Here is a 43,059-nt window from a genome sequence, read left to right as displayed (position 1 = left end):
TTTTGTTGTGATATTTAATACTGCAAATGTAAATGTGTCAAAAGTCAATAGTCACCCCATTTTAGTTACTATTGGCTTGACACACACTCTTTTAGTTTGTATTGGATATTATAAATGGATGAAACCAGCTAATATCCCGGATTCTGCTCCAGTTTTGTATTCATTACCCGTATCTTTTCCGGAATCGGGAATACGGTGGTATATCCATTGTTCTCATCGGGAAGTTGCGGACGACTGCTGTATGCTCTCGTGAACGCTCCGAAGCGAATCAGATCCTGCCGTCGCCAACCTTCCCAAGCCAGTTCGAGCTGTCGTTCGGCAAGGATATTTTCTAATGTAGCCGTTCGGGAGGAAGCGTTGACACGCCCGCGTACTTCGTTCAGTTCGGCATCTCCGTCTTCCCCATTACGAATCTTTGCTTCGCTCTTCATCAACAGGACATCTGCATAACGGAACAGTACAATGTCGTTTTCCATCAGTTTACCGTCCTTGGTAGCCGTTTCGTCTACTTCGTACTTTTTCATGCGTGCTCCTGCCGTCTGCTCATAGGGAGTATTCGAGATATCCAGTTCGACTTTCCACGGCAAATATTCGAGAACGGTTCCATCGTCCAGACGGACTATATTTCCTTTTAAATCATATACGACTCCGGCAAAATAGCAGATATCGAAACGCGGGTCCTGTTGCGCTGTTTCATAGCCGAAGGTTTCCAGAACTTCGATAGTAGCGCTCGGTCCGTTTTCACCGCTCAGTCCGTAGGCTTTGGCGTGATTGTAATGGCGGGAACGGAAAAGGTATTGCATCTGGTTGGTGTACAAGGTCTTGTTCATCGGGATGGTGAAGATATTCTCAACAGACGGTTCATTGAATACGGCAAAGTTGGTTTTGTAATCCGGTTCCAGACGATAGCCCATTTCTTGCAGTTGGTCACAGTAAGCGATAACCGTCTGCCAGGCATTGAGGCGGTTGCCGTCTACTTCGAAAAAGAGATTCTTTCCGTCGGGACGCTGGCCGTCCGTCCAGTCGTTGTCGGTATAGACTTCGGCATTCAAGGCAAGTTTTGCCAAGAGGAAAACAACTACAGGACGGGTGATTCGTCCGTAATACGGACCGGACTGGTTGCTGTGGACTTCAGCCAGCAAAGGGGCGGATTCTTGCAGTTCTTTGAATACAAAGTCGAATATCGTTTTCCGTTCACTCTGCACTACGTCTTTCATCGACGGGGATGAGGTAAGTACAAGCGGGACACGTCCGAACAGATCCATCAGATAATAGTAATACATCGCCCGCATGGCGCGTACTTCGGCACGATAGGCGGGAAGTTCGGCGTCTGCGTGGGTAGCACTGAATTTGTCTATTCGTTCGAGGGATTTGTTGGACAGCATCACCACTTTATAAAGATATTCCCAAGTGGCTTGGATGGCATCGTTTTCTATTCCCCATTGGTGCAGGAACAGACCTTGCCAAAAGCCGCCGTCGTACCAATCGCCGCCACGGGTGGGGATAATGGCTTCGTCGGTGGTGAAGGTGTTCAGGTCATAGACTCCCCTACCCGTCCCCTGCAATCCCTGACTGTCGCTATAACCGCCGATGTAGGTGTAAAGTGAGGCTACGGCATTCAGATATACATCCGAGATATTGTTGTAGACTTCATCTTCCGGCAGTTTGTCTCTGGGACTCTCTTCCAGAAACTTGTCGCACGAGAAGAAGGTAATGCACACAATAAGAAAGACAACTGTTTTTTTCAGGTTCATTTTCCCCTCAAGCAGATTCCCCCCAAGCAGAGTTGCTTTTCCATCATATAGAGATTTACTCTCTAAATACCATCCTTGCTGCTGCAAATATCGCTTTATCTTTTTCATTATCGTTTTCCTCCTCCGTTAAAAGTTAATACTCAATCCCAACGTGTAAGTCCGCGCTAACGGATATCCGCGTTTATCGTCCAGCCCCAAAGTGGAGTTGACCGTCGAGCTGTTGATCATGGGCGAAAGACCTGAATAGCCGGAAATCGTCGCAAGGTTGTTGACTGTAAATGCCAGTCGCAGGGAGCGAACATATTTCTTTAGTTTCTGCACCTTTTCTATCGGTACGTTCCAGCCGAGTGTCACGTAGTCGAAATTGACATACGCTCCGTTTTCCAGCCAGTAGTCGGTGGCGGTCTGGTCTTTGATATTGCGTGCGGGAGCTTCCTGCATCACATTGTAGTCGGGGAATATATTCATGTTCATATAGGTCAGGGAGGTTCCGTTGTATATTTTGTGTCCGAAGGCGCCGTTGATCTGTACTGAAATATCGAAACGCTTGTAGCGGAAACTGAGGTTCGATCCGAGAATCGTTTTTGGTACGGCTTGCCCGGCTACATAGCGGTCTTCGCCATCTTCGAGGCTGACGCCGCCGCCATTGAGATCGGCTATGTCATAGGTGTAGCCGCCGTTTCCATCGGAAACGAGTCCGTTGGCACGTGGCAGGTAGAAGACACCCAGCGGCTGGCCTACTACTTGGTAAACGATGTGGTTATAACCTCCGTGAAAGCCGGCTCCGTCGAGGCTGGCAAGACTCTTGTATTCGGGGGCGGAAATCAGTTCGCCATTGTACATACCGCTCAGAGAAAGCAACTTGTTCTGCTGGAAGGTGATGTTGGCATTGATGTTCAGTTCCATGTCCTGCGTCTTCAACGGGGTGATGCCGATGGCTATCTCCAGACCGCTGTTGCGCATGGAGCCGATATTCGCCAGCAGGGTGTTGTAGGTAAAGGGCGGCACGCTTACGTTGTAGAGGTAGAGCATATCCGTCGTTTTGGAGTTGTAATAATTGGCGGAGAGCAGCAGGCGGTTGCCGAACATGGCAAGGTCAATACCTGTATTGAAGGTATGTTTCACTTCCCATTTCAAGTCGGGATTCGTGTTTCGCAAGTCTCCCAATGACACGGCTGCCGAGTTTCCTACGGGAATCACTCCGTTCGGTTTGACAAGGCTCAGCGTGGTGTAGGAGTCGATACCGCTCTGATTGCCAGCCAAACCGTAACCTATACGGAACTTCAGATTATCAATCACGGGGAGGCGTTTCATGAACTTTTCCTCACTGATCACCCATGCAGCGGAGACGGAGGGAAAGAATCCCCATTTGTGATTGGCTCCGAATTTGGAGGAGGCATCGGTACGGGCGGTCATTGTCAGACTGTAGCGGTCGGCATAGGTGTAGTTGAAGCGTCCCATGAAGGAGGCCAGATGCGGTTGCTCGTAGTACGAGTTGGTTCCCTCCCACGGACGGAGAGCACCGGCTTGCAGGTTGTGGTAGCCGAATTTATCTGTATTGAAGTTGGTGACTGTGGTATAGAATCCGGTGTATGTCTCCTTCTGGAGTTCCGCCAGTGCCAGCGCGTCGAAGTAATGCTTCTTCCAGCCTTTCTTGTAGGTCAGCATCATGTTACCCAGGAGGGATTCCATCTTTTTCGTGCCTTTGTATGCCTGTCCGTGCGCCCAGACGGAGGTGGGCAGGTATTGGGAATTTTCGACTATGTTATAGGTATAAGCACCGAAGAGAACCAGTTTCAGTTCGTCCATCAAATTGAAAGTCAGACGAGCGTGAGTACTGATATGCGAGGTGGCGTCATGATCCTGTACTTCCATCCATGCCAACGGATTCGTGATCTGACTGGCGGTAGTGATTCCGTCCCATGAACCGGAATCGGGGTCTTTGTGATTGGGGTATGTGGGATTGAAAGTGGCGGCAGAATAGAAGGTTTTCTGAAGGTCTACCAGATTGTGATTCTTCTGGATAGAACCGAACATGCCCAGTTCGCAGTTCAGAAAACCGTCGAACATCCTTTGGGTCATGTTCATATTAGAGGTGAAGTTCTTCATGTCCTCGTTCAGTATGACTCCCTGACGGTCCATGAAACCGAGGGAGACACGGTAGCTGGATTCATTCGAGCCTCCATAAAAGGCGATGTGGTGGTTCTGTTGCAATCCTGTCTGTTCTATCTCTTTCTGGAAGTCGGTGTTGTTTCCTTTGTCCAGTATGGAGATGCCACGTTCAGATGCGACCCAGCGGAAGTCATCTGCTGACAGCATTTTCAGATTCTTATAGACGGTGGATATACCGAAGATGCCGTTATAACTCACTTGCGTTTTACCGCTCATGCCCTTCTTGGTGGTGATTTCGATGACACCGGAGGCGCCTCGTGATCCGTACTGTGCCGTTTCGGAAGCGTCTTTCAGGATGGTGAAGCTCTCTATGTCTGTAGGATAAATGGAGGTAAGCATACTCAAATCGCCGAAGACTCCATCGACGATAATCAGCGGGTCGTTTCCGCTGGTCAATGAGGTGGTTCCTCGCAGGCGGACTGCATCTAAGGCGGCGGGACCGTTTGTCCCACGCTGGATGGTCAGACCCGGTACTCGTCCGCGTATGGCTTCCAGCGGATTCGTGATCTGGTCTTTATTCATCTGTGTCTCCGTGATTTTCTCCACTGATCCGGATATGGTTTTTAAACTTCCGGTGGCATATCCTACCGTTATCAGAGAGTCTATCGGAGTGATCGTTTTTCTCTGGGCAAAGGCACTTCCACTGGAAGTGATCAGAAAGAAAAGGCTCCAAATAGTAAGTCTGTAGTGTTGTTTCATAATTATCATTTTTTAAGGGATAATACAAATATAACAAAAAAAGCGGGCATCTGGTTGTCCGGATACCCGCTTTTCTTTGATATGGGATATAAAAATTATATTGTCAACGTAGATGAATACAACAAACCGCTTGATTGGGGAAAATCAAGCGGTCGGCTATATCTGACTGACTATATCTTGGGGGATATACTGTGGTCAATCAGATTGAAACGGGCTATCGTTTATTCTCAGGTTTATTCTTAGAACCGGATTACGATTTAGCACCTTTTTCCTGTCCGTAACCGTATCCGTAGCCATAGCGTTTGCCATATCCATAGTACTTGCCATATTTACCGTAGCCGTAGTAGTAGCCATACTTCCTGCGTTTCAGGTCTACGCCATTGATTACAGTACACAGGTTAGGCAGTTTCTTTTCTTCGGCAAGTTCGTTGATCAATGTATACTCTACTTTATGAGTATAGTCGGCACGGCATACGTAGACGGACAAGTCCGCTACACGACCGATCAACAAGGTATCGGTAACCATACCTACCGGTGCGGTATCCAGAACCACATAGTCAAAGCTCTTCTTCAATATCTCTATTGCCTTGTCCAGACCATCACGCGCTAACAGCTCGGTCGGATTAGGAGGAACCGTTCCACCGGGAAGTATATACAGATTCTGATTAATATCCGAAGGTTGTACCAGACTCATCAAATCTGTTTCCGGGTTTGCAAGGTATAAGGTAATCCCCTTCTCTTTCGTCGAAAGACGGAAGACTTTATTCAATCCCGGTTTGCGGATATCAAGCCCTACGATTACTACTTTCTTTCCTAATAAAGAGAGACTGATGGCTAAATTGGCGGAGATAAATGATTTTCCTTCTCCACTGACGGTAGAAGTCACAAGAATCACTTTCTTGTCATTCTGAAGCATGAACTGAAGGTTGGTACGGATGTTTCGGAAGGTCTCGCTCATCAGGTTGTTCTGATTCTCAAAGACGGCAATAGAACCGTCTTTTTCGTTCTTCTCGTCGGTTAATGGGATATCACCGACGATAGGAATAGTTGTCAGTTTCTCGACATCTGCACGACCTTCGAGTTTGAACTTGGTCAGGCCGATCAGGTAGATGATGCCTACGGGGATGCCAATGCCTAATACTAAAGCGATCAGATAAATCATTCTACGCTTAGGAGAAACAGGGATATCATCAGCGATAGCTTCATCAATGATTTTTGCATTGTTTGCAGTAGCTGCCAATGCTATGGCGTTCTCCTCACGCTTTTGTAAAAGCATCAAATACAGTCCGGCTTTGATTTCCTGTTGACGGGCAATACTTACAAACTGACGTTCTTGTCCGGGAGCATCACTAATACGACGAGAAAAACGGCTTGCTTCACGTTCAAGATCAGCTTTTGTAATTAATAAACCTTTCAATGATCCGTCAAGGGTCGCCTGCACATTCGACTTCATGGCACGGATGCTTGTATCCAGATTGATAATCGTAGGATTATTTTCTGTAGAAGTACGTAATAAGCGCTTCCGTTCAACTAACATTTCATTATATCGTTCAATCGTTGCAACCAATCCTGGATCTTGCAAGCCTATATTACCCGGAAGAACTTCGTATTCATTTCCTCTTATATATTTCCGCAAATCTTCAATAAGGCTGATTTGTGTCCGGTTCTCTACTCTCTTCTTTTCATACTCGGCGTTACCGGTCAAGGCAATTTGCGCTTCACTAGTCAAGTCGGTAATACCGGCATTACGTTTAAAATTCTCAAGATTTGCCTCTGTACTCCCAAGCTCCTTAGAAATAATATTAATACGTTCATCTATAAATTCAGCAGTCTTTTGAGCAATCTCATTTTTATCATTATTCGTATTACGGTTATACATTTCTAATAATTGATTGATAAAATCTTGCCCACGTTGCAAACTAGAGTTCTTCAATGAAATCACAGCTACCGAAGTCGTTTTAGAAGTAGGCTCAATTTTTAGATTTTCACAATACGCCCGTGCTACTTTCATAGGTGATTTAATCTTAGCCGTAATATGCCGTATATTTGAAGACGCTTCCATTGTATCTTTCTTCAATGATAAGGAATCTGGCGATTGAAAAAAAGCTAAAGTTCCCTCATCCATCGGGAATACAGCTGGCAATTTCTCAAAATGCTTTTGGTATTCTTTATCACCAACTGTAACATTTACCTCCAAACCACCTTCTCCATACAACGCCATCTCAACAACCATAGGATCAGTTAGTTTCTCAGCTTCTTGCGGAGTCAAACTAACTAAAACAGGAGAAGTTTTATACATATTCTTTGAAGGAAATCCATCTTCATCTGTATATGATACATATAAGTTTAACAGATTGATTACTTCTTTCACTAAAGTCTTTGAACGTAAAACTTCAAGTTCATTATCTATATTCTGAGAAGAACTAATCAAGCCACTTAACCCTAATTCTTCCAGTCCTACCATACTTCCTGTATTGCCACCTTTTTTGTCATCCTTTATCAAAACTGTTGCCGATATATTATAAACAGGAGTGGCCATACGCAAATATATCCAAGCTCCAATAAGACAAACTAAAACGGCACCGACAAACCACGGCCAATGAATAATATATTTAAAAAGTAATTGTTGAATATCTATTTTCTCGTCCTCAGTTTCACACTGTCTTTCGTTTACTATTTCTTCTTTCATTTTTTCAAAACGTTATTTTAAAATATTAAATAATAAGCTGGCAAGAGAAACTAGGATAGATGTAGCAGAGAACCATAGACTCGTACTATTCCCAATATCCGAGTTACGAGCTTTTGCCTTATTAGGGGTTACATAAACGACATCATTTTGCTGTAGCCAATAATATGGAGAAAGAATTGTTTCTGATTTATTCAAATCAAGAGTTATAATTTCTTGCTTACCTGTGGCATCTTCACGAATCAGTTTTACATTATCCCGCAAGCCATACACCGTCATATCCCCTGCCATAGCAAGCGCCTCCAATAAATTGACTTTTTCATTAGAAATAGTAAAAGTACCCGGACGAGTGACTTCACCTATCACTGAGATTTTATAATTTACCATACGCACTGTAACGATAGGCGTTTCTTTCATATAGGGTTTCAACTTTTCTACAACCATTTGTTCTGCCTGTTTCTTTGTCAAACCACCTAGTTTTAACTCTCCCAATACAGGAAAAAAAATCTTTCCTTCATTATCTACCAAGTAAGTTTGTAACACGGGTTGTGTAGTAGCTAAAATATTAGTAACAGACAAATTTGTTGGACTGGCAACTGTCAAATTAAATGGTGCAGCCAACTCCGGACTAGTACAGGAAACTACGATAGTCAACAAATCTTTAGGCATGATCTTTGCATCATACAAATTCTCTTTCTGTTCTATTTGATTTACTACTTCTGTATCCTGCAAATAAGGTACTTTCTTGTAGGACTGGCAGGCCGTAAACAGAAAAGGCAGTAACACTACAAAAATCAATTTATTCAATATTCTCATAACTGTGATGAATTAGATATCTATTCTTTTATACTTTGTTGTTTTATTACTAATTAATACGCTTCTTTTTCTCCATGAATAGCATTATATACTGTTTTATAAATAATATACAAATCAAGCATAAACGTCCAATGCTCAATATACCAAATATCACGACTAACCCGTCCTTCCATTTGCCAAAGTTCTTTAGTCTCTCCACGATAGCCTGTTACTTGCGCCCAACCAGTTATACCAGGCTTCACAAAATGACGAACCATAAATTTATTAATCACTTGGGCATATTCCTCTGTATGTTTCAGCATATGGGGGCGAGGACCAACAACAGACATATCACCCATCAATACATTAATAAACTGAGGCAATTCATCAATACTCGTTTTACGAATAAACTCACCTATACGTGTTTTACGAGGATCATTTGCTGTAGCTTGAAGAACATCACATTGTGCATTTACTCGCATAGAACGAAATTTGTAACACCAAAATTCACGACCGTCTTCACCACTACGTTTCTGTTTAAAAAAAATGGGCCCCGGCGAGCTGATTTTAATAGCAATCCCTATTATTATATAAACAAAAGGGAAAATAGTACACAAGAATATCAATGAAAATATTATATCAAAAAATCGTTTTAAAACACGATTCTCACGAAGTTCCAATGGTTCACGACGAATAGATAATACTGGTACATTACCTAATAAATCAAAATACATCCTGCGCTTTAAATAGTTACGGACATTGGGAACACTAAAAAAACGCACCAAGTGGTTCTCGCAATAATTAATGATCGGAACAATCTCCGCACTCCGTACAGAAGGAAGACTACAGTAGAGTTGTGCAATTTTACCTGAATTTCTTTCTAAATACTCAATCGCCTCTTTCGGCTGTCCCAAATATGCAACTTCTTCCGGATAATAATCGGATGGGGAATCTTCAAAATATCCCATTACACGGTAGCCTGAAGTTGGATCATCTGTCATTGAATGGTAAAGTTCCTGCATATTCTCGTGACTGCCCACCAATACAACCATGCGAACATTTCCTCCTTTTTCACGATAAAGCTCCAAAAAATAACGAAAAGCAAGACGATAACAAATCAAGATGATCAGTAAAGCAACATAAAACAATCCGAACAACCGAGAGCGGAAAAATTCAAAATGGAAAAGAGACAAAAAGCAAATGGAAAATAAAATAAAAGGAACCATATTACGAAGTACACGAATCATAATCTGTTCTGGACGAACAACTGGATGATGCAAAATAACCCCTGATTGAATATTGCAAACCAGATAGCATAGACTAAGCAGAACCATCCCTTGATAAAGAGAAGTTAAATTACCAGAATAAAAGCGACTGCCCAAAACCAGTTCAAATCCCCATAGCAATGAATTCAACAAAATTATATCCCCAAAAAGGACACAAGATTTTAAAACTTTATTAAAACGTTGGATCTCCTGCATAGAACGATGTTATATAATAGATTTTAATATTATTTCTATAAAACCACATTTATTCTTCTAATAATATTCTAGTTTTGAGCAAGCTTGCATTTTAGAACAAAAGCTTCCAATCGAACATCCATGTTTCTTAAAGAAAACAAACATACTCTGTAAATGAAGAAGCGCCTTTCGACCGATTTTAGAACTTCCACGAAGATGGTTATGAGTCATTATAGATTCAGGAAAATAAACGACAGGACGATTACATTTCCAAGATCGAAGACAAATATCTTCATCTTCCATATATAAAAAATAATTCTGATCAAACCCGCCTAAAAAAGCATAAAAATCTCTCCGCATAAATAATGCTGCGCCAATAGCCCAATCTACAGGTTGTATCTTTGTTGTATCCATGTTTTTACAAAGATACTTATTCACTATCTTACTGGTTGTTTGATCATTACCTTTAGATAAAAATCGAGAGAACAGAACTTTTAATGTAATAAAACTTCTCACAGAATATTGAACTGTCCCATCTGGATTCAATAGTTTTGGTACAGTAATGCCTATAATAGGATGCTTTTCAACATATTCATATAGAAAATCTAAACTCCCTTTATGCAAAACAATATCCGGATTAATAATAGCAATATATTTCCCTATTGAGGCTAATACTCCTTTATTATTATTTTCTCCAAATCCTAAAGGTTTTTGATTCTCAACGATCCTTACTTGAGGATAATTTTGTCGGATATATTCAACAGTACCATCTGATGAACAATTATCCACATAAATCATTTCAATACTTGCTTGAGGAATATTCTCTTTATATAAAGAACGTAATAATACTTTAAGGTATAAAAGATGGTTCATACCGACCGTAATAATAGAAATATCAATCATATTTATCGAGGATTAACAAAGGAAAATTGAATAAATTAATTCCAAATAATATATCTATTAAACTAAATATATAGACTTTCACTATATGATTGTAGTTATATTAAATCTGGTAGTAAAGACTAAACAATAAACTCACACATATCAACAATAAATCACTCAAATCCTTTTAATATAGTTTGTTATGGAATCCGATTGATATGTCTTAATAAACATTTCTTTCGTTTTTATTCTTTCATCTATATTCATATTGAGACATTCCATACATCTAATATAATCCTTTGGCGTCTCAGCAATGAGCATAAAGGAATTAAATAAAGGAGGAAGACCTTCAAAAGCAATATCAGTTCCAATAACAGGAATGCCACATGCCAAAGCTTCTATAACCTTGACTTTAATACCTGCCCCTGTAAACAATGGGGATATCAAAGCTTTACTCTGAGATAAAATCTTATATGGATCATCTACAAAGCCAAGAATATCTAAATTCAAATTCGGAACTATATTTTTCACATCTTTATTAGGAAATCCACGTCCTATGATTTTAATATGTACTTTTTTTCTCAATAATGGACCTACAGTATTAATAAACCACAAAGCCCCTTCCGCATTTTCTTTACGCCGCCAATCGCCAAACATTGTGAAATAATCCTCAACTTTATCGGGACTTTTATTAATAATTTGTTCATCAATATAGTCTAAACAAAGATTAGTTTCCTTATGATAAATCTGTTTTATTAGGTCACAATCTTTTTGTGAAAAAGAAAAAATATGAGCATTAGGCAGATTCAAGGACATCCGTTCCGAGAAAATACATATCTTCTGCATTAAATATGAAGAAGAACGAAGCACACGTTGTGCAATTACATCATGGCAAAGTAATATTTTAGGAATACGTTTATCAATATATCGTCCATACAAGAACATATTACTATGATTAAAAATCACAACTTTATAATGATTCATTTTAAGCAAATCCCTAACTCTTCGAAGTATCAGCCAATTAAAACGTATAGAAAAAGTAGGATGAACAAAAGGAAAGTTGCAAACATTTTTTAATTTAGTCATTATCGAGTTACGAATTGTTAGTTTCGTATTTACATTTCCTCTTTCGGGCACATAATCATTTTCCCAATCATATTTAAAATAAATCAAATCAACATCATAACATGAAGCTAAATCATTCAGCATTATCATAGTGTTTTTTTCACCTGCTGCTGCCTTATTGGGAACATATGCTGTCAAAAACAAAATTTTCTCTTTCATATAACTTTAATTCCTACAATACCACAATTCTTAGCAAATTTTATATCACTATCACTATCACCTATCATAAGGCACTTAGCTTTATCAATATCTGGATAATCTCTCAATATTTGAAGAAACATACCTATTCCCGGTTTACGGTTAATATCAGAATCCGTCAAAGCGGTACAATAATAAATTCTATCTATTCTCCCTCCATAATTCTTAACTTCAGAAATCATTCGCTCATGTATATGTTTTAAATCCTCTTCACTCATAATTTCCTTCCCTACTCCACGCTGATTAGTCACTATAAATATATATTTAAAATGGGTATTCCAAACTTTCAAAATTTCAAGTACTCCAGGAAGAAATTCAAACTCTTCCCATTTTTTCACATAGTCATCTGGACGAAGTCTGTTAACCACTCCATCACGATCTAGCAACAATGTTTCAAAACCAGTTACATCAATATCTTGTAGTCTCATTATAGAAAGATTTATTTAGAAAAGGAGATCTGAAAATTCCGCATTGGCCTTGTCGTAATCTTCGGGAATACCAATATCAATAAAATATCCATTTTGCACCACACCATAAAGTTTTCCTAATAAACATTGGGGTTGAAGAACTCCTGTCTCAAAAGAAAATCTCTGCGGTAGTCTGTTGAATATCGGTTCTAATGTATTGATAATATATATACCACCATTAATCAAGCCTTTCTCGCAATATTTTTTCTCATCAAATCTTCTAATCTGATTAGTATCTTCACATATCTGTACATTTCCGTAACGGTCAAAGTTTTCCATTGGCTTTAATGCCAGTGTGATTGATGAAGGATATAAACAATGCCATTCATATAATTCATTCAAATTTACATCAAAGAATGTATCGCCATTCAAAACAATAATATTAGGTTTACTAGTTCTCTTTAAGGCTAGTTTTATTCCTCCACCTGTCCCTAATGGTTCGTCCTCCACGGCATATTCGAAAGCAAAAGGAAACTCATCTTTACACTCATCAATCCAATCAATAATAACACCGCGTAAATAACCCAAAGATAGAATTACTTTTGATACATCAAATTTTGTAAGATATTTCAGTAAATACCACAAAAAAGGTTTGTTTGCTATTGGCGCCATACACTTGGGTACTTCATTTACTACACTACGCAAACGAGTCCCAAATCCACCAGCTAATATGATAACTTCCATAAAATTATTTATTATATTCTTCCCCGAAAATATTCTCTTCCACAATACAGCAAATAATATGTCCTATTAATGTTTGACATTCCTGTATACGAGGGGTTTCAGCACTAGGAACTTTAATGACAATATCAAAATCATCCATTTTACAAGACTTCATACCTGTAAGAGCAATCGTCGTAATCCCCTTTTCTTTACATATAGGCAAGGCATCTACAATATTTTTCGAATTACCTGAAGTAGAAATACCAATAAAAACATCCCCTGCCACACCTTGTGCCTGGAGTTGGCGTGCAAATATTTTATCATATCCATAATCATTACCAATAGCTGTAATAACACTGGTATCCGTAGTTAAAGCTATTGAAGGAATTCCCGGACGATCAAAATAAAACTTACTCACAAATTCGCCGACTAAATGCTGAGCATCAGCTGCACTCCCCCCATTACCCGCAAACATCGTTTTATTTCCTCGACGATAGGCCTCAGTACATACGTCAGCCGCTTTAGCAATAGCCGCTATCACTTCTTCATTTTTAGAAAGTTCCGCTTTCACTCGCTCACTCTCCGCTACTTGTTTTCTTACAATATCAATACTTTCCATACTTATGCTATATCTATTTCTGAACTTTATCTGTTGAATAAATCTTCCATCCGTGTGCACCGTCATCAATAAACTGAAATGGCATAACAAAACCATTCAAATTATTTAAAGCCCGTACCACTTCTTCTTTACGTGTCGGCTCAACCACAAACATGATAAATCCTCCCCCACCTGCTCCACTAACCTTACCGGCCATAGCACCGGCACCAGTGGCTACATCAAAAGCTTCTTGAATCATCGGATTAGTAATGGCGCCAGCCATCTTCTTCTTATTTTCCCATCCTTCACCCAAAATACGAGCAAACTCCCCAACATCCCCCTTCAACAAGGCTAATTTAGTATCAATAGCACTCTGTTTAATCTTATGCATCGCCTCTATAGCGGTTTGATTACCTTCGCTCGTATTTTTCTTCTGCTCATTAATAATAGCAGCAGAAGAACGAGAACGACCTGTAAAATATAGAACCATACTTGACTCTAATTCATCCACAATCCAACGTTTCATTTTTAGCGGATTAACAATCACCAAATCATTTTGCAAGAATTCCATATAATTGAATCCCCCAAAAGCTGCTGCATATTGATCTTGCTTACCACCACTCAATCCCAAATCCTTACGTTCAATTTCATAAGCTAGACGCGACGTCTCGTAATCTCCTAAAGGAAGTGACAACCACTCAATAAAAGCCTTTAATATACAAACAACCATAGTAGAGGATGTTCCTAATCCTGATCCAGCAGGCGCATCATTATAAGTTGTTATTTTGAATGACTTAGGCTCAAGCCTATAATCACGAATAATACGGTTATACACACCTTTTATGAGACTTGCTTCTCCATCAATCTCTAATTGAGACATAGAAAGGTAACTTTTGCAACATTGTGCATCATAAGCATTAATCTCAATCCTACCGCTGTTGGTCTCTTCAATAGTACAATAAGCATATAAATTAATTGTTGCATTGAGAATCAACCCTCCATAAATATCACTATAAGGTGATACATCACTTCCACCACCAGCCAATCCCAGACGTAATGGCGCTTTACTTCTTACAATCATTTTATTGAAATATATAAATTATTCATATAGTCAAAAATATAGAACATCCTTTACTCTTTTAGCTAGCTGAATGAAACGATATGTCCAATTAATGATAAATGCATCATTGAAGGAAATAATATTTTTTCCAACCGCCTTATCTAATAAGAGGCGTATTTGAGATTTTGAGATTGCTTGAGAATAATGTACCACTAAACGAAAAAAAGCATACTTTGTAAATCGGTAGACAGATGATTTATGAAAGAACTCATTTATCCAATGAGTAAACTCAATATCAGCAGTAAGCTTCCGGAGCACCATTTTATTATCCATATTAGGTGTTATATTTTTTTTGCTCTTACGCCAATATACATAATCTCCAGAAATAGTTTTAATACCTTTATCAGCTCCTATTTTCACCCATGTAGCTATATCACTTCCCCATGCTAAATCAAAGTGCTGAAAACCACCTGTACAATTATAAATATCCCTTAGAAAAATATACTCTACTACAAAACTATCTAACCGAGCCGACGCTTTCCGACGATAAAAAGTCTCACTATCTATCACCGATGGATAAACAGTTGGAATTCTCACTATCTGATTTTCGCAATCAACAATCTTTACATCAAAATGATAAATGTCAAAAGCTCCATTATCTATTGCTATTGTATTAAAAAAATATTCTACACAACGAGGCCCCATAATATCATCATCAGAAAACAGCCACAGCCAAGGCTCATTCTGTGTCAGTTGTATACAACGGTTCCATTGTGCAACGAGATCATGCCCACCAAAATTCACTTCAAATCTTCTATAAACAATATCCAATTGCTTCGAATATTGTTCTATAAGACTCTTAAAATCATCTCTACTACAATCCTCACCAATATAAACAGTGAAATCTTTACATGTCTGTTGCGCTAAAGAGAATAATACAGTCTCAAAGAAGTCTACCTTATAGGCAGGTATTACAATTGCTAATTTTTTCATTAATCAACTTTATAGAAAATGAAGATATGTCCCTCCCAAAGTATACCGCAAATCAATAGAACGTTGCGCCAAAACTTTTGCTGGTATTCCTCCACATATAGTAAAAGGCGGAATATCCTTAGTAACTACGGCACCAGCTGCTATCACTGCTCCCTCCCCAATAGTAACACTATGCAAAATTGTTACATTAGGGCCAATCCATACACGGTTCTTTATATAAATAGGACCACGATTCGTTTTCATAGATCGAAAGTATGGATCATTATAATCATGACCACCTGTCCAAAGAGAAACATTAGAAGCAATATTAACGTTTTCACCGATATAGATTCCTCCACGCCTCGCATCCAGAATACTATTATCTCCAACGACAGAACCTTTTCCTATCATCAACATCCATGGTGCACGAATTTCACTTCCATAATATAATACTGAATTCTTTTCCATTTTTACCAAGAAAATATACTTGTAAAAGAAATCACGTATATGATGTGAAGGAATATCCGAAATTATTTTGATCATCCAACGAAAATAACCATCCACAATATTGATCAATCCTCTTTTATCTATTCGTTTGAACATTTTTTTAGAACAAGAAGAAGAAGTAATGCCAGAATCCCTAATTTCACTCACCTCACCTTCAGGATTAGCCATGTTTTTGCGACGATGCAGCCAACAATAAGCCATTAGTAAAGGAGAAGTAAATAGCAGTAACCAATACTTAATAAATACAACTATTAGTATAAACAGAACAACCGATAAATTCATAATCTCATTATCGTTTCAACATTTCATTATAAATATTCAGGCGCCGCTGTACAGAAGCTTCCGGTGAATACATCTCCATTAGTTTCTCATGAGCAGCTTTTGTCAGATTATGTTGTAAAACCTTATCTGTTGCTATTTTTAAAACACCAGTAGCAAAAGCTTGAGGCTCATCAGCTATGATACACTCTTTTCCATTTATAAAATCAAGTCCTTCTACACCTACTGTGGTAGTAACGAAAGGCGAATAGAAATTGACCGATTCTAATATTTTCATACGAATACCGCTACCTATTAAAATAGGTATTACCATAATACATTCAGATATAACCATAGCCAAGTTATCTACAAAGCCACAAAAAAACAAATTTCTATACTTCTTCTGATATTCTGTTTTAATTTTCTCATCCCATTTTCCTATAATTTTAAAAGTAAAATTGGGATTTTCTTTGAGTATCAAAGACCAAACATTATCTAAGAACCAAGTAACTCCATTCAAGTTTGGATTATGACCAGAACCACCAATAAAACAGATACTACTCCGTTCACATTCCTTATATGCTATATTATCAGGTAAAGGAATAAAGGAAGGAGAAGCTGAAATAGGTGCTCTTACCCCATCACACATCAGGATATTCTTATCAATATCAGTCATTGTTATTACTTGGTCGTATTCATTTAACGCATTAATTTCCTGTATCCGTTGCATCGTGGCTAAATAGCGTACGCTAGAAGGATATTCACGCTGCTGAATCAGACGTTCCTTAGCAATGTATTGAATTTCATGTTGAATGAACACCTTCTTTACAGTATTAGGAATAGCATAAACCATATATAGCTGTTCAAAATATTCATTTTGAACAATATCAATCCGCTCTTTTTTTATAATTTCATTTACAAAATCAATATAAGCATCTTTATATATAGGTGTAGCCAAATATGGCTGTTTCAAAAATTTCCGGGTTATAATACGGTGCAGACGAAATAATGAGTATTGCGACTTGATGCCATCTTTATTTTTATAATATTCAAAAGGGTAAACTTTAACCTTTGGTAATTGTTTTTCCAACAAATATTGACAGGCCATTTGTTTCTTAAAGAATACAGGATAGATCAAAGTTATATCTATCATATTCTGCAACTCCATTAACATATTAAACGACCCCTGCTTTCCTCCGTCTGTAGCAGGATAAGGCATCCATGGCAATGTAATAAGATATTTCATAAAACATTATTTAGACTTAAAAACTTCCAAAATAGAACTCATCATTTGCTCATAGTTATTATAATAATTCAAAGCTGTTTTTTGACATGCTATTACATCAAAATGTAATATTCGATTAATCACAATATCAACAGGTGGACATTTCCAAAAGCGAGAATACGCATTGATACGATTATCAAGTAAAGAAAAACGTGACATAATATCATAAATTTTACTCGATTCTTCGACACATACACAACGTGCATATTTAAGTACACCATAGGTATCAAAACAAAAACATGGTACTGCATTATGTAGAGCCACAACAATAGGATGCATATTTTCCCCAATATATCCTTTAGCATATTTTATCAAGGCATACCAATCTAATGGAGGTAGCGGAGTAGTAATAGAAAAATCAAAATTATGCTTAAACCCAATACCAGTCGGCATAGGAAGAGCAACACATTCTAAATATAGCTTTTTCATTTCTGATTTTAATTTATCCATCCATAGCATATTATCAAGCATTCTACATTTCATGCTTACAAGAACATAATTTTCAGGCAAATGATATTTTAAAAGAATATCTTCTTTTGAAGGAATGAATTTAGCACAATTATAATTAAAGGCAAATACTGGATCGGGAGTTATATTTGGTATTATTGCCCCTTTTGTTATATAAGTAATCATATCACGAGTCCATATATCTCGAACCGAAATATATTCGAAGTGAGACAAATTATTACTCATTTTATGCTTTACCGAACGCGCTATCAATCTATATTTCGCATTCTGTGATGATGCAGACATAATCACCATTGGAATTTTAGACCCAAGTTTATCATAAAATGTACCCCAAAAAGCATTAGGATACTCACGTTCAGATGTAGTTTTATTAACACGTACAACTGTTTTGGTTGGAAAATCCAATCTACCCCAAAAAGACGAACACTGAAGAACTGCATCACTGCCAATAATTATACCTTCTATTTTTTCATCCTTTATCACTTGACAAATATCATCATCATTACGACATATTTTGGTCTGCGGAAGATATTTCTCTACAAAATGAAAATGCTCTTGTGGTTGCTTCTGAGTTTTAATACTTGTGAAACGAGCTTCAAAATCTTCTGGCTCCCACTTAATCAAAATAGGATTATATCCGTGATTCTGTAGATAGCTTATCGTAGATAGTGCTTGTAAATTAGCCCCAAAATTAGGGACATTAGCAAATGTTAGAATTCCGATCTTCATTATTTATTAATATATTTTCTTGTCCGATACTTACTAAATAAAAAGCAGAAAAAAAGAGTAAACAAAATTTCAAGATTCCCCCAATCCCCTTGAAGAACAAAGAAAAAAACACCATTGATCAGTGTGTAGGCTAACATTCCCAAAGCTATGAACTTAGGCAGTGTCAGTACATTGTAAGGTCGCATTTTCTTTACCATAAAAAACGATAAAAGCAAACCAATAACAATAGTGCCAACAAAACCAAACTCAATATTCAGACCGCCTACAAATGTATAGAATACATGGGTGTCAACACCTGTAATATTATCAAGCCACTCCCATTTTTCACGTGTTGTTTTAAAATTTGAGGAAATTCCCATAAGCTTACGAAAAAAAACAAAATATGCCTCTCCCCATGTATTACCTTTTAACTCATAGAAAAAATGTGTATTATAATTATTAAAAGACTCTCCTAAATACCGATAAAACATATAAGTGGCAAGATTACCAAAACGAGAGTTGGATATAAGAATAAAGGCTGAAGAAATAGGAACTAAGATTAAGATTAAATAAGATACAATCTTTTTTTTCAATCCTACATTCATAAAAACAGATAGAAACACAAAAATAAAAACTAAAAAGAAAAATGTCATTATCATTACGGCTCTACTTGCATATGCTGTAAACATATATACAGGAAAACATAAAGAAGTGACGAGAAATATCTTAAGAAGTTTTCTATGTGTTTTTATGACAAGTAAACCGTAAGCGGCAATCAAAATAACAACATTGCGTGCGCCCATATATAGACGACATAATATGTTAAAAAAATAATTTGGAAATTGTACAATCTCAGATTCATCATATGTATCATTACGATAATCACCAATATTTGAAGAAAGTATTGCTTTTAAAAATGAAGGAAATAAAATAATATATAACACTATCTGAATAAAAAGAAGTATCCAAACCAAATTTATGAAGAAGTTAGAATTTAACGTTTCAATTCGAGTGATTCTAGTATTATCATATCTGATAATAGGATATGCAAAAAGAAAAATAACAGGTATAAGATATAAAAATGGTATAATTGAATACGTCTCCCTCCCCCGCATATAATGAAACAACTCGTGCTCATGATACAGTAATGCTCCCCATGCACAAATCGAATAATATGCCAATATATAGAAAGCGATATTTAACTTCCTATTTTTCCAATAGTGGTAAACTGCTAATATAGAAAAGACAGCAGCGTTAAATATCAATATTTGTAATTCTGACATTTATTTGATTTTTTGTTCACCCATAAATAGCTTGGCTATTATTGGAGTTTTCTTAATACTCTTTTAATAATTTGTTTCACTATTTTTTTAGTGATAACATATTTGCTATCACCAAAATACTTCTTATATGCAGCATCAAACCCTCTTAAAAGATAAAATTCCCAAAACTCTTGTCGTCTTTGATTAGAACATGTAGGGCGAATTAAGCATGGCTGCATAGCTTCATCTTTCGTTATCTTCCACAAATCAATAGAATCGTAAAGTTTGTTTATCAAGTCTAACCCCATATTAGTATTCACCATTAATAATGAAGTACCTTCACATGAATACAAATCCGGGCGATTCTTCTTGTCGTCCCAAAAATCAGCTATTGTAAAATCTCCAGGACGGTCCAAGTTAGAATACTTACAAGAGTGACAAGAAGGACGATTTATCATTTGAGAAAAAAATATTTTTCCCCAATTAACTACCCAAACAGGATCGACAGCTTTCTGGCCGTTTTCAAAATAAAAACAATAAGAGAAGCGATGACTCCACCCATAAGTTTGTTTGTACCTCATGTTGATAGACATGACCTTTTGGCCAAGTTTCGTCGAACACATATTTATATATTGCTTATATATAAGTGGACTAGGAACAGCATGGCAAACTAAATCAACCGTTAGTAAATTCTCATATGGTTTACGTAAAAAAAGCTTAAGCCCTTCTACTTGACAAGGAGAACCTGTAAACAAAACCCAGCGATCGCTTTTTAAATAAGTCTTTATCTGATTGTAAACACCTTGAATTTCACTCTGGACATATTTTGACCCCATAAAACTCCTTATACCTTCCATCGTTTCCGAAAAGCTATGTCTCACTACTCCATCGTTATCATATTCTACACCACAAACAACCCCTCCCAATTCTATTACAGATCCTGCAATAGCTGTAAAAGCACCACCACTAGAACTGTTCCGTAACGTTACAATATTTTTATGGCGAGCTGCAAAATATGCTTTTGGAGTTGGCCTTATATCCTTCACCTTTCTATAAAGAATAGGACAAGCCATCTCACAAAGTCCACAATTGATGCATTTACCTTCCTCAATCATAGGATATTTAAAACCTTCCACATCTTCCTTAAAAACTATCGCATTATGATTGCAGATTGACAAGCATGCAGAACATCCACAACAATCCTCTGATTTTTTTATTTTTATCATGATCCTCAACAGCTTATTTGATATGATTACAAGTTATTTTTTATAAGCTTACGCACTTGATCAACGACAAATACTCTTTCACTTGCTTTGCAACCCACAAAAAAGATAGCCATAAATGAGCATATGATACATGAGAAAGATAAGATCAAGAACGAATAAAATGATGATTGTAATCGTAATGAGATTAAATAGAGAATTGCAACTGAAAATATCGTCACAGCACATATATTAAAGAAAACATTCTTCATATAGCTTTTAACAGGCAATTGTATCATACTACGAAGCATAAATAAACGAAGTGCCAAACAACATAATGATATACCAATAGCCACATAAAGAGTAATTTCTGGTGCATAACCTCGTTCTAACAATATATATGAAATAGGAAAATTCATCATTTGCATACCGCCTACAACTATTTGGTAATTTCTAATACTGCCTGTTGCCAGCATCGCAGTAATCAAAGGATTTGATATTGATTCACACATGGCAAAGATCAAGACTAAACGGACAAATATGATTGTATAATCAGGAACAATTTTTAACCATATTGATAATATATATTCTGTACTCATGAGTACTGGTAATGACAAAAATAGTAACATATAAAAAGATAATCTTGCCCCCTGAAAAATCAAAGTAAACATGTATTTACTATCACCTACAGCAAATGATTTTGTTATCTGTGGATTTAATGCTGTCATAAAGTTTTGAGCGAAACTATTAATTGCATGATTAACCTGTACAGCCATCCCTCTTGCAGCATTGACAGTTGGACCACAAAAAAGATTTATAGCAATATTTACGCCTTGATCTCTAAGGATTGCTGAAGATGCCCCTATAAAATTCCAACCCGAAAAGCTCAACATTCTTTTCAATAGGAATCTATCGATTCGACAAAAACATTTACATTCCTTAAAATGTCGCCTACAATATATAAAATAAGCAAAGGTTATAACAATTGCTACCACCAACAACAAAGCCCCATAAACAATCAATTTATCTACTGACATTAATACTAATAAATAAACAATTAAGAGTTTAAGTGACACCTCCAGAATACTAACATAAGCAAATGCAGACATTCGTTCGTGTGCAATAATTAAAGCATTAAAGGGAATACAAATCAAATTGACTCCAAAGGTAAAAATTGAGAACTGAAGCACCCAATTTGCCGCATTCATACGAACTTCGGGTATATTCATTTTATTATTAAGAAACCACACTCCTATAAGCTCAGCAAGTATAACGACCACTAAAGCCATTAAAAACTGTATAACTACTGCTGTAGAAAATACCGTCTTCAGTCTTCGTAGATCACCTTTGCCCAACTCAATAGTTATAAAGCGACTAATGGCAGAAGACAATGAGGTAGATATAATAGCAAACATAGTTACTACTCCCCCTACCACATTATAAATACCAAAATCTTCAACCCCCAACGTAGCTAGTACCACACGGCTAGTATACAATGATACCATCATGGTAAATAACATACGGAAATAGAGAAGAAAAGTATTCTTAGCTATTCGCTTATTATTGTAATTAGTAGTTATCAAATATAAAACAATTATTCAGTAAATATCCGGAACTTCGTATCCAACTCCAACTTTAGATGTTTACAACATCAAAAGCTATTTTTCATATTAGTACTTTAATTATTATGTGAATAAAAAGGCTCTATATAAAAGAGAATATTCATTCATTCCTATATATGGAATCGTAATACTCCTGATAATCACCACTTGTCACATTGTCCATCCATACCTCATTATCTAAATACCATCTCACAGTCCTTTCGAGACCTTCTTCAAACTGCAAACTCGGCTCCCAGCCTAACTCTTGTTTCAGCTTAGCGGAGTCAATTGCATAGCGTAGATCGTGCCCCTTTCGATCAGAAACATATGTAATTAAATCTAAGGAATAACCTTCGGGATAACCTAGTAACCTATCAACAGTTTTAATAAGAACCTTAATAATATCTATGTTCTTCCATTCATTGAACCCACCAATATTATATGTCTCTGCTATTTTACCTTTGTGAAAAATAAGATCAATGCCCCGAACATGGTCGATTACATACAACCAATCACGAACATTTTCTCCTTTGCCATACACGGGCAATGGTTTACGACAGCGAATATTATTGATGAATAATGGTATAAGTTTTTCAGGAAATTGGTAAGGGCCATAATTATTGGAACAATTCGTTACAATTGTAGGCATATTATAAGTGTCGTGAAAAGCACGTACAAAATGATCACTACTTGCTTTAGAAGCAGAATACGGACTGTGTGGACTATACCTCGTGGTTTCCTTAAAAAAATCATGACCATAAGGTCCCCTACCGTCCTTATTGCCACTAGGATTCGTTAAATCCAATGCACCATAAACTTCATCTGTAGATATATGATAAAAACGCTTGCCTTCATAACCTTCAGAAAGAGACTCCCAAGTTAATTTAGCCGCTTGAAGCAGAGAAAGGGTTCCCATTACATTCGTACGAGCAAAAGTAAAAGGATCATTAATACTACGATCTACATGACTTTCAGCTGCCAAGTGAATAACCCCATCTATCTTATACTCACTAAACAACTCTATCATTTTTTCAAAATCACAGATATCAGCCTTTACAAAAACATAATTAGGCTTATCTTCAATATCTTTCAGATTAGCTAAGTTTCCAGCATAAGTCAATTTATCCAAATTGATAATACGATAGCTGGGATATTTATTCACAAACAGACGGACAACATGACTACCAATGAAACCAGCACCACCAGTGATCATTATATTTCTTGAGAATTTCATGATTAATTATTTTCTTTAAGTTCATTAATACATTTCACAAGAGAATCTTTCCAATAAGGAATCTCTACACCAAAAGCCAGCTTCAATTTTGTTTTATCTAATACTGAGAAATGAGGACGTTTTACTTTACTAGGAAATTCATCACTATGGCAAGGTTGAATATCACAACTATTTCCACTCAATTCACAGATTTCTTTAGCAAAATCATACCATGAACAAACACCCTCATTACTGAAATGATAGATACCTTGTTTGTGATATTGATCCCCCTCAATCACTCTATAAATAATATCAGCCAAATCTTTTGCATATGTAGGTGTACCAATCTGATCAAAAACAACTCTCAATTTATCTTTATCAGCGGTTAACTGTCGCATAGTCTTAACAAAATTCTTACCAAATTGAGAATACAGCCAAGCTGTACGAAAAATCAAATAATTACAGCCCACACGTTGGATGCTTTGTTCTCCTGCTCTTTTTGTTTTACCATAAATACCTAAAGGATTAGTTTCACAGTCTTCTCCACATGGCATATTCTTATCACCTTGAAATACATAATCAGTCGAAATATGAATTAAAGTAGCATTAACTTCTTTTGCAGCAATAGCCAAATTCTCTACAGCTTTATTATTCAATAAGTCTGCCATATCATAATCATCTTCTGCTTTATCTACATTCGTATAAGCAGCACAGTTAACAATTACCTTTATATTATCCAAATGTATCATATTACGAATAGCATCTAAATCTGTAATATCCAACTCTGCAACATCAGTAAATATATAATTATTCAAACTTGTAGCTGCTATGCATCGCATTTCATTACCAAGCTGCCCATTAGCTCCAGTTACTAGAATATTCATTATTTAATATAGACTTTCATTATAGTTAAACAACCAAGAAGCATCTTTCAATAATTCATGATGATTATCCTTCTCAGACAAAACAATCTCATTTGCCGGAACTCTCCAATCAATACCCAAATCAGGATCATCCCATGCCAAAGCCCCTTCACTTTGCGGAGCATAGAAATTATCACATTTATATTGAAAAATAACTTCATCCGTCAGCACACTGAATCCATGAGCAAAACCACGAGGAATAAAAAATTGACGATGATTATCTTCTGTCAGTTCTACAGATACATACTTTCCAAACGTTGGTGAGCCTTTGCGAATATCTACCGCAACATCCAAAACAGCACCTTTAATAACACGAACTAATTTACTTTGTGCATAAGGAGGCATCTGAAAATGTAAACCTCGTAGCACCCCATAACCAGACTTACTCTCATTATCTTGTACAAAATTCACTTTACGAATTTTCTCATTAAATTCCCGTTGCGAGAAAGATTCGAAGAAATAGCCACGATCATCCTTAAACAAACGAGGTTCAATAATGAACACACCTTCTATAGCTGTTTTAATAACTTCCACTGTGATTATTTTGAAAATTAAGTATTAAGTTTATTTCTGTGTTAACTCATCAATTACCTTTAACAAATATTGTCCATACTGATTCTTTAGCATAGGCTGGGCCAGTTCGCGCATTTTATCAGTAGTAATCCATCCATGACGTAAGGCAATACCTTCCAAGCATGCTACCTTCAACCCTTGACGTTTCTCAATAACTTCAATAAAAGTACTGGCTTCGGATAAAGAATCATGAGTTCCTGTATCCAGCCAAGCGAATCCACGACCTAGCAGCTGCACTTTAAGTTCCTGATCATTCAGGAATTGCTGATTCACTGTCGTAATCTCTAATTCACCACGCAATGACGGCGTGATATTTTTAGCTACTTCCACCACTTTATTCGGATAGAAATAAAGACCGACTACTGCATAATTAGATTTTGGCTGAACAGGTTTTTCTTCTATGCTCAGAACATTCCCCATTTTATCAAATTCAGCAACACCATAACGTTCAGGATCGGCAACCCAGTATCCGAAAACAGTAGCCTTATTCTCTTCTTTTGCAGTATGCACAGCTTCTTGCAGCATACGGGTGAAACCCTGACCGTAGAAAATATTATCACCTAGTACCAGACAAGCAGAATCGTTACCGATAAATTCTTCTCCGATAATAAATGCTTGGGCTAATCCATCCGGAGAAGGTTGCTCTGCATATTCAAAATGTACACCATAATCTGAGCCATCTCCTAAAAGACGTTTAAAGCCCGGAAGATCATAAGGAGTCGAAATTATCAGAATCTCACGTATACCAGCCAACATCAATACCGAAATAGGATAATAAATCATTGGCTTGTCAAAGATAGGGAGCAGTTGTTTGCTCACTCCTTTTGTGATCGGATACAAACGAGTACCTGAGCCACCAGCTAAAACAATTCCTTTCATTGATTTGTTATTAGTACTCAAGATTTGAGTGGCAGGGTATATATCCTTCCACTCAAAAAATTGAATATTTTATTAAATAAATAGATTACCTTCCGAGATTAAAAAAACAGTTCTAAAGGTCAGACATGAAGTGTCCGACAACAAGGTGTTGAGCAGATGATCGTAATGTTATGATTAGTTGATTTTTTCGCAATACCACTTGGGAATATGTAGCATGACGCCGATAGTAGCTAACGTAACAATTACGTAATAGCTCTTCTTGTATTGCGTGAGTTTGCCTTCAAGTCCGGCAAACGGGCCACGGATCACCCGAACTGCTTGTCCGGGACGGGCTTCTGCTGTTACTGTATCGACATAAAGAGTTCCTTTATAATTAGGATCGCATACGGCACGGAATTCCAACATCTCACAGTCTGGAATCTCATAACACCGCCGTGTACTCCGGTCACGAACAAGCAAAAAAGGTATAGTACAATCTTTTACCCTTTCTAATAGTTCTTTTTCCGTAAATTCTTTCTCGATAAACAGCAGATTGTGTACAGCTGGAGTCAGTTTCCGATGCTTTTTACCATCAAGCGTCTCATGCTCGATATATCGCATCGGAATAAAATAATTTACCCCTTTTTTTTCCAAATATTTCCCCAAATGTTCTTCTTTACAATAGAAGGTTTGTACAGCATACCATGCCTTCCTTCCCTCTGTTTGTCGTTCTTTGTCCAAATCATTCATTATCACCCATTACCCCTTGTTTTTTATTTCATCACTTACTTAAAAGACAAAAGCGCCCTGACTTTCACAAATGAAATCCATTTATGAAGCAGTAGCGCATCTCTTAAGGATTTAGCCTTTTTATCTTATCTCCATATAAGAACCAAGGTTCATAGAGAAACGAATACAGTACTAAAACGATGCAAAAGTAATACAATTTAATAAAAGAACATACTTTTACAGCTTTTATTTTGCCTGCAAAGATGTTAAACTCCTGCCTGCTTAAACAAAAATTCCTCTAAGTGTATCGCAATGAAACACTTAGAGGAATTACACATATTACAACGATATTTCTTACTTCTTAGCTTCCTGACGGCTTTCAATGATTAAGACTCCTTTTTTCAAGCCTTTACCCGTAGCTTCAAGGGTTATTTTGCCTGGCTGCTCTGTCGAAGATACAATAGCAGTCATCATACCACTGAAGACTTTCATCTTCGGACGCTGGAAAGATTCCAAGGAAGCTGCATTACCATTAGCTCCTGCACGGTAACTACCCTCTCCCTTCACTTTGAAACTGATTTCATGTGAGGCATCCGGACACAAATTACCGTCTCTATCTACCACTCGCACTGTCACAAAAGATAGATCTTTTCCATCCGCCTTGATTACATTACGATCAGCTACCAATTCAATATGATCCGGTTTACCGGCTGTATGGAGTTCTTTTTCAGCTACAGCTTTCCCGTCAGCATTATAAGCCACGACTTTCACCGTGCCTGGCTCATATTTTGTATCCATCCACATTAGGCGGTAACGGCTCTGACGTTTCAAGTTCATGATGGAAACAGAGTCAGCACTATTATCAATGGTTACGGAAAGGTCTTTGGTACGTTTCCCTTGGCTCTTTCCGTTGATGAATAATTCGGCTGAAGGATAGTTGGTATATACAAAGACAGGAGTTATCTCTCCCTCTCGTCCTTCCCAATTCCAGTGAGGAAGAATGTGAAGTGTTTCCTGTTCTTTATTCCAGTGACTACGATAGAGATAATAACGGTCTTTGGGCAGCCCTGCTAAATCGATAATTCCAAATAGTGAAGAATGACTGGGCCAATCTGTATAATAGGGAGTCGGTTCACCCAGATAATCGAATCCTGTCCAAACAAACTCTCCTATGCAATAAGGTAAGTCCTCATGCTGAATAAAATCATCCTCAGGCAGATTGGACCATGAACAAGACTCCATATCATAAGAGGAAGACTGATGATCGTCATATTTCTTCATCCATTGCCGGGTAACAGGGAATTTATATACTCCACGCGAACTAACCGTAGAAGCAGTCTCACTACCCAAGACTATCTGTTGAGGAAGTTTTTTATAATTCTCCTGATATTTATGTGGCCTATAATTAAATCCCGCAATATCCATTACTGCCGCCATATTATTATTGACTACAGCATCCGGCGCATCCATCCCCTGTGTGACAGGACGTGTCGGATCTTCACGATGACAAAGTTCCTGTAGAAAATAAGACATCTTAGGTCCTTTATTTCCATCCCATTGTTCGGGAACCTCATTTCCGATGCACCACATCACCACACTCGGATTATTACGATAATGACGTAGCAAGTTCGTCAAATCCTTTACTGCCCATTCGTCAAAAACATGACGATAGCCGTTCTTAACCTTCATAGCCTTCCATTCATCAAACGATTCCGCCATCACCATCATTCCCATCTCATCACAAGCTCTGATTAACTCAGGAGCAGGCATATTATGAGAAGTACGAATCGCATTACAACCCATATCTTTCAAAATACGAATCTGACGACGAATAGCAGCATCATTCACAGCGCCTCCCAAGGGGCCGAGATCATGATGATTGCATACGCCTTTGAATGAAGTTCTCTTTCCATTTAAGAAAAAGCCCTTATTGGGAATGACCTCAATAGTACGAATACCGAAAGATGTTGTATATTCATCCTTCAGTATATTGCCTTCATAGACTTTAGAGACAGCCTGATAAAGAACAGGAGTTTCCGGGCTCCATAAAGCCGGACGACTAACAACAAGTTCCTGGCTGAAGATATTATCATCAAAACGGGAACCTTGTTTTTCATCAGTAGTTACTACTTTTCCATCCTTATCTTTAAGTTCAGTCACTATACGGTATGCATCAAACTGTTTTCCAGAAGGTACGACCAAAGTCGTTTTTATATTCACTTTCGCATAATCATCCTTCACTACCGGAGTAGTTAACTGTGTACCCCATGTCGGAATATGAGCATCTTCCGTTACTACCAGATGTACATTTCTGTAAAGTCCGGCTCCCGGATACCAACGGGAAGATTCTGTCTCATTCTCCAAACGAACAGCTAAAGTATTCTTTGTCCCCTCTTTCAGATAGGGAGTTACATCCAGATAAAAGGTATTGTATCCATAAGGCCAATAACCAGCCTCCTGACCGTTAATATACACACGAGCATGGCTCATAGCTCCGTCAAAAATCAATGTAGCCTTTTTCCCTTTGACAAAAGAGGGAGCATCAAAATTCAGCCGATACCAACCCACTCCGACGAAAGGAAGACCACCTGTACGTCCGGCATGTTCCATCGCTTCTTTTTGTCCGTCTTGCGCAATGGCTGTCAATTGCCTGTCATTATCTATACCAAAAGGTCCATAAATAGCCCAGTCATGGGGTACTACCACAGATTGCCACTTGATATCATTATAGTCAGGCTGAATAAAATCAGCATTATCTTCACGTGTAAACTTCCACCCTTTCTCAAAAGTATACGAGGTTCGTACTTGTGCACTGATCACAGAGAAAGAAAAAAGGAGGGCTATTCCTAATAAGTATCTAATATTTATAGTCATAAATTATACATCTGATTATTTCACTACTATTTCATCTGTAAATATCCATCCGCCAAACTCTTCTCCGGCACGAGCCTGATAACGTATATACCGTCCTTCAGCACTGCCTTCCCATGAAATACTAATAAATTTAATAGCTTCTTTTCTATTTACTTCAAAAGTATATTGTTTCAATTCTGTGAAGTTTGCTCCATCATCAGAAATGGAAATAGTGACAGATTCAGGCAAAAAGACCTCTGCCCCTACCACTTGCATAAAATCAGCAGAGACAGAATGGACAGCAGTTTCCGTACCCATATCAATGGTAACATCCAATCGCTTTTTATCGATAAAACCTTGCCAGGATCCATCTCCATAAGTCCAGTCGCCACGAATACCATCAGTAAGAGCTGTATTTCCCTGCGCAGGATAGTGAGGACTATACGGAGCATTATAAATCACCTTTTTCCCCACAGCCAAATGACTTATCGGCTTCAAAGACTCCGGACGACTTCCTATCTCATTTTTAAGATCAAAAGTATGATATCCTTTCGCTTGCAAATCATCAACTGCTTTCAATGCACGATTATGAAAGTCTGTCCATGATTTACGTTCGGGAGCCGACCAAGCCACTTCTGCCAAAGCAAGGATACGAGGATATATCATATATTCCATATGCTCCGGAGTGGGGATATATTCTGCCCATAGATTTGCCTGCACACCATAAACAAGTTTTGCCTGTTCTACAGTTAAAGAATCTGAAACCGGATTATATGAATAAACCTTCTCCAATGGCAAATATCCTCCGATGGCTTCCGGCTGAGAATACGGAGCATCCTGATAACTATCCAAATAACAATATTGACCGGGAGTCATAATTGCTTGATGACCGGAACGGACAGCAGCAATACCTCCCTCTTCGCCACGCCATGACATTACAGTAGCATTAGGAGCCAGACCACCTTGAAGAATTTCATCCCAACCCAGCAACTTACGTCCATGTGCATTCAGAAACAGTTCAATACGATGAATCAGATAGCTTTGTAGCTCGTCTACATTAGAAAGATGTTCATCCTGCATCCTTTTCTGACATTTCGGACAAGTCTTCCAAGCCGCCTTACCAGCCTCATCGCCTCCTACATGAATATATTCCGATGGAAAAAGCTCCATTACTTCAGTAAGCACATTTTCTAAGAAAGTGAATGTTTCTTCATTTCCAACACAAAAATCTGCGTTTTTATAAGGTTCACCCGAACAGGAGAGTTGCGGATAAGCAGCCAATACTTCTTCTGAATGAGCAGGCATCTCGATTTCAGGAATGATTGTGATATAATGCTGCTGCGCATATGCAATAATCTCCTTCATGTCATCCTGAGTATAATAACCACCGGAAGCACCGGGCTCATCAAAACGGAGATATTTCCGTCCGCCATTCCACCACTTCTTCCAGTTGGCATCAGTACGCCAGGCGGCAAATTCCGTCAATAAAGGATATTTCTTTATTTCAAGTCTCCATCCTGCCGCATCCGTCAAATGCAAATGCAAACGGTTTAGTTTATAAAATGCCAATGCGTCTATCTGTTTCTTCACAAATTCTTTAGAGAAGAAGTGGCGGGAGACATCCAGCATCATCCCACGATAAGCAAAACGAGGGGTATCCTGTACTTCAACAGAAACTATAAAATAACCCGTGCCCGAAGGCTGAGATAATTGCAACAGTGTCTGAATTCCATAAAACAACCCAGCACCGGAAGAAGCCTGAATCAGAATATGTTCAGGAGTAACGGATAATATATAACTTTCCGGTGACACCAACTGAGGATTCTTTTCTGTTATCAATAAAGACAAGACATTCTGTTTATCTTTCTTTTTCCCTTCCTTAAATTGTACAGGTAATGCAGTTTTCAGATAGTCGCCCAGAAGAATAGCTTCTTCTCCTTGTAAGTTTGTATAAAGCTTTGTTTTTTCAGAGAGTAAAAAAGAGCCCGTACCCTGTTCCATCTTTAAGGGAACAGGAATTACGGACTGTGCATTAATGGGATGTGCACAAAGACACATCCCGATTACCCATAAGAAAAGACAAACTTTAGTGTATCTCTTTCTTATATTCATTAATTAATTGTGATTTCGTCTACAAATAAAAAGCCTGGATAACTCTTACCACCATGCCATTCCGGAATACTTTTCTCGGGTGAAGCTATAACTTTCACATATTGTGCAGTTACAGGTGTAAATGTTAGTTTATGGTCATAAACACCATTTTTATCAGTTTCCTTCATTGCAGGATAAGCTTCAGATGCCACTTTCGTGAAGTTTGTGCCGTCTTCTGAAACTTCTACAGAGAGTCCTCTTGTATCAAAAACCCAATCTCCCTTCTCTACGCAAGTAGAAATGGCAACGCTTGAAATCTCTGTTGGTTGTTTGAGATCAATAGTCACATCCATATCATTTCCTCTAAATGCAATCCAGCGTCCGGTTTTATAGTTACCATTTCCTTTCAAGCCATCTACCAACGTAGAGACACCTTTGAACTCATATTGTTTATTCACCGGCTGATTAGCAACAATCGGCTTCATGCTTGATTTACTGAAATCGATTTTCTCAGAAACGACACGACTATTTCCAGTAGGGCGAATAGCTATAGCCGAGAAGTCTGCATTTTCCTTAATCTTCAAAGCGCCATCATAAACGGGAGAAGTACTAGTCGGCTCTGTACCATCTAGCGTGTAGTGGATTGGCGCATTGTCAATTGTAGTAAGTGTAATGTCTAAAGTACCATCAGCCGGATTCGGAGTAAATTCTGCTTTTACGTCAAATACGTGCTTTGCATAATTATATCCTTCTGCATCATACCACTTAATCAGTCGTGGAAGACGAGACAAGAAATCTTCGTAGTTCTTCTTATCAGGTGTTGACCACTGGACTTCACACAAAGCAGCCCAACGAGGCAAGACCATATATTGAGCATGAGAGAAAGTAGCAATATATTCTGTCCAGAGATTAGCCTGTACACCTTTTATATACTGCTGTTCTTCCGGAGTAAGGGAAGCCGGCATCGGCTCATAGCTGTACACCCTTTCCATCGGCAAATAACCTCCGATACCGAAAGGTTCATTCTCAGTATCTTTAGCCTGATAATAATCAAAATACAGATAAGTGTTCGGGGTCATGATCACATCATGTTTCTGCTTGGCAGCTTCAATACCTCCACTTTCGCCACGCCATGACATAACTGTTGCATTAGGAGCAAGTCCGCCTTCGAGAATCTCATCCCAACCGATAATCTGACGTCCGTGATCGTTCAGGAACTTCTCTATATGATTGATAACGAAACTCTGCAAACGTTCTTCCTTACTATGATTCTTATCCGATTTCAAGCCCAACGCTTTGATACGTGCCTGACATTTCGGACATTTCTCCCATCTTACCTTCGGACATTCGTCACCACCTACATGGATATACTCTGAAGGGAAGATTTCAATCAATTCGCCATATACATCTTCCAGGAATTTCAGAACCTGATCGTTGCCGGCACAAAGTACATCATCGGCTACTCCCCATTGTCTCCAAACTTCATACGGTCCACCGGTACAACCCAATTCCGGATAAGCGGCAAGGGCAGCCAGCATGTGTCCCGGAAGGTCAATCTCAGGAACAACAGTGATATAACGTTCTGCGGCATAATCTACAATTTCCTTAGCCTGTTCCTGTGTATAGAATCCACCATAGGGTGTATTGTCATATTCACCGGAGTTACGTCCGATGACCGTTCCCGATCTTTGAGAACCTATTTCCGTCAACTTCGGATATTTCTTGATTTCCAGACGCCATCCCTGATCGTCAGTGATATGCCAGTGCAAACGGTTCATGTTGTGTAAAGCCAGCATATCAATATAAGTCTTCACTTCATCAATTGTGAAGAAATGACGACTAACATCGAAATGTGCACCACGATAACCGAAACGAGGAGCATCCTTAATTTCAACAGCAGGCAATGCTACATCAGCACCCAAAGCAATAGGCAATGATTTACGCAAAGTCTGAATACCATAGAAAACTCCGGCTTCTGTAGGGGCAGTTATCGTGACACCTTGATCGGTGACTTTCAACTGATAAGATTCAGGGTTTTCTACTTCTGAGCCTAACGCCAGCACTATAGCATTTTTACCTTCAGTTCCGGCTTCAATCGAAAAGTCTTTTCCGGTTGCAGTCTTCAGATAATCAGCCAAAAATTGCGCATTACGCTGCATCTTCTCATTTCCTTCCGGATAAAGGATTTTCACACCGCTTTTCAAAATAAAGGGGTTTACTTGCGATGTTACAATTTCTTGTGGCAATGGGATAATCTGATAATTGGCTTCTTCTTGTACCGAGCCACAAGAGCTCATCAGTCCTGCCAGTGCCACACATCCTGTTAATTTTAGGAGTTGTTTCATAAAATAAAAATTAGGTGTTAGTAGTTAATAAATTAGTTTTATTTATAGGTTTCTCGAATATGCTTGATATTGACAGGTAATTCTTCTCCCTTCTTTATCCGGGGAGAAGTGATAATTACTTTCTTACGTTCTCCGGGTAAGAGATCAAAGAAGTTGTCACTGTAACGGGCTCCTTGCAATGGAGTCTCAATAAAAATATCTTTTGCCAACATTGATGAAAAGAGAGTCAATTCACATTTACCATCCGTCTGCTTCATTTGATAGGATACTGATGTCGGAGGAAGTTGCAAATCTTTCGTCTTTCTGAAAAAATGGACGCTCTCAGCCACCTGATGTCCCGATTTATCTTTGAGTATCAATTTCAAGAAGCTACGTCGGCAGTCTTCGGGAGTCAGCCAGCCATCCAGTTTTGCACGATAAACACATTTTGAAGTATTTGCCGGAACTTCCAACAAATGTACTTGTATCTTCTTACCCAGCGTTTTTCCATCAAAATCCACGACTTTCATTTCCAATGTCATTTGCTCCATTGTATCAAGCCGGTCTGAGATCAGATAAACACTCAAACTGTCATTCTGCTGTATAGGATTGATCAAGACCGGTGCAAAAGCACGCTTTGCCTGATAATGTAATGCCTTCCAATTACCATAATAATCAATACTTGACCAGGATACTACCGGCCAACTGTCGTTCAACTGCCAATACAATGTCCCCATACAATAAGGACGATTGCGTCTGTGAGCTTCTAATCCATGCCGCATCCCCTGTCCTTGCAAGACTAATCCGACATACACAAAATCCTCGAAACTTTCGGGAATGATATAATCACGTTCCATATAAGTACGGATCAACGAATTACCAATACTACTCTTCTGATGCGCATTCATCACTTCAGACTCAATCTGATAATCTTCAGGAGCAGCAAAAGCAGCAATGGTTTTCATTTCCGGAAATGACTGGAAACCAAATTCACTCATAAAACGCGGCAAATCGGTATCTAAAGACTCAAATGGCTTCTTTCCGTACCAGACTCCCCAATTATGACTGTCTCCTGTCCCCCATGACTCCGGACGCCCCCAGTTAGCGAGATAAGGCGAACTGTGCACATAAAAACGATCCGAATCAAATTCTTTGACCATTGAAGGTAACAGCTCACGGAACAGTTTATCATAACCATGCATTAATCCTTGATAAACCTCCGGAGTAAACTTCTTCTCAAAGCCCCAATATTTCAGAGCTTCCAGTATTTCATTATTACCACACCACATCGCCAAAGAGGCATGATTCCGAAGACGGCGAATATTGTAAACAGCCTCCGCCTCTACCCGTTTCAGGAAAGTAGGATCGGATGGATAAGGGGTACACGCAAACATAAAATCCTGCCAGACAAGTATCCCGTTCTCATCGGCAAGATCATAGAAAAGATTATTCTCATATGTCCCGCCACCCCATATACGAACCATATTCATATTGGCTTCCTTCATGTCACGGAACAAAGTCTGATAGCGTTCCGTAGTAACATTAGGCAACAGTGCATCCTGAGGAATATAATTAGCTCCTTTGGCAAACATCGGTATGCCATTGACTTCAAAATAAAAAGATTCTCCGTCCTTATCTTTTTCATTTACCACACGAATCGTTCGTAAACCAATACGATGAGATTGTTCCGCAACAATCCGATCTCCACAAGCTATCTGAGCCGAGAAATCATACAGAGTCGGAGTTCCCCAACCATTTGGCATCCATCGTACAGGGTTCGTCACTTCAGCAGGAAGAGTGATATGATTTATCCCGGGTTGCAGGGTCACCTGCTGTTTTACTTCTGTAACGGTAGTTCCATTCAACGATACATTGACCCTTACTTCAGCCGGAATTTTCTGAGGAACGATCTGGTTTACAATCAGTTCATTAGACAGACGAGCGTTTTCATCTGTCAGCAATAATTGTCTGACATGGTAGTCAGATATGGTAGCTATGTCGTAAAAACGAAGAGTAACCGGGCGCCAGACACCACTTGTCACCATTCGGATGCCCCAGTCCCAACCGTAACTATACGGAGCCTTACGGCTGAACACACTAAGATGTTTCTCGTGATGATCGTTATCCGCCGGATAATTGAAGCCATTGGAAGCATATTGTGGCAACGTTTGCCGAATAGGTGAATGGAAATAAATATATAAGTGATTCTCGCCCTTCCGCAACACAGATTTTACAGGAAGTGTATACCCCACAAACATATTATCAGCCTTCAGCAGTAATGAGCCGTTGAGATATACGTCTGCATAGGTATCAAGACCTTCAAAAATAAGTTGGATTCCATCACGATTCAATTGCTCTTCGGAGACTATAAAGGAGGTTCTATATTCCCAGTCCTCATTCTCCACCCATTGAATTTTCTTTTCATTCATCCCATAAAAAGGATTCGGCAGTAATTCATGACTGATCAGGTCCTGATGAACCGTACCAGGAACCGTAGCTGGCATCCACTTTTCAGTCCCTGATTGAGAAAATTCCCAACCGGTATCCAGTAGCATGACTTCCGAAGTGTCATTACCTTGAGCATAAACCATACTACAGCAACATAGCAATCCACATGCTATCGGCGCTATCTTTCCTGTCAAATTTAAGATCATAGTGGGGGCATTAGATATTAACGGAGTAAAGATATTGCTTTTTTGTTAAATATTTCCTATTGAAGCTACAAAATATCTCATTTCATCGAAAATTCGGCACGAAATGTCGAAGCAGGCAGTCCTTCCCGATTGATCAGATTAGCCCGCGTAAAAGGTTGCCAGCCATAACGTACATAGCGGGGATTTGGCACTTCTTTACTATACACCTTCACCTGGTCTCCTACAACCTCAGCCGTTGCCGGATAATAGATACCATCATATTCCGCTACTTCAAAGCATTGTAAAGGCTTTCCGTCTGAACTCCGCATCCCTTTTCCATAATCAAAAGATAAAAAGACTTTCCCACCGCGAACGTTTGCACCACGAAATAAAGGACCGGAAGGAATGACATTTTTCTGATACGTTTTATTCAAAGCCCCTCGCGCCAAACGCTCTCCCACAGGTTTCTTACAGATAGGATGCACATCCAGAGAATCACCATGATCGCTGGATACAGCCATTCCGATATGAGAAATTTCATTCAACATTCTACGCTGACTATCACGGAACCAAGGCCAGGAAGGGCGATTCAAACTGGATAATTGTACATAATAAAAAGGCAGGCAGGCATCATTCCAATTCTTCCGCCAACTATTCACGAGCAGTTTAAATAATTTTTCATGAGCTTCCCAATTATGTGCATTCGATTCTCCCTGATACCAGATTACTCCTCGTATCGGATACTGTTCCAAAGGCCGAATCCCCGACTCATATAAATAACAAGGCTCATACGGATGCCTCTGCTGGCTATTTGCTGACTTTTTTATATTCAAAGCAGCCCGTCCGCGCACCCATTCCTGAATAAAATCATTTTTAGTCCAGTCTTTTAAAATGGCGGGAAACTGATATTCCAAACTAGCTCTATCTACCCAGGCTTCTGTAGGTGATCCTCCAACGGCATTGCAAATCAATCCAACCGGAACATTCAGACTATCTCTTAGCATCTTACCAAAATAGTATGCAATTGCCGAGAAATCAGAAGCTGTCGCCGGAGTACAATTTTTCCATTCCGTATCCTTATAATATTGGAGATGATTCAACGAATCAAGTACGTTCGCCTCCCATTCGACGGCATTTGTGCGCCAACGTGCTTTCATATCATACAAACGAAGTTGCTGATCTACGGCACGTGGAATATCGGCTCGGGCAGTCGAAGCCTGTTTCAGCATAAACTCCATATTTGACTGACCAGAACAAAGCCAGACTTCACCCGCTAACACATTTTGATATTGAAAACCCGTCTCATCCGTTGAGATCTTTAAGGTATAAGGACCACCCGCCTTTAAAGGAGGCAGCGTTACCGACCATTTTCCATTCAGACCTGCTTTTGTTTTCATTTGCCGGTCGGCTATGCTTACAGTAACCCGGTCCCCGGCATTGGCAATTCCTTGAACCGTCAACGGAACATCCCGTTGCAATACCATATTGTCTGTATAAAGCAACGACATTTTCAGTCCGCCATAATCTCCGGTAATGGCGGAATATACGGTCTGAGCCATAATAAACGCTCCTTCGGGATCAGGGTGTACGGCGTCCGTCAATATGAAAGGGTATGGATACAACGGCTCATGAAAGTCGATCAACTGTACTCCGGTATAGCGTGCCACATTCTCAATAGCCAATTGTATTTCTCCATGCCAGTCACGTGTCCCTGACAGGAAACGAGGATGCCGATCGGCAATAGGCGTAAGTCTGGCAATCATAATCCGGACTTTAGAATTAGCCGCCCGAAAAGAATCGATCAATTCAATGTAATCTTTCACAAAGAAATCACGATAATCGGGCCAATCACGGGGATCTGTATCATTGATGCCCAAATGAATAACCACAATATCTCCGCCAAAGTCGATCGCTCTGCGATACTCATCTTGCTGCATATAAGGCCGGTGCCCTTTATTCAACAAGGTAGTACCCGATTTGCCGAAGTTTTCGACTTGATAAGACTCTCCCAACATCTTCTGTAATTGCGCCGGATACGATTGTGTAGTCCGGTCGGGCAATCCATAACCATAGGTGATACTATTCCCGATGCAGGCAACTTTAATACGATTTTCCTGTGCACTCGCTGTTGTAATAAACAAGATGGAAACAACAATTAATAATACATTTTTCATCATATAAAAGTCAATTACATTTTCTTTTCCGGAGAATAGATCAGCCCTTCTACGGCCTTATCGCCGTCAGGAGTCACAAATACTGCAGTAAACATCCATTTAACCAATCGTACTTCATTCGTTGAGAATTTGCCGACAGGCAGTTTCAGCAATACCTTATTCCAGCCTTTATGCAAATGAACCCGTAGTGGCGGACGTGCCACACAATTCTCATTACCTAAGGCTGTTTCCGAGCTTTTCACGAGATGAGTAGCAGACCATACCGGGGGCAGTATTTCCTGATCATTAATCCAAATACGGCTTTCTTTATAATCCCACTTTCCCGGCAATGGCGGCAGGTCATTCTCTGAACGTCCATAATTCTGAAATTCAGCCCATAAGCCTACTTCCTGTGTTTTAGAAGAATAGACATACGTGTAAGCATAAGCAGTATGATTCTCCTGTGGATCTTTGTAAAAAGCCGGCACAATCTTACCCCATACGTGCCGAAGATAGATACCGGCTCCTATGGCAGGACGCACTCCATATTGCTTCCCTTCATAGGTATATGAATCTTTCAGCTCTTCTTCCGGTGGAAAAACTTTAGTCAGATCCCCCTCATTCGGAAAAGCATCTGTAATGTTCCATTTTACATGAGTCTGTTTGACATAGGCAAATGGATACCCTTTAAACAGATGCTCTTTATACCATAACATACGACTTTCGAAGTCCTCAAAATTACGAAAGACCTCAGAGTTTTCATCTACAGGAAGAATTGTTCCCTGCTTATCGAAATATTCAGTTCCTCCTCCCCGCCATGAACGCTCTGCGATAGCCAGCATATTCGGATAAAAGTTATTTTCCAGAACCATATTCCACTCTTTGTCGATTAAACGATCATTCCAGATACCCATAATGACTCCGGCAAGATCATCACTTCCCATATCTGCATTATAAATCCGACTATTATATAGAGCAATTATATCGCCGAACGTATCAAAATGATTCAAATAATGGAAACGGGAGTCAATAGCAGGAATACCTTGTTGGGCTTTGCCACGATAACTCCAAAGCTGCATCATGTCGATCTCACCTGTCTTATACTTCCATCCGGGATTCCAGGAAATCACTTTTTTCCCTTTATCACGGATATAAGCCACCATTTCGGGCACAAACTGCGGATTGGTAAAATGCACTTCATCTGTTCCAATATGGAGATATGGAACATCAAACGTTTCACAAATCTCATCCAGCAGGAGTTTCAGGATTTTCATTCCTTCCGGACTTTGCATATCATGACGGAAAGTACGGATAAATGCCGCACTATGTCCGGGCATATCAATCTCCGGAATCAACAGTACCTGATGAGCTTTACAGAACTTGGTCAACTCTCTCGCTTCCTCCAACGTGTAATATTTACCCGCCATACGAGTCATATTCGCACTATCATTCAACATCGGAAAGATTTTACTTTCCAGACGCCATGCCTGATTTTCCGTCAAGTGCCAATGAAAGGTATTGATTTTAAATCGGGATAATATGGCTATCTCACGTTTCAACTCCTCCAAAGACAAGTAGCTACGCCCTACATCCTGCATGAAACCCCGAATCCTGAAAGCCGGCCAATCAGTGATAGTACCACATTGCAGTCGGATTTTCTTTCCCTTTTCTTCTTTTAGCTGATATAACGTTTGCATCGCCCAATATACTCCACGCTCTGCTACAGCCTCCACAGTAATTGCCTTTGGAGTAATAGTCAGACGATAAGCCTCATCCTGATTGACAGGTACATTGCCAATCGCATCAACCAATTTTATATTGATAGAGGATGCCGACTGATCAGTCAGAGTACCTCCCATTTCCGTCACAAACTGCTTCCATTCCTGCGAAAGCACAGGAGTGGAAAGCTGCATTTTCCCCACGACAAAATATCCTTTTGCAAGCACACATTGCTGAGGTTGGGGAAGCAGACGCAAATGATCTGCCCCCAATATATATAAGGTATGGAATAAAAATGCAATCCCCAAAAAGATTCGAAGACTTTTCATCGAATCAAATCTTTCAGTTTTACAGCTTGAAATGTCATGTGGGCTGCACTACTCTCATACAAGATACCAATCGTTTCCCGATCAATCATTGTCAGACAGCTATATCCCCAGCCTTCTCCTTCATCCAGCATTAACTGATGTTCGGGAAGCCAGGTCAGCCCATCGTCCAGGCTAGCTTTAATAGTTATATGATTGCGTCCTCTGGTCGTATTCGGATTCGAGAACAAAAGAATATCTTTATCAAGTACATTATTTTTAGCTTCCACATGGATCAAACTAGCCATACATACAGGTTCCTGCAAGGCCTTCCGAGAGGAAGGATGTTCTGTCCATGTCTTGCCCAGATCTTTTGTAATTGCCACAGCACGGCTTCCTCCACGGTTATCCCGCATATTCAGCATCAGCACTCCGGGCTCTATTTCTACTACTTGCGCTTCGGTTGTATTGGTGCGTGCCATGTTGTGCATCTGCCATGTTTTTCCGCGGTCTTTACTATACATGATACCGGCATTAGGTACACGGGTAGAGTCGATAAACTGAGTAGGGAATACTAAAGTTCCATCACTCATTGTTATTCCCCGTCCCGGTCCCTGAAGCAAGAAATACCAAGAAGGGTCTTTTACTTGTTCGGTTATATTAATCGGTTTCGACCAGGTTTTACCGTCATCCGTACTTTTTGCCATCACCAGTTGTGCCGTTTGATATAGATCCATTCCAGGATGAGAACTCCACCAGGCACGTTGATTACCCATTCCGTGTGTCCATGCGGCAACAACCCAGATTGTATTCGTTTGGGTATCTACCAAAATAGAAGGGTCCCCTACTCCATTCTGTGCAGCAGGCAAACCATCGTATTCACCGAACGAAAGAGGAAGGCGCATCTTTTCCCATGTTTTACCGCCATCCGTGCTTCGGCTCAAACCGACATCTACATATTCCTGCAGATCGACACTGCTATTATAACGGACATCATATACGCCAAGCAGCGTTCCTTTATTTGAAGTTACCAATCCGGGAATACGGAAAGAAGCCGAACCGTCATCACCGGCGTGGCGGACACCCACTGCCATTCGATGAATAATGTCTTTCGGTGACCGTTCTTCACAAATGGCTTCTTTACCATCTATCTTCACTGATTGAAGTTCGGAACTTATTTTAGTGAAAAGAGAAGTCTCCGGCTTCATCTGCAAGCTGATCCAAAAGAAATTAATCCCCGGGAACAACTTATAATGACTCTTCAAAACAACTTTTGCAGAAGGCTGCAAGACTTCCGCACATTTTATCGAATAAGATGGTATTGCTGCCAATGTATTCCCCGGACGGTGACTGGAGATATAATCAACAGGTGCAAATCTGTTCTTTCCTCTATCTTGTAAAGCTTCCGTACCGCCATAATAGAGTTTGACAGCCTGTACATCCGACAGATTGACACTCCTTCCAAAATCCAAAACGATCTCATCCATCATCCGGCTTTCTTTTGCATCTAAACGAAAGTAGAACAATACGTTATCCTGCCGCTCAATTAAAATGGGAATTTGCGTCTGATGTACAAAAACGGTGTCTGAAGCTTTCACAAAGATAGAGCACCCTAACAAGAGAATAAGGGTAAATAAATAATGATTTCTTTTCATAAATGGGGGTATTAGTTAGTTTAACGAAGGCAAAGATAAGATTTTCTCTGCATATATTTAACAGTCAAAGCGACAAACTTGCGTTTTTTTACCAAGTTCTCGTAGGACTAGTCAACACTCTGACCACCGTTCTTGCTCTTGTGATCATCGACAGGGTCGGCCGCAAGCAACTGGTCTATTACGGAGTTTCGGGGATGGTTGTCTCCCT

31 protein-coding genes are annotated in these 43,059 nt (G+C 39.2%); 1 reads left to right on the top strand and 30 read right to left on the bottom strand.

The window, feature by feature from the left end:
* Positions 1-128: 128 nt before the first annotated feature.
* The 30 genes from DW640_RS20775 to DW640_RS20625 all read right to left on the bottom strand — a co-directional run bounded on the left by DW640_RS20775 (position 129) and on the right by DW640_RS20625 (position 42,851).
* On the bottom strand, positions 129-1,862 hold the full coding sequence (locus DW640_RS20775; protein WP_117578904.1) for a RagB/SusD family nutrient uptake outer membrane protein: 1,734 nt from the start codon (positions 1,860-1,862) through the stop codon (positions 129-131).
* A gap of 18 nt (positions 1,863-1,880) precedes the next feature.
* Positions 1,881-4,625 (bottom strand): SusC/RagA family TonB-linked outer membrane protein, encoded by a 2,745-nt coding sequence (locus DW640_RS20770; RefSeq protein WP_008766003.1) that lies wholly within the window; start codon positions 4,623-4,625, stop codon positions 1,881-1,883.
* Positions 4,626-4,875: 250 nt separating this feature from the next.
* On the bottom strand, positions 4,876-7,314 hold the full coding sequence (locus DW640_RS20760) for a polysaccharide biosynthesis tyrosine autokinase (RefSeq protein WP_117578903.1): 2,439 nt from the start codon (positions 7,312-7,314) through the stop codon (positions 4,876-4,878).
* Positions 7,315-7,326: 12 nt separating this feature from the next.
* Positions 7,327-8,127: a polysaccharide biosynthesis/export family protein gene (locus DW640_RS20755; protein WP_008766005.1), complete on the bottom strand. Its 801-nt coding sequence runs from the start codon at positions 8,125-8,127 to the stop codon at positions 7,327-7,329.
* A 53-nt stretch (positions 8,128-8,180) separates the two neighbouring features.
* Positions 8,181-9,587: an undecaprenyl-phosphate glucose phosphotransferase gene (locus DW640_RS20750; protein ID WP_008766006.1), complete on the bottom strand. Its 1,407-nt coding sequence runs from the start codon at positions 9,585-9,587 to the stop codon at positions 8,181-8,183.
* 57 nt (positions 9,588-9,644) lie between these two features.
* Positions 9,645-10,469, bottom strand: coding sequence for a glycosyltransferase family 2 protein (locus DW640_RS20745; protein WP_008766007.1), 825 nt, complete (start codon positions 10,467-10,469; stop codon positions 9,645-9,647).
* Positions 10,470-10,625: 156 nt separating this feature from the next.
* Positions 10,626-11,732 carry a glycosyltransferase gene (locus tag DW640_RS20740; protein WP_008766008.1) on the bottom strand — a complete coding sequence of 369 codons (1,107 nt, stop codon included), beginning with the start codon at positions 11,730-11,732 and terminating at the stop codon, positions 10,626-10,628.
* The gene (gene gmhB, locus DW640_RS20735) at positions 11,729-12,199 is read right to left on the bottom strand and encodes a D-glycero-alpha-D-manno-heptose-1,7-bisphosphate 7-phosphatase (RefSeq protein WP_008766009.1); all 471 of its coding nucleotides are present in this window, start codon (positions 12,197-12,199) and stop codon (positions 11,729-11,731) included. The genes DW640_RS20740 and gmhB overlap by 4 nt, the downstream gene beginning before the upstream one ends.
* A gap of 15 nt (positions 12,200-12,214) precedes the next feature.
* Positions 12,215-12,922, bottom strand: coding sequence for a nucleotidyltransferase family protein (locus tag DW640_RS20730; RefSeq protein ID WP_008766010.1), 708 nt, complete (start codon positions 12,920-12,922; stop codon positions 12,215-12,217).
* 4 nt (positions 12,923-12,926) lie between these two features.
* Positions 12,927-13,520, bottom strand: a complete 594-nt coding sequence (locus tag DW640_RS20725) for an SIS domain-containing protein (protein ID WP_008766011.1) — start codon at positions 13,518-13,520, stop codon at positions 12,927-12,929.
* Between the two features lie 13 nt (positions 13,521-13,533).
* Positions 13,534-14,580, bottom strand: coding sequence for a dehydrogenase (locus DW640_RS20720; RefSeq protein ID WP_008766012.1), 1,047 nt, complete (start codon positions 14,578-14,580; stop codon positions 13,534-13,536).
* Between the two features lie 30 nt (positions 14,581-14,610).
* Entirely contained in the window at positions 14,611-15,552 is a 942-nt protein-coding gene (locus DW640_RS20715) for a glycosyltransferase family 2 protein (RefSeq protein ID WP_008766013.1), read from the bottom strand.
* Between the two features lie 9 nt (positions 15,553-15,561).
* A complete protein-coding gene (locus DW640_RS20710; RefSeq protein ID WP_022470451.1) occupies positions 15,562-16,320 on the bottom strand; it encodes a DapH/DapD/GlmU-related protein in 759 nt (252 codons plus the stop codon).
* Between the two features lie 7 nt (positions 16,321-16,327).
* Complete coding sequence (locus DW640_RS20705; protein WP_008766015.1) at positions 16,328-17,542, bottom strand: glycosyltransferase family 4 protein; 1,215 nt, start codon at positions 17,540-17,542, stop codon at positions 16,328-16,330.
* A gap of 6 nt (positions 17,543-17,548) precedes the next feature.
* On the bottom strand, positions 17,549-18,778 hold the full coding sequence (locus DW640_RS20700) for a polysaccharide pyruvyl transferase family protein (protein WP_008766016.1): 1,230 nt from the start codon (positions 18,776-18,778) through the stop codon (positions 17,549-17,551).
* Positions 18,778-20,040 (bottom strand): O-antigen polymerase, encoded by a 1,263-nt coding sequence (locus DW640_RS20695; protein ID WP_008766017.1) that lies wholly within the window; start codon positions 20,038-20,040, stop codon positions 18,778-18,780. The genes DW640_RS20700 and DW640_RS20695 overlap by 1 nt, the downstream gene beginning before the upstream one ends.
* A 38-nt stretch (positions 20,041-20,078) precedes the next feature.
* Positions 20,079-21,245 (bottom strand): Coenzyme F420 hydrogenase/dehydrogenase, beta subunit C-terminal domain, encoded by a 1,167-nt coding sequence (locus DW640_RS20690; protein ID WP_008766018.1) that lies wholly within the window; start codon positions 21,243-21,245, stop codon positions 20,079-20,081.
* A 26-nt stretch (positions 21,246-21,271) separates the two neighbouring features.
* A complete protein-coding gene (locus tag DW640_RS20685) occupies positions 21,272-22,804 on the bottom strand; it encodes an oligosaccharide flippase family protein (protein ID WP_117578902.1) in 1,533 nt (510 codons plus the stop codon).
* Positions 22,805-22,943: 139 nt separating this feature from the next.
* The gene (gene rfbB, locus DW640_RS20680) at positions 22,944-24,056 is read right to left on the bottom strand and encodes a dTDP-glucose 4,6-dehydratase (protein ID WP_008766020.1); all 1,113 of its coding nucleotides are present in this window, start codon (positions 24,054-24,056) and stop codon (positions 22,944-22,946) included.
* Positions 24,057-24,058: 2 nt separating this feature from the next.
* Positions 24,059-24,919 (bottom strand): dTDP-4-dehydrorhamnose reductase, encoded by an 861-nt coding sequence (rfbD, locus tag DW640_RS20675; RefSeq protein WP_008766021.1) that lies wholly within the window; start codon positions 24,917-24,919, stop codon positions 24,059-24,061.
* Positions 24,920-24,922: 3 nt separating this feature from the next.
* The gene (rfbC, locus tag DW640_RS20670; protein ID WP_117578901.1) at positions 24,923-25,492 is read right to left on the bottom strand and encodes a dTDP-4-dehydrorhamnose 3,5-epimerase; all 570 of its coding nucleotides are present in this window, start codon (positions 25,490-25,492) and stop codon (positions 24,923-24,925) included.
* Positions 25,493-25,522: 30 nt separating this feature from the next.
* Positions 25,523-26,410, bottom strand: a complete 888-nt coding sequence (rfbA, locus tag DW640_RS20665) for a glucose-1-phosphate thymidylyltransferase RfbA (protein WP_090616243.1) — start codon at positions 26,408-26,410, stop codon at positions 25,523-25,525.
* Positions 26,411-26,584: 174 nt separating this feature from the next.
* On the bottom strand, positions 26,585-27,139 hold the full coding sequence (locus tag DW640_RS20660) for a UpxY family transcription antiterminator (protein ID WP_117578900.1): 555 nt from the start codon (positions 27,137-27,139) through the stop codon (positions 26,585-26,587).
* A 333-nt stretch (positions 27,140-27,472) separates the two neighbouring features.
* Entirely contained in the window at positions 27,473-29,992 is a 2,520-nt protein-coding gene (galB, locus tag DW640_RS20655) for a beta-galactosidase GalB (RefSeq protein ID WP_117578899.1), read from the bottom strand.
* A gap of 15 nt (positions 29,993-30,007) precedes the next feature.
* Positions 30,008-32,083 (bottom strand): family 20 glycosylhydrolase, encoded by a 2,076-nt coding sequence (locus tag DW640_RS20650; RefSeq protein ID WP_022470454.1) that lies wholly within the window; start codon positions 32,081-32,083, stop codon positions 30,008-30,010.
* On the bottom strand, positions 32,083-34,407 hold the full coding sequence (locus DW640_RS20645; RefSeq protein WP_008766027.1) for a glycoside hydrolase family 20 protein: 2,325 nt from the start codon (positions 34,405-34,407) through the stop codon (positions 32,083-32,085). The genes DW640_RS20650 and DW640_RS20645 overlap by 1 nt, the downstream gene beginning before the upstream one ends.
* Before the next feature lie 38 nt (positions 34,408-34,445).
* Positions 34,446-37,040, bottom strand: a complete 2,595-nt coding sequence (locus tag DW640_RS20640) for a glycoside hydrolase family 2 protein (RefSeq protein ID WP_090616240.1) — start codon at positions 37,038-37,040, stop codon at positions 34,446-34,448.
* Positions 37,041-37,117: 77 nt separating this feature from the next.
* The gene (locus tag DW640_RS20635) at positions 37,118-39,193 is read right to left on the bottom strand and encodes a GDSL-type esterase/lipase family protein (RefSeq protein WP_173664737.1); all 2,076 of its coding nucleotides are present in this window, start codon (positions 39,191-39,193) and stop codon (positions 37,118-37,120) included.
* 14 nt (positions 39,194-39,207) lie between these two features.
* The gene (locus tag DW640_RS20630) at positions 39,208-41,220 is read right to left on the bottom strand and encodes a family 20 glycosylhydrolase (protein ID WP_090616235.1); all 2,013 of its coding nucleotides are present in this window, start codon (positions 41,218-41,220) and stop codon (positions 39,208-39,210) included.
* On the bottom strand, positions 41,217-42,851 hold the full coding sequence (locus DW640_RS20625; protein WP_054959382.1) for a sialidase family protein: 1,635 nt from the start codon (positions 42,849-42,851) through the stop codon (positions 41,217-41,219). Before DW640_RS20625 ends, DW640_RS20630 begins: the two co-directional genes overlap by 4 nt.
* A 2-nt stretch (positions 42,852-42,853) precedes the next feature.
* On the opposite strand from DW640_RS20625, the gene DW640_RS24330 reads away from it, so the two are divergent.
* Positions 42,854-43,059: MFS transporter (locus DW640_RS24330; RefSeq protein ID WP_255420960.1), on the top strand; the 206-nt coding region annotated here is incomplete at its 3' end.

This window comes from Bacteroides sp. AM23-12 (genome assembly GCF_003434395.1).
In the GTDB taxonomy this organism is placed as follows: domain Bacteria; phylum Bacteroidota; class Bacteroidia; order Bacteroidales; family Bacteroidaceae; genus Bacteroides; species Bacteroides thetaiotaomicron.
Note: the sequence above shows the minus strand (reverse complement) of the source record. Positions and strands in the feature narration are given on the sequence as shown.

Coding starts and splice junctions, on each gene's coding strand:
- DW640_RS20775 (WP_117578904.1), bottom strand. CDS start 1,862: ATGAAAAAGATAAAGCGATATTTGCAGCAGCAAGGATGGTATTTAGAG.
- DW640_RS20770 (WP_008766003.1), bottom strand. CDS start 4,625: ATGAAACAACACTACAGACTTACTATTTGGAGCCTTTTCTTTCTGATC.
- DW640_RS20760 (WP_117578903.1), bottom strand. CDS start 7,314: ATGAAAGAAGAAATAGTAAACGAAAGACAGTGTGAAACTGAGGACGAG.
- DW640_RS20755 (WP_008766005.1), bottom strand. CDS start 8,127: ATGAGAATATTGAATAAATTGATTTTTGTAGTGTTACTGCCTTTTCTG.
- DW640_RS20750 (WP_008766006.1), bottom strand. CDS start 9,587: ATGCAGGAGATCCAACGTTTTAATAAAGTTTTAAAATCTTGTGTCCTT.
- DW640_RS20745 (WP_008766007.1), bottom strand. CDS start 10,469: ATGATTGATATTTCTATTATTACGGTCGGTATGAACCATCTTTTATAC.
- DW640_RS20740 (WP_008766008.1), bottom strand. CDS start 11,732: ATGAAAGAGAAAATTTTGTTTTTGACAGCATATGTTCCCAATAAGGCA.
- gmhB (WP_008766009.1), bottom strand. CDS start 12,199: ATGAGACTACAAGATATTGATGTAACTGGTTTTGAAACATTGTTGCTA.
- DW640_RS20730 (WP_008766010.1), bottom strand. CDS start 12,922: ATGGAAGTTATCATATTAGCTGGTGGATTTGGGACTCGTTTGCGTAGT.
- DW640_RS20725 (WP_008766011.1), bottom strand. CDS start 13,520: ATGGAAAGTATTGATATTGTAAGAAAACAAGTAGCGGAGAGTGAGCGA.
- DW640_RS20720 (WP_008766012.1), bottom strand. CDS start 14,580: ATGATTGTAAGAAGTAAAGCGCCATTACGTCTGGGATTGGCTGGTGGT.
- DW640_RS20715 (WP_008766013.1), bottom strand. CDS start 15,552: ATGAAAAAATTAGCAATTGTAATACCTGCCTATAAGGTAGACTTCTTT.
- DW640_RS20710 (WP_022470451.1), bottom strand. CDS start 16,320: ATGAATTTATCGGTTGTTCTGTTTATACTAATAGTTGTATTTATTAAG.
- DW640_RS20705 (WP_008766015.1), bottom strand. CDS start 17,542: ATGAAATATCTTATTACATTGCCATGGATGCCTTATCCTGCTACAGAC.
- DW640_RS20700 (WP_008766016.1), bottom strand. CDS start 18,778: ATGAAGATCGGAATTCTAACATTTGCTAATGTCCCTAATTTTGGGGCT.
- DW640_RS20695 (WP_008766017.1), bottom strand. CDS start 20,040: ATGTCAGAATTACAAATATTGATATTTAACGCTGCTGTCTTTTCTATA.
- DW640_RS20690 (WP_008766018.1), bottom strand. CDS start 21,245: ATGATAAAAATAAAAAAATCAGAGGATTGTTGTGGATGTTCTGCATGC.
- rfbB (WP_008766020.1), bottom strand. CDS start 24,056: ATGAAATTCTCAAGAAATATAATGATCACTGGTGGTGCTGGTTTCATT.
- rfbD (WP_008766021.1), bottom strand. CDS start 24,919: ATGAATATTCTAGTAACTGGAGCTAATGGGCAGCTTGGTAATGAAATG.
- rfbA (WP_090616243.1), bottom strand. CDS start 26,410: ATGAAAGGAATTGTTTTAGCTGGTGGCTCAGGTACTCGTTTGTATCCG.
- DW640_RS20660 (WP_117578900.1), bottom strand. CDS start 27,139: ATGAATGATTTGGACAAAGAACGACAAACAGAGGGAAGGAAGGCATGG.
- galB (WP_117578899.1), bottom strand. CDS start 29,992: ATGACTATAAATATTAGATACTTATTAGGAATAGCCCTCCTTTTTTCT.
- DW640_RS20650 (WP_022470454.1), bottom strand. CDS start 32,083: ATGAATATAAGAAAGAGATACACTAAAGTTTGTCTTTTCTTATGGGTA.
- DW640_RS20645 (WP_008766027.1), bottom strand. CDS start 34,407: ATGAAACAACTCCTAAAATTAACAGGATGTGTGGCACTGGCAGGACTG.
- DW640_RS20640 (WP_090616240.1), bottom strand. CDS start 37,040: ATGATCTTAAATTTGACAGGAAAGATAGCGCCGATAGCATGTGGATTG.
- DW640_RS20635 (WP_173664737.1), bottom strand. CDS start 39,193: ATGAAAAATGTATTATTAATTGTTGTTTCCATCTTGTTTATTACAACA.
- DW640_RS20630 (WP_090616235.1), bottom strand. CDS start 41,220: ATGAAAAGTCTTCGAATCTTTTTGGGGATTGCATTTTTATTCCATACC.
- DW640_RS20625 (WP_054959382.1), bottom strand. CDS start 42,851: ATGAAAAGAAATCATTATTTATTTACCCTTATTCTCTTGTTAGGGTGC.